Origin of the sequence: Flavobacterium sp., assembly GCF_035299245.1 — a bacterium.
Lineage (GTDB): Bacteria > Bacteroidota > Bacteroidia > Flavobacteriales > Flavobacteriaceae > Flavobacterium.
In genome coordinates this window covers 1-57,671 of sequence record NZ_DATGWY010000016.1, presented here as the reverse complement: position 1 = coordinate 57,671, position 57,671 = coordinate 1, and the positions used below count along the sequence as shown (strand labels likewise).

50 protein-coding genes and 1 pseudogene (1 of these 51 running past the window's edge) are annotated in these 57,671 nt (G+C 35.1%); 22 read left to right on the top strand and 29 right to left on the bottom strand.

The window, feature by feature from the left end; genetic code table 11:
- Positions 1–1,115, bottom strand: partial view of a S8/S53 family peptidase gene (locus tag VK161_RS11600; RefSeq protein WP_324214946.1) — the 5' portion only. The gene continues 400 nt to the left of window position 1, outside the view; the window shows 1,115 of its 1,515 coding nt (coding positions 1–1,115); the start codon lies at positions 1,113–1,115; the stop codon falls past the left edge of the window.
- A gap of 150 nt (positions 1,116–1,265) precedes the next feature.
- Positions 1,266–1,907, bottom strand: coding sequence for an outer membrane beta-barrel protein (locus VK161_RS11595; RefSeq protein ID WP_324214945.1), 642 nt, complete (start codon positions 1,905–1,907; stop codon positions 1,266–1,268).
- Positions 1,908–2,048: 141 nt separating this feature from the next.
- Between VK161_RS11595 and smpB the strand changes: the two genes are divergently transcribed.
- Together smpB and VK161_RS11585 are read left to right on the top strand one after the other, a co-directional pair.
- Positions 2,049–2,501 (top strand): SsrA-binding protein SmpB, encoded by a 453-nt coding sequence (smpB, locus tag VK161_RS11590; RefSeq protein WP_324214944.1) that lies wholly within the window; start codon positions 2,049–2,051, stop codon positions 2,499–2,501.
- Positions 2,502–2,504: 3 nt separating this feature from the next.
- Entirely contained in the window at positions 2,505–2,867 is a 363-nt protein-coding gene (locus tag VK161_RS11585) for a helix-turn-helix transcriptional regulator (protein ID WP_324214943.1), read from the top strand.
- A 3-nt stretch (positions 2,868–2,870) separates the two neighbouring features.
- On the opposite strand, the gene VK161_RS11580 is transcribed toward VK161_RS11585, so the two are convergent.
- Positions 2,871–3,512, bottom strand: coding sequence for a protein-L-isoaspartate(D-aspartate) O-methyltransferase (locus VK161_RS11580; RefSeq protein WP_324214942.1), 642 nt, complete (start codon positions 3,510–3,512; stop codon positions 2,871–2,873).
- Between the two features lie 98 nt (positions 3,513–3,610).
- Here VK161_RS11580 and VK161_RS11575 point away from each other — a divergent pair, with 98 nt between their 5' ends.
- From VK161_RS11575 to VK161_RS11535, 9 genes are all read left to right on the top strand, one after another.
- Positions 3,611–4,576, top strand: coding sequence for a Gfo/Idh/MocA family oxidoreductase (locus VK161_RS11575; RefSeq protein WP_324214941.1), 966 nt, complete (start codon positions 3,611–3,613; stop codon positions 4,574–4,576).
- Positions 4,577–4,670: 94 nt separating this feature from the next.
- Entirely contained in the window at positions 4,671–5,027 is a 357-nt protein-coding gene (locus VK161_RS11570) for a hypothetical protein (protein ID WP_324214940.1), read from the top strand.
- On the top strand, positions 5,027–5,917 hold the full coding sequence (locus tag VK161_RS11565; RefSeq protein WP_324214939.1) for a 3-hydroxybutyryl-CoA dehydrogenase: 891 nt from the start codon (positions 5,027–5,029) through the stop codon (positions 5,915–5,917). Before VK161_RS11570 ends, VK161_RS11565 begins: the two co-directional genes overlap by 1 nt.
- Before the next feature lie 71 nt (positions 5,918–5,988).
- On the top strand, positions 5,989–7,221 hold the full coding sequence (locus VK161_RS11560) for a DUF1015 domain-containing protein (protein ID WP_324214938.1): 1,233 nt from the start codon (positions 5,989–5,991) through the stop codon (positions 7,219–7,221).
- A gap of 40 nt (positions 7,222–7,261) precedes the next feature.
- Positions 7,262–7,825 (top strand): hypothetical protein, encoded by a 564-nt coding sequence (locus tag VK161_RS11555; protein WP_324214937.1) that lies wholly within the window; start codon positions 7,262–7,264, stop codon positions 7,823–7,825.
- Positions 7,816–8,481, top strand: coding sequence for a YggS family pyridoxal phosphate-dependent enzyme (locus tag VK161_RS11550; RefSeq protein ID WP_324214936.1), 666 nt, complete (start codon positions 7,816–7,818; stop codon positions 8,479–8,481). The genes VK161_RS11555 and VK161_RS11550 overlap by 10 nt, the downstream gene beginning before the upstream one ends.
- Positions 8,482–8,577: 96 nt before the next feature.
- Positions 8,578–9,939: an exonuclease domain-containing protein gene (locus VK161_RS11545; RefSeq protein ID WP_324214935.1), complete on the top strand. Its 1,362-nt coding sequence runs from the start codon at positions 8,578–8,580 to the stop codon at positions 9,937–9,939.
- 205 nt (positions 9,940–10,144) lie between these two features.
- Positions 10,145–11,074: a tRNA (adenosine(37)-N6)-dimethylallyltransferase MiaA gene (gene miaA / locus VK161_RS11540; RefSeq protein WP_324214934.1), complete on the top strand. Its 930-nt coding sequence runs from the start codon at positions 10,145–10,147 to the stop codon at positions 11,072–11,074.
- A gap of 137 nt (positions 11,075–11,211) precedes the next feature.
- Complete coding sequence (locus tag VK161_RS11535; protein ID WP_324214933.1) at positions 11,212–11,949, top strand: acyl-[acyl-carrier-protein] thioesterase; 738 nt, start codon at positions 11,212–11,214, stop codon at positions 11,947–11,949.
- Between the two features lie 214 nt (positions 11,950–12,163).
- On the opposite strand, the gene VK161_RS11530 is transcribed toward VK161_RS11535, so the two are convergent.
- The 13 genes and pseudogenes from VK161_RS11530 to VK161_RS11470 all read right to left on the bottom strand — a co-directional run bounded on the left by VK161_RS11530 (position 12,164) and on the right by VK161_RS11470 (position 27,703).
- The gene (locus tag VK161_RS11530) at positions 12,164–12,868 is read right to left on the bottom strand and encodes a response regulator transcription factor (protein WP_324214932.1); all 705 of its coding nucleotides are present in this window, start codon (positions 12,866–12,868) and stop codon (positions 12,164–12,166) included.
- Positions 12,869–12,875: 7 nt separating this feature from the next.
- Positions 12,876–14,459: a HAMP domain-containing sensor histidine kinase gene (locus tag VK161_RS11525; protein WP_324214931.1), complete on the bottom strand. Its 1,584-nt coding sequence runs from the start codon at positions 14,457–14,459 to the stop codon at positions 12,876–12,878.
- A gap of 71 nt (positions 14,460–14,530) precedes the next feature.
- The gene (coaE, locus tag VK161_RS11520) at positions 14,531–15,256 is read right to left on the bottom strand and encodes a dephospho-CoA kinase (protein ID WP_324215113.1); all 726 of its coding nucleotides are present in this window, start codon (positions 15,254–15,256) and stop codon (positions 14,531–14,533) included.
- Positions 15,257–15,271: 15 nt separating this feature from the next.
- A pseudogene (locus VK161_RS11515) lies at positions 15,272–16,267 on the bottom strand (glycosyltransferase); the annotation flags it as partial.
- An 84-nt stretch (positions 16,268–16,351) separates the two neighbouring features.
- The gene (locus VK161_RS11510; protein ID WP_324214930.1) at positions 16,352–19,954 is read right to left on the bottom strand and encodes a T9SS type A sorting domain-containing protein; all 3,603 of its coding nucleotides are present in this window, start codon (positions 19,952–19,954) and stop codon (positions 16,352–16,354) included.
- Positions 19,955–20,060: 106 nt separating this feature from the next.
- A complete protein-coding gene (fabV, locus tag VK161_RS11505; RefSeq protein ID WP_324214929.1) occupies positions 20,061–21,254 on the bottom strand; it encodes an enoyl-ACP reductase FabV in 1,194 nt (397 codons plus the stop codon).
- Positions 21,255–21,306: 52 nt separating this feature from the next.
- Positions 21,307–22,959 (bottom strand): DNA repair protein RecN, encoded by a 1,653-nt coding sequence (gene recN, locus VK161_RS11500; RefSeq protein WP_324214928.1) that lies wholly within the window; start codon positions 22,957–22,959, stop codon positions 21,307–21,309.
- Between the two features lie 31 nt (positions 22,960–22,990).
- Positions 22,991–23,875, bottom strand: coding sequence for a DUF4835 family protein (locus tag VK161_RS11495; RefSeq protein WP_324214927.1), 885 nt, complete (start codon positions 23,873–23,875; stop codon positions 22,991–22,993).
- Complete coding sequence (gene coaBC / locus VK161_RS11490) at positions 23,868–25,079, bottom strand: bifunctional phosphopantothenoylcysteine decarboxylase/phosphopantothenate--cysteine ligase CoaBC (RefSeq protein WP_324214926.1); 1,212 nt, start codon at positions 25,077–25,079, stop codon at positions 23,868–23,870. The genes VK161_RS11495 and coaBC overlap by 8 nt, the downstream gene beginning before the upstream one ends.
- 10 nt (positions 25,080–25,089) lie before the next feature.
- Positions 25,090–25,407 (bottom strand): DNA-directed RNA polymerase subunit omega, encoded by a 318-nt coding sequence (locus VK161_RS11485; protein WP_324214925.1) that lies wholly within the window; start codon positions 25,405–25,407, stop codon positions 25,090–25,092.
- Between the two features lie 6 nt (positions 25,408–25,413).
- Positions 25,414–26,208 carry an outer membrane protein assembly factor BamD gene (locus tag VK161_RS11480; RefSeq protein WP_324214924.1) on the bottom strand — a complete coding sequence of 265 codons (795 nt, stop codon included), beginning with the start codon at positions 26,206–26,208 and terminating at the stop codon, positions 25,414–25,416.
- Positions 26,209–26,304: 96 nt separating this feature from the next.
- A complete protein-coding gene (gene dapA / locus VK161_RS11475) occupies positions 26,305–27,183 on the bottom strand; it encodes a 4-hydroxy-tetrahydrodipicolinate synthase (protein WP_324214923.1) in 879 nt (292 codons plus the stop codon).
- A 1-nt stretch (position 27,184) separates the two neighbouring features.
- A complete protein-coding gene (locus tag VK161_RS11470) occupies positions 27,185–27,703 on the bottom strand; it encodes a DUF6913 domain-containing protein (RefSeq protein WP_324214922.1) in 519 nt (172 codons plus the stop codon).
- 48 nt (positions 27,704–27,751) lie between these two features.
- Between VK161_RS11470 and VK161_RS11465 the strand changes: the two genes are divergently transcribed.
- Positions 27,752–28,531, top strand: a complete 780-nt coding sequence (locus VK161_RS11465; protein WP_324214921.1) for a 5'-nucleotidase — start codon at positions 27,752–27,754, stop codon at positions 28,529–28,531.
- A gap of 27 nt (positions 28,532–28,558) precedes the next feature.
- The gene (locus tag VK161_RS11460) at positions 28,559–29,473 is read left to right on the top strand and encodes a metallophosphatase (RefSeq protein ID WP_324214920.1); all 915 of its coding nucleotides are present in this window, start codon (positions 28,559–28,561) and stop codon (positions 29,471–29,473) included.
- Here VK161_RS11460 and VK161_RS11455 read toward each other — a convergent pair.
- The 9 genes from VK161_RS11455 to rpsF all read right to left on the bottom strand — a co-directional run bounded on the left by VK161_RS11455 (position 29,459) and on the right by rpsF (position 44,810).
- Complete coding sequence (locus tag VK161_RS11455) at positions 29,459–30,154, bottom strand: hypothetical protein (RefSeq protein WP_324214919.1); 696 nt, start codon at positions 30,152–30,154, stop codon at positions 29,459–29,461. The two genes, VK161_RS11460 and VK161_RS11455, sit on opposite strands and share 15 nt — an antisense overlap.
- Positions 30,151–32,142, bottom strand: coding sequence for an NAD-dependent DNA ligase LigA (ligA, locus tag VK161_RS11450; protein ID WP_324214918.1), 1,992 nt, complete (start codon positions 32,140–32,142; stop codon positions 30,151–30,153). Before ligA ends, VK161_RS11455 begins: the two co-directional genes overlap by 4 nt.
- 97 nt (positions 32,143–32,239) lie before the next feature.
- Positions 32,240–34,171 carry an OmpA family protein gene (locus VK161_RS11445; protein WP_324214917.1) on the bottom strand — a complete coding sequence of 644 codons (1,932 nt, stop codon included), beginning with the start codon at positions 34,169–34,171 and terminating at the stop codon, positions 32,240–32,242.
- 24 nt (positions 34,172–34,195) lie between these two features.
- Positions 34,196–35,116, bottom strand: coding sequence for a type IX secretion system membrane protein PorP/SprF (locus VK161_RS11440; protein WP_324214916.1), 921 nt, complete (start codon positions 35,114–35,116; stop codon positions 34,196–34,198).
- 51 nt (positions 35,117–35,167) lie between these two features.
- The gene (locus tag VK161_RS11435) at positions 35,168–42,238 is read right to left on the bottom strand and encodes a gliding motility-associated C-terminal domain-containing protein (RefSeq protein ID WP_324214915.1); all 7,071 of its coding nucleotides are present in this window, start codon (positions 42,236–42,238) and stop codon (positions 35,168–35,170) included.
- Between the two features lie 731 nt (positions 42,239–42,969).
- Positions 42,970–43,443, bottom strand: a complete 474-nt coding sequence (locus tag VK161_RS11430; RefSeq protein ID WP_324214914.1) for a DUF6495 family protein — start codon at positions 43,441–43,443, stop codon at positions 42,970–42,972.
- A 270-nt stretch (positions 43,444–43,713) separates the two neighbouring features.
- The gene (gene rplI / locus VK161_RS11425) at positions 43,714–44,154 is read right to left on the bottom strand and encodes a 50S ribosomal protein L9 (protein ID WP_324214913.1); all 441 of its coding nucleotides are present in this window, start codon (positions 44,152–44,154) and stop codon (positions 43,714–43,716) included.
- Positions 44,155–44,169: 15 nt separating this feature from the next.
- Positions 44,170–44,466, bottom strand: coding sequence for a 30S ribosomal protein S18 (gene rpsR, locus VK161_RS11420; protein ID WP_007138295.1), 297 nt, complete (start codon positions 44,464–44,466; stop codon positions 44,170–44,172).
- 2 nt (positions 44,467–44,468) lie between these two features.
- A complete protein-coding gene (gene rpsF, locus VK161_RS11415) occupies positions 44,469–44,810 on the bottom strand; it encodes a 30S ribosomal protein S6 (protein WP_298306969.1) in 342 nt (113 codons plus the stop codon).
- Between the two features lie 189 nt (positions 44,811–44,999).
- On the opposite strand from rpsF, the gene VK161_RS11410 reads away from it, so the two are divergent.
- The gene (locus VK161_RS11410; protein WP_324214912.1) at positions 45,000–45,695 is read left to right on the top strand and encodes a LytTR family DNA-binding domain-containing protein; all 696 of its coding nucleotides are present in this window, start codon (positions 45,000–45,002) and stop codon (positions 45,693–45,695) included.
- Here the strand turns inward: VK161_RS11410 and priA are convergent.
- The 4 genes from priA to nadC form a co-directional block, all read right to left on the bottom strand.
- Entirely contained in the window at positions 45,692–48,139 is a 2,448-nt protein-coding gene (gene priA, locus VK161_RS11405) for a replication restart helicase PriA (RefSeq protein ID WP_324214911.1), read from the bottom strand. The two genes, VK161_RS11410 and priA, sit on opposite strands and share 4 nt — an antisense overlap.
- A 59-nt stretch (positions 48,140–48,198) precedes the next feature.
- Positions 48,199–48,648 (bottom strand): DUF2147 domain-containing protein, encoded by a 450-nt coding sequence (locus VK161_RS11400; RefSeq protein WP_324214910.1) that lies wholly within the window; start codon positions 48,646–48,648, stop codon positions 48,199–48,201.
- A gap of 438 nt (positions 48,649–49,086) precedes the next feature.
- A complete protein-coding gene (locus tag VK161_RS11395) occupies positions 49,087–50,022 on the bottom strand; it encodes a YihY/virulence factor BrkB family protein (protein WP_324214909.1) in 936 nt (311 codons plus the stop codon).
- A gap of 68 nt (positions 50,023–50,090) precedes the next feature.
- Positions 50,091–50,948 carry a carboxylating nicotinate-nucleotide diphosphorylase gene (gene nadC, locus VK161_RS11390; RefSeq protein ID WP_324214908.1) on the bottom strand — a complete coding sequence of 286 codons (858 nt, stop codon included), beginning with the start codon at positions 50,946–50,948 and terminating at the stop codon, positions 50,091–50,093.
- A 156-nt stretch (positions 50,949–51,104) separates the two neighbouring features.
- Between nadC and VK161_RS11385 the strand changes: the two genes are divergently transcribed.
- The 8 genes from VK161_RS11385 to VK161_RS11350 all read left to right on the top strand — a co-directional run bounded on the left by VK161_RS11385 (position 51,105) and on the right by VK161_RS11350 (position 57,654).
- Positions 51,105–52,859 carry a tyrosine-type recombinase/integrase gene (locus VK161_RS11385; RefSeq protein ID WP_324214907.1) on the top strand — a complete coding sequence of 585 codons (1,755 nt, stop codon included), beginning with the start codon at positions 51,105–51,107 and terminating at the stop codon, positions 52,857–52,859.
- Positions 52,860–52,918: 59 nt separating this feature from the next.
- On the top strand, positions 52,919–53,377 hold the full coding sequence (locus VK161_RS11380; RefSeq protein WP_324214906.1) for a DUF7674 family protein: 459 nt from the start codon (positions 52,919–52,921) through the stop codon (positions 53,375–53,377).
- Between the two features lie 185 nt (positions 53,378–53,562).
- Entirely contained in the window at positions 53,563–54,024 is a 462-nt protein-coding gene (locus VK161_RS11375) for a hypothetical protein (protein WP_324214905.1), read from the top strand.
- A gap of 188 nt (positions 54,025–54,212) precedes the next feature.
- Positions 54,213–54,914, top strand: coding sequence for a hypothetical protein (locus tag VK161_RS11370; RefSeq protein ID WP_324214904.1), 702 nt, complete (start codon positions 54,213–54,215; stop codon positions 54,912–54,914).
- Between the two features lie 191 nt (positions 54,915–55,105).
- Positions 55,106–55,507 carry a hypothetical protein gene (locus tag VK161_RS11365; RefSeq protein WP_324214903.1) on the top strand — a complete coding sequence of 134 codons (402 nt, stop codon included), beginning with the start codon at positions 55,106–55,108 and terminating at the stop codon, positions 55,505–55,507.
- A 233-nt stretch (positions 55,508–55,740) separates the two neighbouring features.
- A complete protein-coding gene (locus VK161_RS11360) occupies positions 55,741–56,133 on the top strand; it encodes a hypothetical protein (protein WP_324214902.1) in 393 nt (130 codons plus the stop codon).
- Positions 56,134–56,313: 180 nt separating this feature from the next.
- Positions 56,314–56,850, top strand: a complete 537-nt coding sequence (locus tag VK161_RS11355) for a hypothetical protein (RefSeq protein WP_324214901.1) — start codon at positions 56,314–56,316, stop codon at positions 56,848–56,850.
- 192 nt (positions 56,851–57,042) lie between these two features.
- Positions 57,043–57,654 carry a hypothetical protein gene (locus VK161_RS11350; protein ID WP_324214900.1) on the top strand — a complete coding sequence of 204 codons (612 nt, stop codon included), beginning with the start codon at positions 57,043–57,045 and terminating at the stop codon, positions 57,652–57,654.
- Positions 57,655–57,671: the final 17 nt, after the last annotated feature.

Here is a 57,671-nt window from a genome sequence, read left to right as displayed (position 1 = left end):
CCTGCACAAAAAATCAGTTTTCCTCTTGCATGAGCATATTTCACACCATCAGAAATTTTTCCAACTGAGAAAATGTGTCCCATCGACATGGAAATGATTTTCACACTCGAATTATTTCCCAAAGCAGTAAACGCATTTTTCACTCCATTTTGTTCGTGATAACCATCTAAAACCACATTCGAAGCGGCACGATACGTAATTAAGTTCGAGTTGTACGCTACACCAACAGGTTGACCAACATTATTTCGTGGTGAAGCTGCCGCAGAAGCCATACTTGTTCCATGACCACATTGATCGTTTGGACCATCAGTTCCTGTGCTCCAAGGCCAAATAGAATCTACATAAACTCCAAATTTACTGATGCTTCTTCCCGATGATAAGCCATTATTGAAGCTAGTACCAAATAGAGTTTGATTAGGAGAAATTCCGGTATCAATAATACCAATTGTAATTCCGGCTCCAGTACTGTAACTCCACGCACTCGGAATATTATGCTGATAAAAAGCCCAAGGCACTTTGGCGTTTGGTGTTACTGTTGTATAATCGGAAGCACTCAAAGCGGACGATTCAAATCCGCAACCCGAATCCGATTGAATGGTATTTCCACCACCTTTTTGTTGGTTGGATTGATTGGCAAAATAATGATAATCCGCTGGTTCAAAATAACGAATAGAATTAAGTCGGCGCAAAGCAATAACCGTTTCCTGTTTTTCAATCATTACGTCAATTTGATTCAAATAGGCATCCGAAGAAATCAAAATTTTATCCAATTCTTTTCTTTCGTATTGTTGGATGACTGCTAAAATTTCGTTTTGAAGTTGACTGTTATTGGGCGATAAACTTCGGTCAAAATCAGTTGCAGAAGAGCCAAAACCGATGGAAGCCATTTTATTTCCTTGAAAAATGGCACTCCAAAGTAAGTGATTGGACGATTGATTCCAGTCGAAAGAACCATTATTCGAAAAAGCTTGATCAATTTGACCATTAATTTGAGTTGCTGTCAGCGGATTTTTTTGAGCAGCGTCAATTTCGATGGTTTCCATTTGTGTTTCTTCTTTAGTACAAGAAATAAACACAAAAAACAAAGCGAGAAGTTGAAGTGATTTTTTTGCCATTTTATTATAATTTATTGGTTGGTTTTACGAATATAGCATTAAATTATGACATATAATCCAGTATAAACAAAAAAAAGTCGCCCTATTTATTAACAAATAAGGCGATCTTCTTTCACCGATATAATTCGGATCTAACCAATAAATTTTTATTTAGAATATGAATTTGAATCCAAATGCTAACGGAGAAGTTAAAGTTGGCATACTTCCACCTAAAGCTCCATTATAGGTTGATTCAACATTAGCAACGTGAGCTAGAGAAAAATCAGTGATTGTAGTTTTGTCACCAGTCGCTGGTTTCAAAGTAGTTGTACTGAAGTTAGCTAAGTTATATGAAAACTCTACAGAGAAGTTTTTAGTAACAAAATAATCAATACCACCCGACATTGATAAACCAAATTGGTTCACTTTTAAATCACTTTCTTTTTCTTTACCACTAATAATTGGAGCGCCAAGTTGACCGAAGAAATAGAAATTTCCAGCAACATTCCAATATTTTCTTACTAATGGCTCTACAACAAGTAAATTAGTTTTTGCATTGGTAGTTCCAGCTGTTTCATTTTTAATATTAACTGTTCCTACAGCAGCACCAACCGTCACAGATGGAGACACAAAATAACCAACGATTGGTAAAATAGTTGTGTTTGTAGATTTGTCATCGCCAGTTTTTGTTTGATCATAACCAACTTGACAAGTTGCCCACCATGCACCTTGTAATCCTTTACTTTCTTTGTCTTGAGCGTTAGCATTTAATGATAATAAAGCTATTCCTGCTAATAAAAATAATTTTTTCATTTTGTTTTAGTTTTAAATTATGAGACAAATTTATTGTCAAGTTTTAGCATAAAAACTGATATAAGTCATTGTTTGAATTTTATTTTCATAGTAAATAAATTCCTTTTCGTTTTCCTATTTTTGTTACTACCTTTGTCCTGCATGATAAAAACAGCCAACATAGTAAATAAAAGAGCCAAGTTTGATTACGAAATAATTGAAACGTATTCGGCTGGAATTGTTTTAACCGGAACCGAAATCAAATCCATTCGTCTTGGGAAAGCACAGATTGCTGAAAGTTTCTGTGAATTCAATAATGGTGAACTTTTTGCCATCAACACCTATATAGAAGAATACGCTTTTGGAAACCAATTCAATCACAAATCACGAAGTGAGCGAAAATTGCTTTTGAATAAGCGCGAATTGAAATCATTAGCCAGAAGTGTTGAAACCAAAGGATTGACAATTGTTCCTTTGCGATTGTTTACTAATGAAAAAGGATTGGCAAAACTCGAAATTGGTCTTTGCCGTGGAAAGAAAACTTACGATAAAAGAGAATCGTTGAAAGAACAAGATACCAAACGCGATTTGGATCGCATCAAGAAATCGTTCTAAAAAATGAAAGATTTACTAAAAAACGCTCGTGAAAGTAAAAACATTCGAACACGAGAATTGGCTGAACTTACCCAAATTGACCAGGCGTTGATTAGTAAATTTGAAAATGGATTTCGACTTCCTACAGAAAAGCAGATTAAAGTATTATCAGAAGTATTAGGAATCAATCACAACGAACTTCAAATCGCTTGGTACAAACAACGTTTACTTCATAATTTGGATTTTAACCCGAATGCCATTCAAGCCATAACTGAAATTCTAGAGGAAAAAGGCATTCAGGTAGGTCAAGGCGAAAATAAGGAAAACAAAATCGCCGATATTTTGGCTGAAATTGATAATTTGAAGAACAAATTGTCAAATTTGTAGATTTTAATTCTTGTTTTCTAATAAAGGTACAAATTTAAAATCGCCAAACTCGTGCTTTTCAAATTGAGTTTCATTTTTGCGGATGAGCATCGTCATCACTTGTTCATTTTCTCCCAGCGGAATCACCAATCGCCCACCAATTTTTAATTGTGCCATTAAAGGTTGTGGAATAATAGGCGCGCCAGCCGTTACAATGATGCTATCAAACGGAGCATAATTAGGCAATCCTTTGTAACCATCACCAAACGACAAATGCTTCGGACGAATACCTAATTTAGGCAATAATAACGAAGTCGTTTTAAACAATTCATTTTGTCTTTCAACTGAATATACTTTCGCTCCAAGCAAGCACAAAACAGCCGTTTGATAACCACTTCCTGTACCAATTTCCAATATTTTTTGGTCTTTTTTTACTTCCAACAACTGACTTTGAAATGCTACTGTATAAGGTTGCGAAATGGTTTGTCCAGCCGCAATAGGAAAGGCTTTGTCTTGATAGGCAAAATCTTCAAAACTCGAATTTAAAAACAAGTGTCTCGGAATCTTTTTAATGGCTTCCAATACGTTTTTGTCGGTAATTCCTTTTTCTTCCAATAGCTTAGCTAATTGATTTCGAAGTCCTTGATGTTTGTTAGTATCTTTCAATTTGGGTAATAATTTATTTTCGTAAAAATAGAAAACAAATTATCAATTATCAATTACTAATTATCAATTAATTTCTATTTTTGATAAAAATTATCTTTATGCTTAAAGTTGGCGTTTTAGGTGCGGGTCACCTCGGAAAAATACACTTGCGTTTATTACAACAATCTGAAAAATATGAATTGGTTGGCTTTTACGATGAAAATGCCGAATATGCCGAAAAAATCGCAGCCGAATTAGGCTACCAACGTTTTGATACCATAGCCAAATTGATTCATGCAGTAGATGTAATTGATATTGTAACTCCTACTCTTTCTCATTACAAATGTGCCAAAGTTTCAATCAAATCGGGCAAGCATGTTTTTATTGAAAAACCAATTGCCACAACCGTTGAAGAAGCCGAGGAAATCATTGCTTTAGCCAAAGAATACAATGTAAAAGGACAAGTCGGTCACGTAGAACGCTTCAATCCCGCTTTTACGGCTGTGAAAGACCAAATTGAAAATCCGATGTTTATTGAAACGCACCGTTTGGCCGAGTTTAATCCGCGTGGTACAGATGTTCCCGTAGTTTTAGATTTGATGATTCACGACATCGATGCCATTTTAAGCGTCGTAAAATCTAAAGTAAAAGCCGTTCACGCTAGCGGAGTTTCCGTATTGAGTCAATCGCCCGATATTGCCAATGCGCGTTTGGAATTTGAAAATGGTTGTGTAGCTAATATTACTTCGAGTCGAATTTCGATGAAAAACATGCGTAAGTCGCGTTTCTTTCAAAAAGACGCTTACATCTCAGTTGATTATTTGGATAAAATCTGTGAAGTGGTAAAAATGAAGGATGCCCCAGAAGTTCCTGGTGATTTTGATATGATTCTTCAAAATGCCGAAGGTGAAAAAAAGCAAATCTATTTCAATAATCCTGAAGTAGCTCCCAACAATGCTATTTTAGACGAATTAGAAACGTTTGCGGATGCCATCAACAATAACACAACTCCGGTTGTAACCTTGGAAGATGGAACCGAAGCCTTACGTGTGGCCTATATGATAATTGATTCAATGGAACGATAATATGAAAATTGCAACTGTATTTTTTTTCTTATTTACGACTTCTATATTTTCTCAGAATAATTCAGTTTTGAATTTTGAGGATTTAAAACTAAAAATGGAATCCAATTCTATTGATATTAATGATTTGGGGAAGGACGATGAAAATAAATTAACTGAAACAGAGTTAAAAGTGATCGATCTACTTAATAATAAGACTGAAGATTTAAATCAAAAAGACATCACTTTTATAACAGGTTCAACAGGAAAAAGCATTAGTAATAAAAAGTATTTCTTTGAATCCTTCAGAAATAATTATCTCAAAAACAACCTCATTTCATTCAGCATCGTTAAGCTCGACGACGAAAGCAAATTAAGTTCGGATACTGATTATATTATTTTTTATTGGGTAAAAATGTACAATCCTAAATCAAGAACGTTATTAAAAAAAATAAAACAAACTAAACATACATAATGAAAACAATAGCTGTAATAGGAGCAGGAACCATGGGTAACGGAATTGCTCATACTTTTGCACAAAGCGGTTTTACCGTTAAATTAATTGATATTTCTGAGAAATCGTTGGAAAAAGGTATGGCAACCATTGCTTCCAACTTGGATCGAATGGTAACCAAAGGAACCATTTCTGAAGACGACAAACACAAAACCATCAGTAATATTATAACTTACACCGATATTAAAGACGGAGTTGTTGGAACCGATTTAGTAGTGGAAGCGGCAACTGAAAACGTAACGTTGAAGCTCAACATCTTCAAACAATTAAGCGACATTTGCGATCACAATGTGATTTTAGCTACCAATACTTCTTCTATTTCAATTACTCAAATCGCTGCTCAAGTGGTGCATCCTGAGCGCGTTATTGGTATGCATTTTATGAATCCAGTGCCGATTATGAAATTGGTTGAAATCATTCGCGGTTATAATACTTCAGACGAAGTAACCAAAATCATCATGGATTTATCCGTAAAATTAGGCAAAACGCCAACTGAAGTAAATGATTACCCTGGATTTGTAGCCAATCGAATTTTGATGCCAATGATTAATGAATCAATCGAAACGCTTTACAACGGTGTTGCTGGTGTGGAAGAAATCGATACGGTAATGAAGCTAGGAATGGCGCATCCAATGGGACCATTGCAATTAGCTGATTTTATTGGTTTGGATGTTTGTCTTTCGATACTAAACGTAATGTACGATGGATTCAAAAACCCAAAATATGCTCCTTGCCCACTATTGGTCAATATGGTTATGGCAGGAAAACTCGGAGTGAAATCGGGTGAAGGATTCTATGATTACAGCGCAAGCAAAAAAGCAGAGAAAGTTGCAACTCAATTTAGTAAATAGTAAAAAGTGATTAGTGAATAGTTTTAGCCAAACTGCTAATCACTATTCACTAATCACTAATCACTCAAAAAATGTCAAAAATAATCCCATTCAAAGCGGTTCGACCAACTCCCGATAAAGTGGCTTTGGTAACGTGTAGAAATTACGATGATTACAGTCCGGCTGAATTAGCTGCATGGCTGAATTTCAATCCGTATTCTTTTTTGCATGTGATTAATCCAGCCTACATTCATGCTCAAAAAATCACTTTGGATAAACGATTCAAAGGTGTTGCTCACAAATACCAGGATTTTAAAAACGAAGGAATATTTATTGAAGACGATAAACCAGTCTTTTTCCTCTATCAAATTCAGAACAAAACACAATCGTTCACTGGAATTATCGCTGGAACATCAGTTGAAGATTATAAAAATAATGTAATCAAGAAACACGAAGACACTTTACAATATCGAGTGGAATTGTTTAAGGATTATTTGCATCAAACTGGGTTTAATACTGAACCCGTTTTGATTACGTATCCTGATCATTCTGATGTTAATAATTGGATTGGAGAAAAGAAAAAATCACAACCGATTTACAATTATTCTACCACCAACAAAGAACAACATACTGTTTGGAAAATTGATTCAAATGAAGAAATCAAATGGCTTCAAAATCAGTTTGCTGCTATTCCTGAATTGTACATTGCCGATGGCCACCATCGTTCGGCTTCTGCAGAATTATTATACGATCAAGACCAACATCTAGGCAACGAAAATCTCAATTATTTTATGAGTTTTTTAATTGCCGAAAGCAACGTCAAAATCTACGAGTACAACCGAATCATTCGCGATTTAAATGGGCATTCAAAAGACGACTTTATTTTGAAATTGTCTGAGCATTTCATCATCAAAAGCAAAGAACAAGAACTATGGAAGCCACAAAGCAAGTTCGAATTCGGAATGTATTTGGACGGAAGCTTTTACGCTCTTTTCTATAAGGTCAATGACAATGATAACAGCAAAAGTCAAAATTCAATTTTAGCCAATTTAGATGCTCAAATTTTGTACGACAAAGTACTGCAACCGTTACTCGGCATCGAAGACTTACGCAACGACGAACGTATTGAATACATTCCGGGAAAACAATCCATTTTAACCATAAAAGAATTGGTTGATGAAGGTGAATTTGAAGTTGGGTTTATGCTCTACCCCAGCGATATTTCTGAAATTAAAGCGTTGGCTGATAATAATTTAATCATGCCGCCAAAAAGTACCTACATCGAACCTAAATTTAGAAGTGGTTTGGTAGTTTATGAATTGTAGGTGAAAACTACAAAATAAAATTTTTCGAATATATTTCTCAATGAAAAAAATTCTTTTCTTGCTGCTGGTCTCAATTTCATCGTTTTCTCAAAACAAATCATTTACTATCAAACAAATTGATAGTATTTGTTTAAAATCAAAAAAAAATATTGAAGAGAAGTTTGAAATAGAAAGAGAATACAAGATTGTTATTAAAAATAAAACAACCAAAAAAATTAAAATTAAATCTGAAGCAGTATTAAAAATATATAAGATTTCATATTTCGATACAATAAAGGTTGATACAATGGAAATAGACGGTCCAAGTTATTCAATTCCAGAACCTGAAATAATCAAAGCAACGTATGAATATGATATTATCTATAATAAAAATAGTGTTGAAAATGTTTTTGTAGAATTTTATTACAGTAATAATAAAATTGAGTACATCAATGTTAAAAATAGTTACTACAAAGGCAATTTCAATGTTTTTCTAAAAAATCCAGATTCAGATACATTTAAAGATTATGACAATTATTTCAGTTTTTGTGAAAGTTTTAAATATTGGGTTCATGGGTTATCTAACAAAATAAATAACATTTTTTACGAAAGAAAATGGAAATAATTAAACAAAACCTACTCCAAATACAATCCCAACTTCCTGAACACGTTACATTAGTAGCCGTTTCTAAAACCAAACCAGTCGACGATTTAATGGAGGCTTACAACACAGGCCAACGCATATTTGGTGAAAACAAAATTCAGGAAATGACCGAAAAGTGGCAGCAAATGCCCAAAGATATTGAATGGCACATGATTGGTCACGTGCAATCAAACAAGGTCAAATACATGATTCCGTACGTGAAATTAATTCATGGAGTAGACAGTCTTAAACTACTCAAAGAAATCAATCGACTAGCCGCGAAATGGCGCAAAAAAGTAGATTGTCTGTTGCAAATTCATATTGCGGAAGAAGACACTAAATTTGGGTTGGATGAAAAAGAATTGGAAGAGATTCTAAATTCAGATGAACTCAAAACCTTTCAAAACATCCGAATAGTTGGATTGATGGGAATGGCTACTTTTACTGATGACTCCGAACAAATTAAAAGAGAATTTCAACATTTAAAATCAATTTTTGACAAAAACAGTGAACTGAAAACTGAAAACTGTCAACTGAACACTCTTTCAATGGGAATGTCGGGCGATTACGAACTCGCAATTGAATGCGGAAGCACGATGGTTCGAATTGGAAGTAGTATCTTTGGGGGAAGAAAATAGAAAAAAGAAGAAAGACCGTTTCACTGAAAGATAAAATCTTACAGAGAATCTTGCCTCTTGCAGCGAAGCGGTCTTTCAGCAAAGCGATCTTAAAAAATGTACGCAATACTCGACATAGAAACCACTGGAGGTCAATTCAACGAAGAAGGAATTACCGAAATCGCCATCTACAAATTTGACGGTCGCGAAGTCGTAGATCAATTCATCAGTTTGGTCAATCCAGAAAAGGAAATTCAACCTTTTGTGGTAAAGTTAACCGGAATCAATAATGCAATGTTACGCTCGGCTCCAAAGTTTTACGAAGTAGCCAAACGCATCATCGAAATCACTCAAGATTGCATTTTAGTGGCGCACAATACGAGTTTTGATTACCGCATTTTACGCACCGAATTTACCCGTTTGGGTTACGATTTTATTAGGCCAACGCTTTGTACGGTCGAACTTTCTAAAAAATTGATTCCCGGAATGGATTCGTACAGTTTAGGGAAATTAGTTCGCGCTTTGGGAATTCCAGTCACCGACCGACACCGAGCCAGTGGTGATGCGATTGCCACTGTGAAATTGTTCAAATTATTGTTATCCAAAGACGTTGAAAAAGAAATACTCATCAGTTCGATCAAAGCAGAAATCAAAAGTGGTTTGACTCCGAAATTGTTGGATATAGTAGAAAGTTTGCCTAACAAAACCGGAATCTATTACATACACAACGAAAAAGGAAATCTAATCTATATTGGTAAAAGTAAAAACATCAAAAAACGCGTCAATCAGCATTTTACAGGCAAAACCAATAAGTGCAAAAAGATACAATTGGAAGTTTTTGCCGTGACTTATGAAGAAACAGGAAGCGAATTGATTGCTTTGCTCAAAGAAAGCGAAGAAATCAAAATCAACAAACCGATTTACAACCGTGCGCAGCGCAAAAGTATTTTTCAATGGGCATTGTACGAAGTTTTGAATGAAGAAGGATATTTGAGTTTGCAATTGCAAAAAGCCGACGGCAGAAAAAAGGAAATCACCGCTTTCACTTCGATTCAAGAAGGAAAAAATGCCTTGTTCAGAATCACCGAAAAATACAATTTATGCCAGAAAATAAATGGGTTATACGAAAGTAAAAATTCGTGTTTTCAATACAAAATAAAGGAATGTAACGGCGCATGTATACAGAAAGAATCACCTGATGAATACAACCAGCGTGTAGAAGATTTCATCAACGAGATGTCGTTTGACAACAACAATATGGTCATTGTTGATCGCGGTCGAAAAATCGACGAGCGCAGTGCGGTGTTGATTGAAAACGGCATTTACAAAGGCTATTGTTTTTACGATTTGAATTATCAGATTAACAACATCGAAATACTTAAAAACATATTGATTCCGATGCAAAATAACCGCGATACACGTTCCATTATACAAAGTTATTTACGAAAGAATAAAGTGATGAAAGTGATTCAATTTTAGAAGCTATTTCCCGCTTTCGCCTTTATCTCCGATTGGCAAAAAACTACAGGCGAAGCCTTTGTTTTTGTCCATCGGAGGATATCGGCTCTATCGGGGCTAGGGCAATCACTTCAACATTCAACATTCGTTATTGAATATTCAAAATTGATTGAATGTTGAACAAGGAACAAGGAATTTTCAATTTTGAAGTGTAATAAAAATTAATATGAAGTATCTAATCACCATCATCGGTCCAACTGCCATCGGAAAAACTTCCTTGAGCATTGCTTTGGCTCAGCATTTTGGTTGTGATATTATTTCATGTGATAGTCGACAGTTTTACAAAGAAATGAAAATCGGCACTGCTGTTCCAAATGATGAAGAATTGGCAGCAGCAACACATCATTTCATTCAAAATAAATCCATTTTTGAGAATTATTCGGTGGGCGATTTTGAGCAAGAAGCCATTGCGAAACTCGACGAATTGTTTGAAAAAAACAACATCCAAATTATGGTCGGTGGTTCGGGTTTGTATGTGGATGCGGTATTGAAAGGATTTGATGATTTTCCGGCTATTGACAAATCAGTGAGAGAGCAAATCAATGCCGATTTTGATGCATTCGGAATTGACTATTTACAGAAAAAATTACAAGAATTAGATAGTGATTATTTCAATTCGATTTCGAGTGAAAATCCGCAGACCTTACAAAATCCACAACGCATGAAACGCTTTGTAGAAGTGTGTTTGGGAACTGGAAGACCGTATTCGTCGTTTTTAAACCAGAAGAAAAATACACGAAACTTCACTCCTATTATCATTGGTCTGGAAGCAGAACGCGAAGTCATGTACAACCGAATCAACCAACGAGTTGACATCATGATGAACGAAGGTTTACTAGAAGAAGCTAAAAATTTATATCCAAATAAGCACTTGAATGCCTTACAAACGGTTGGTTACCGCGAATTGTTTGACTACTTTGACGGAACTACGAGTTTGGATTTTGCCATAGAAGAAATCAAGAAAAACACACGCCGATTTGCCAAGAGACAACTGACTTGGTTCAAGCGAACGGAAAATGTGGTTTGGTTTGATTATCTTGCAAGTGTTGATGAAATAATAGAGCTAATAGAAAAGGTTGTAGGTTATAGGTTGTAGGTTATAGGTTAATAAAATTTTTTTCCATTTAAAATTAATGTTACTTTCCAATTGATAATAAAAATACAACTCACAACCCACAACTTACAACCCACAACTTACAACTTAGAACTTAGAACTTACAACACATAACTAAAATGCCCATATCTAAAGACTTCACCTCTATCCTCACCAAAGATTGGGAAATTAATTTCCTGCAATGTTATCCTAATATGCTCCTGAAATACACCGAATTGTGCAATATTTTGCAATTGACTGCTGCCCGACATTCGGAAGTGGGCGGAATCAGTTTTAGTGATATGCAAGAATTTCATCAGGCTTGGGTGTTGAGTAGAATGCGTGTTGAGATTACTCGAATGCCCAAATGGAAAGAAAAAGTTACGGTAAAAACGTGGATACAATCACTGGAGAATTCGCGTTCTATTCGGTGTTTGGAATTGTATGTTGGGGAAGAAAAAGTAGTCGGTTGTGAAACGTTTTGGGCCGTTTTAAATACCCAAACGCGTCGACCTGAAGCTTTGGCGTTGCCTCATGAACATTTTGAAAAATACCCTAATAACAGAGCGACATCAAAAAGCTTCACAAAAATTGAAATTGGAGAAGATCGAGTTAGTGTAGCGGAACGAAAAGTACTTTTATCCGATTTGGATATCGTGAATCATGCCAACAATGTGAAATATTTAGAATGGTGTTTGGATGATGCGGATTCGAAGTGGATCATGAGTGGCCAATTGAAAGCATTTGAAATGAACTTTTTGAAAGAAGTAGGTTTGAACGATACCATTTCTGTTGAAAAGAACACTTCAGAGCATGAGTTGATTTATACGGTAAATAAAGATTTAAAAACCTGTTTTGTACTTTCACTAGAGTTCTAACCCTGATTGAAGTGGAAAGCATTTGAAGCTTGAATTGGATTTTTTCTTGGACTAAAAAAGCGACCCAAGAAGCTCTTTTTAGGCCTTAGAAAAAACCAATACAAGCAAAAATCTTGGAGCGGAAAGCAGGAATAGTTTCAAAAAAATTAGCCACTAATTCGCAGATTTTAAAATCATCTGTGAATCAGTGGCGGAAAAAATTTAGTTCTGAAATTTATTTGTGAACTACTAAGCGGAAACCTTCACCGTGAATGTTGAGGACTTCTACTTTTGGATCTTCTTTTAGGTATTTTCTTAATTTGGCGATGTACACGTCCATACTTCTGGAAGTGAAATAGTTATCGTCTCTCCAAATTTTGGTTAACGCTAATTCACGTGGCATCAAATCGTCTTCGTATAAAGCTAACATTTTAAGTAACTCATTTTCTTTTGGTGACAATTTGATTGGTTCTTGACCTGGGAAAGTTAAGAAACGCAACTTAGAATTGAGGTGAAACTGTCCGATTTGGAATTCAAATTTCACGTTTTCAGGCTTGGTTTCAGAGGATTTACGTTGGATGATGGCTTTGATTTTCATCAACAATACTTCTGAATCAAAAGGTTTGTTAAGGTAATCATCGGCACCAACTTTGTATCCTTTCAAAACATCTTCCTTCATGGTTTTGGCCGTTAAGAAAATGATTGGAATTTCCTTGTTTTTTTCGCGAATTTCTTTGGCTAAAGTATAACCATCTTTGTAAGGCATCATAACGTCAAGGATGCACAGGTCATAATTGTCTTTTTTGAATTTCTCGAAGCCTTCCATTCCGTTTTTAGCTAATACAACATCAAAGTCGTTCAGCATCAAATAGTCTTTTAAAATGGCTCCAAAATTTTGATCGTCTTCTACGAGTAGAATTTTTTTGTTTTCTTTTTCCATGTTTTTTTTAATTAATCAATGGCAATTTTATAGTGAATGTACTTCCTTTTCCTTTTTCGCTTTCTACAAAAACCTGACCATTGTGATCTTCCACAATCCGTTTTACGTAGGCTAGACCAAGTCCGTGACCTTTTACGTTGTGAATATCGCCTGTGTGCTCGCGGTAGAATTTTTCGAAAATTCGTTTTTGAGCGGCTTTACTCATTCCGATTCCTTGGTCGGTAATTTTGATAATGACAAAATCCTTAATGTTCTCGGTCGTTATATGAATAACGGGCGGATTAACAGAATATTTCATGGCATTATCCAAAATATTAACAATTACATTAGTAAAATGAACGTCATTTAACAGTACTGTATTTCTAGTTGCCTGAAAATTAGTATCAATAGATCCGTTTTTGTCTTCAATAATTAAATTGACATGATCTACGGCATCGAGGATAATATTTTCAATATTTTGTGATTCTTTATTAATATCGAGCTCTTTTTTCTCTAGTTTTGAAATGCGAAGCACATTTTCTACTTGTGCGTGCATTCGTTTGTTTTCGTCGCGTATCATCTGCAAATAGCGGTGAATTTTCTCTTTATCATCAATCACTTTAGGATTTTTTATGGCGTCTAAAGCTAAGTTTATTGTTGCAATTGGTGTTTTAAATTCGTGAGTCATATTATTGATGAAATCGGTTTTGATTTCAGAAATCTGACGTTGTTTAATCAACTGATTTAAAGCACTTGTGTAAGCTATAATAATGATTAAGGTAAAAATAATTGACAGTAAAGTGATTCCGATAATTTCTTTAAACAAGAACTTTTTCTTTTGTGGAAACGTAATTAACAACTGATATTTAGTGTTGTCTTCGTTGTCCAAGAAAATCGGAATAGTGTACGTTGCGTATTTATCAAATTTGAAATTTTCAGATTTAATTTTGGTCGCTAAACCATTACTGTAAACACTGTACTCATATGGAGTAGTGACGCCATATTCTTTTAGTTCTTTGAGTAACAAATCATTAATCATTTCTTTGTTCACTCTACTATAAATGGGCATTGCCGCTGCTATGTCTTTGTACGCAATTTCAAATTGAGCATCATTTAATATGGGCAATGATCCTGATTTTTCAATGGTTAAACTCGGTGTTTTGTCTTTTTGAATTCCCATATTATCAAATGGGCTTTCGTTGTACACTTGAGTTTTTCTTTTAGCAGAAAATGATTTTATCGTTGTACTGTCAGATTTTTTTTCAAAGAACGAAGATAAAACTCCGTAATCAAGAGCAATAATACTATTAGAATAAATGATGGTTTCGTTTGTTTTGGAGTTGCGTTGGTAGTAACCATACTCAATTAAATCATTTCTAAGCGGCTCTTTACCAATACTATCCTTTAGTTTCTGGTACTTTTCGTAGAAGGTATATTCTTCCTTTTTTTGGAGTTTTTCAGCTACGTTACCTAAAACTTGCTTAACGTGAAATCGGAACTGTTCTTCGTTGTTTTCTAATGAGGTGTTGAACCAATAAACCTGTACTAAAATAATACCGATTAGGGACAAACTCATTAAAAAAACCAATAGCCTAAAAACAAACTTATTCATCACTACAAATTTAGGATTTTAACATTTAGCATGACAAAGCATTAACCAAACATTAACATTGAGTGAATTAATTAATTATTTTCTAATAAATTAAGAATTTGGTCGGTTTGTTTTTTAGCTTCTTCAAGGGATTCATTTTTAATAATGTAGTCACTTTTGGAAATACGTTCTTCGTCAGTAATCTGATTGTTAATCCGTTGAAGAACTTTATCTCGTGTTGTATTATCGCGTTGAATTACGCGTTCAATTCGGGTTTCTAAAGGCGCAATTACTGAGATAACCGAATCGCAATCTTTGTAACTTCCGCTTTCAAAAAGAATGGCTGCTTCTTTTACAATAATAGGCTTATTTTGGTTTTGTTTTACCCAATTGTCAAAATGAATTTTAACAGCAGGATGCACAATAGCATTGAGCTGTTTTAATTTTTCTGGATTTCCAAAAACAATTGAGGCTAATTTTTGTCGGTCCAAAACACTATTAGTTGTTATGTCTTCGTTGAATGTTGCATTAATTTTAGCAATGATTTCGGGTTGCTCCATTACTTTTTTAGCTTCAGTATCAGAAATGTAAACTGGTATTGCTTTCGACTGGATGTAAGTTGCAATAGTTGTTTTACCACTTCCGATTCCGCCAGTTAACCCGATTATTTTTGTTTTTATGACATTCTTTTTGGTTTCAATTGACTTTGGTGTTGAATTAACTTCAACAATTGGAGTTGCAATTGGATTTGAAACCGGAACATCTTTTGATTCTTCACTTACAATTGGCTTTGATGTGGTGGTAAAACTTTCTACCACTTCAGTTTGATTTGGTAGTTTGAAGAAAAGTTCCGGAAAGGCAACTTCAGGTTTTCTTTTAAGAATTTTTATCTTCCAATAGGATTCGAGAAATCCCATTCCGTAACCCGTGAATTGTTTCCATACAGCAATCATCGAATAAAAACCAATGAGTGGATTTTTATTTTGTATAGAAGAAACCACGAAAATGATAACAAAATACAGAAAATAGATTTTCAGTGGCCAGTCAAAAAGCAACAAAAGTGATAAAAACGAGGCGAATAAACCAATAACAAAAAGTGACGGCAACCAAAATGTTGGTTTACTGTACTCGGGATACCAATGATTTAAGATGGGTCGTGCTTTTCCAAATTTATTGACTTGAAAACTGAATTTTTGCCAATCGATGCGGCGCTTGTGGTATACGTATGCGTTAGAAAACAATCGTGTTTTGAATCCGAGTTTCCATAATCGAATCGACAAATCGGGATCTTCACCTGGATGAATATTTCCGAAACCATTGGAAGCTTCATAGGCTTTTTTCGAAATTCCCATGTTGAAACTACGAGGTTGAAATTTATTTAGTTTTTCTGAACCACCTCGAATTCCTCCTGTGGTTAAAAAAGAGGTCATTGCAAAATTGATGGCTTTTTGAATTTTGGAGAACGAAGCTAATGCTCTATCTGGACCACCAAAACAATCTACGCATTCACGAGTCAACTCCTTCTCTATTTCATTCAAATATTCTTTTGGAATGATACAATCTGAATCGAAAATGATAAAATAATCACCTTTGGCTTTTTTCATTCCGAAGTTTCTCGAATCACCTGGACCTGAATTCTCTTTAAAATAATAGGAAATATTCAACTGATTAGAAAACTGTCGTACGACTTCTTTAGAATCAATTGTTGAACCGTCTTCTACAATTACTACTTCGTATTCCTTTTTGTAATCTGAAACTACCAAACTATCGAGTAGTTCTTTGATTTCATCTGGTCGATTATAAACAGGTATAATTATTGAAAATTTCATTCCTCTAAAATTTCAACAAATATACACTTAAAAAAAAAATGCCACTCGAAAAGGAGTGGCATTTTAAACTATTTTTAAGAATGATTATTCTTTAATCACTTTAATTGTTTTTACTTGATCATCAGCAGTAACTCTTACTAAATAAGTTCCGTTAGGAAGGTGTGACATATCAATTTGGCTTTGAGTAGCGTTCATTGGTTTTGCAATCACTTGTTGACCTAAAAGATTAATTACTTCTACTTTAGTAATGTTTTGAGTGTACGATAAGTTAAGAACATCTCGAACAGGGTTTGGATAAGCTCTTAATGAAGAACTTTCAAAATCTACATTCGATAATGAAGCATCGTAAGCAGAAATCACGAAAGATCCGTTTGTTCCACCACCAAGGAAACTGTATCTCCATACTGCAATGTAAACTGTATCACCTGGAGTTAATCCTGTTAATGACAATAACGACATGAAACCGATTCCATCATCATCATTACAGCCCACTTCAGTCAATGTACCAGTACAACTTCCCGTGAAAGCTGAAACGACTGAATCAGTCATTCCACCATCAGCTTGCGTTTCAATTGTAATACTTCCAGAAGCTGGAACCACAACAGAATACCATGCGTCAGATGAGAAATTCGCTTGACAAGAAGGAGTTAAGCTTCCTGTTGATGCTCCCGCATTTGTTGTGCTTAAAGGATTAGTTCCAAATACTGCGCCAGTAGTTAAAGCAATTGCACCTGAACATTCATCATTAGCAATAGGATTTACAGTAAGCACACCACTTAGGTAAGTAGTTCCGTCCCATTCGTTACCTTGATTAGATGAATTGATTCCACCGTAAACATAAGGACCATTGTTTAGACTAAAGCGTGTTGCATAGTAGTAAGTACCTGGAGCCAAAGTTGCACCTATTTGAGCTTCATACTCATCATTATTTGAAATATGAGCTGCATTCCATGTTGCTGGAACCCAAGTAGTCCATGTGTTAGGATTTGAGTTATCACCAGCTGGACTAATTCCAACCCATGCAGCAATACCTGGAGCTTGTCCGTCAATATTTGGAGCAACGTCTGTTAAACCAGCTTCGTAAACTTGACCATAAACTGTTCCACTACCACCTGCGGTTACAGTAATTGTTGGTGGCCATTGTAATGCTACATAATCCGGCTCATCACTAGAAACCACACCACAAAGAACAAATTTAGCTCTGTTGGTTTGTTGATCACCACAACCCGCTAAGTGGGTATAGAATCTAACATCACCAGAAATGGTAGCAACCCAAGTTACTGAACCAACACCAACTGCAGCTGCAGTAGCACCAGCGTCAGCACTAATTGTAATCACATCTGTTGCAACTGAACTTGAGAAAGTATAGGTTTCACCTGAAGTTACAGTTACCAATGCATATTCACCAGCCCAACCGTTTGCAACGATTTGTTGCTGAGTTACACCATCACAAGCTGATGGAACATAAGCTGCAGCAGGAAATTGACCAAAAGTAGCCGTTAAACATGGCGCAACTGGTGTACAAACAACATATTTAAATCTGCCTACAGCTTCATCACCACAAGCATCATCAGTATGTAAATATACTCTAACAACTCCAGAATAAGTAGCAACCCATGATAAAGGTCCTACACCTTCTGCAATGGCAATTACACCATCTGAACTTAAAGTAAAGAAGTCAGTTGCTACAGAACTACTAAAAGTATACGTATTACCTGCTTCAACTTGAACATTTGAGTATTCACCTGCATAAGCATCATCAGTAATTTGGTTCAAAGTCGACCCATCACAAACCGATGGAATCACAGTATCTGCTGGGTATAAATCTCCATTTAAACAAGCAACACCACAAATAACAGAAGTTGTTCTGTTTACATCCGCAGTTCCACAAGCTGAATCCGTGTTGATATTAACTCTAACTACTCCTGTTACAGTTGCAACCCAAACCAAAGGAACTTGACCAGCTGTAGCAGCAGTAACATTTCCGTCTGTACTAATTGTTAAATAATCGGTAGCAACCGAACTATTTAAGGTATAGGTTTCTCCAGCAATAACATTTAAGTTATAGTAATCACCCGCCCAAGAATCATTTGCTACTAAAGTAGAAGCAATTCCATCACAAGCTGTAGGTGTAATATCTGTTGCAGGATACTGGAATGTATTTGACAAACAAACTGGTAAATCTTCTGTGGTAAAACTCCATACGGCACATCCTACAGCAGGTCCAGCAGCATTTCTTGGAACTATTTGCCAATAAATGGTAGTACTGTATGCTCCAACCTCACCACCATTGATTGGGTCGTTTGTTGGAACATTCACTGCAAAATTCAAAGTTGTTGGAGAATTCCCAACATAAATATCGTATGAAGTTGCAGGATCACCTGTTGTTGGGGCATCCCAAGATAAAATGATATCATCAAAAGCAGGAACAATAGCAGCATCAGCTGGTGTCGGATTAGAGGCGCAACCAGGAGCCATCAAAGCTGTATCACAAACCACTCTTTTTTCTCTGTCTGTTGCTTGAGTTCCACAAGATGAATTGGTGTGGAAATATACTCTAACTACACCATCTGCCGTTGGAGTATAGTCAACACTTCCTGTGCCAACAGCCAAAGCAGTAGTTCCATCTGCAGAAGCTACTGTGATGTAATCAGTTGCAATAGAGCTTGAGAATGTGTAAGTATTAGTAGTTACCACGTTAATATTAGAATATTCACCGGCGTACGAATCTACTGCAACAACATTTACAGTTGTTCCATCACACGTTCCTGGTGTGTACGTAGTAGCAGGATATAATGTTCCTGTTAAACAAAGTACTCCACAAGTTACCGTTGTTGTTCTGTCTACATCTTCAGTTCCACAAGCTGAATTAGTATTGATGTGAACTCTAATAGTTCCTGTTACTGTTGAAACCCATGTTAACGGTTGTGTTCCTGCAGTTACAGCGGTTACACCATTATCAGTACTGATAGTAAAGAAATCAGTAGCTAGAGAACTTCCAAACTTGTAGGTTTGACCAGTAGTTACAGCAACATTAAAATAATCACCAGCCCAAGAATCATCAGCGATTTGAGTAGGAGTAAATCCATCACATGTACCTGGAGTAACTGTAGCAGTTGGGTAATTAAATCCTGTTAAACAAGCTGGAATAGCGGTAACTGAAAGTGTGTAATCTTCAGCTTCACCCCAGCCACCACCGCCAGTATTACAAGAATCTGGAAAAACGGTTGTACTGTTGTTGAATTTTTTCACCACACGCATGCGAGTGTTTCCTCCTAATGCTGAAGCCGAAGCAGTAATTGAACCATTTAAAACAACAGTATCTAATCCGTCAGAATTCATGATACTTCCAATGTTGTAAGTCTCACCTGAATCGGTAAAATCACCATCTTGATTCCAATCGATAAAGACTGAAAGATTTGTGTTAAAATTTCCATCCGTATTCCCTTTTAAAGTAATGGGATACGTTTGACCAGCTGTAACATTACCTACAATTGCGGTAAAGTCCTGATGCGCAACACCACCGAGAGTATTTGGCGAGGAATTGTTAATTCCAGCAAAGTTCACCAAGGTAATGGGTTCTTCATTGTTTGCAAATGCTATTGGTCCGCAATACGGCGCAGGAAACTGTGCGAACGCCATACAACTGACAAAAAACATTACAATCAGAAATGTAATTTTTCTCATAATTAATTTGATTTGTGTTTATTCCCAATAAAATTATAAAAAAAAATAAAAGCTCGCTTAAATTTGCGAGCTTTTTATTACAATTGTTAATAACTAATTTTTAGAATTATTCAGATATACTAGCGACTTTAACTAGTTCATTTGTGTCAGCTAAATAGTCAACTCCTTCAAAACCAAACCCAAATAAATTTAAGAAATCTTGTTTATATCCTGCCAAATCACCAATTTCTGTTAGCGATTCTGTAGTTGCCTTTAACCATAAGTCGGCAACTTGTTTTTGAACATCATCACGCATTTCCCAGTCATCAATTCTGATTCTACCTTTATCATCAACCGGAATTTCATTACCAGAATACAATCGGTCAGCATACAATCGCTGCATTTGTTCAATACAACCTTCATGTATTCCTTCGGCCTTCATAATTTTGTAAAGTAGTGAAATGTAAAGTGGAATAACAGGAATTGCAGAACTTGCCTGTGTTACCAATGCTTTATTTACTGAAACATAAGCTTTTCCTTTGATTGATTTTAATGATTCTGAGATGTCAAAAGCGGTGGCTTCTAAATGGTCTTTTGCTCTTCCAATTGTACCTTTTCTGTATACGGCTTCCGTAACTTCAGGTCCAATGTACGAGTATGCAATAGTCATTGCGCCATCGGCTAAAACTCCAGCATTTTTCATGGCTTCCATCCACATTGACCAGTCTTCACCACCCATTACAACAACAGTATTATCTATATCTTCTTGATTAGCAGGCTCTATGGTTACTTGAGATACATTTCCGGTGTGAAAATCTACCGTCTTGTTAGAAAATGTTGCTCCGATTGGTTTTAAAACTGAACGGTGCAAAACTCCAGTTACTGGATGCAAACGAACAGGTGATGCTAAACTATAAATCACCAGATCAACTTGACCCAAATCGGCTTTAATTAAATCGATTGTCTGTTGTTTAATTTCATTTGAAAAAGCATCTCCATTGATACTTTTAGCATACAAACCCGCATTGTGCGCTTCTTGCTCGAAAGCAGCTGAATTGTACCAACCAGGAGAAGCTGTTTTGCCTTCTGAAGCAGGCTTTTCAAAGAAAACTCCTATTGTTGATGCACCACATCCAAAGGCACTTGTAATTCGGGAAGCCAAACCAAAACCCGTCGAAGCGCCAATTACTAATACTTTTTTGGCTCCATCTATAGAACCTTTTGATTTGACGTGTGCAATTTGATTTTTTACATTCTGCTCACAGCCTTTAGGATGCGCTGTTAAACAGATAAAACCTCTCATTCTTGGTTCGATAATCATAATAATATAGTCGTTTAGAAGTTATGTTTATTTTTAACAAAGATAATTTATTTTACTTTAATAGTTCTTTGGCATTATTCAAAGCTGATTCCGTAATGGTTGAACCCGATAACATTTGAGCAATTTCATTAATACGTTCTTGATCATTCAGTTTAACTATTTGAGTAATGGTATGATGCGCCTCTTCTTTCTTAAACACTTTAAAATGCGCTGTTCCTTTTGAAGCAATTTGCGGTAAATGAGTGATACTCAATACTTGCATTGACTGACTCATTTGTTTCATAATTTCACCCATTTTATGAGCAATTTCACCAGAAACTCCGGTATCAATCTCGTCGAATAAAATGGTTGGTAACTTGGAATGTTGAGCTAATATCGATTTGATTGCTAACATAATTCGCGACAATTCTCCGCCTGATGCTACTTTTTTCAATAAACCAAAATCGGAACCTTTATTGGCTGAGAAGAGCAACTGAATTTCATCGGAACCATTGGACAAGAACTTATCCGTTGGTTTAATATCAAATTTAATTTGAGCATTAGGCATTCCCAATTGCGCCAAGATATTTTGCGTTTTTTCAACTAAAACAGAAACAAATTGAATTCGTTTTTGGCTGATTTCTTTTGCTACTTTTCTCAAATCAGTTTCAACTTCTTCACTCCTATTTTTTAAAGCGGCAATTTCATCTTCTAAAGTCGTAACCGAAATTACTTTTTGATCCAATTCGTTTTGAATATGAAGTAATTCTTCAACCGATGAAACATTGTGTTTTCTTTGAAGCGAATAAATATCTTGTAGTTGCTGATTGACTAATTCCAATTGTTCAGGATCAGAAAGTAATGCATCCGCTTGATTGGAAGTTTCTTTTTCAATGTCATCAAACTCAATGATCACACTGTTCAATCGTTCCAAAAGCAATTCGTATTCTTTAGAAAAACCGGCAACTTTTTGGAACGCTATTTTGATTTCTTTCAGATTTTGAATCACTCCAAACTGTTCTTCATTGGATATAGAACTAATTTTTTGAAGTTGTTCTTTAATCAATTCAACATTATTGAGTTTTTCATAGGTTGACTCCAACTCTACTTGATCCAAACCTTTTAACTTCGCATTGACTAATTCCTCTAATAAAAATGTATTGTAATCTTGTTCTTTTATTACCGAACTTAACTTTAATTTTTTTTCTTCAATAGAGGAAATAATCGCTTTATATTCTTTCAAAGCAATTTTATATTCATTGAGCAAATCAAAATTGTTGGCAACCGAATCGATGATTTGAAATTGGTACGAATCATCCGAAAGATCTTGAGTTTGATGTTGCGAATGAATATCAACCAAGAAAGCACTCAAATCTTGCAATTCTTGAAGATTTACAGGTGTATCATTAATGAATGCACGCGATTTTCCGGATGGTAGAATTTCTCTTCTGATGATGGTTTCATCTTCATAATCCAAATCATTATCCAGAAAAAAAGATTGCAAATTGTAATTCTTGAGAAAAAAGGTCGCCTCAACGATGCATTTTTCTTCTTTATTTTTTAATGAAGTTAAATCGGCTCTTTTCCCTAAAACTAAACCTAACGCACCGAGTAATATCGATTTTCCTGCACCTGTTTCACCAGTAATAGTTGAAAATCCATTTGAAAATTGGATTGATAATTTTTCAATCAACGCAAAATTCTCAATAGAAAGTGAGGTAATCATTGAACAATAGTTTATTAATTAAGAGCAAGAATTATCTGATTCGTGACCACTTACTGCTGTTTGTTGGTGACATTTTCATCAATCCTTCAACTAAATCGGTTGTTGAAACCGTTGGACCACCCGAAAATATAGACACTAACTCATCGGATTTGGCATCAAAGAAAGCGCGAGTTAAATACGCATTGGGTCGGGTTGCGTTAACTTGCTTTAAAGTAGTAATTGCTTCTTTAATAATCTCTTTTGATTTTTTTGGATCTTTTTCCATAGTGTCCAAACCTTCAAAATGATAGCTGTAAAGCGCATCTCTGTATTCTTTGAATGTAGGAGAAAGTAGATCGTTGATTAAATAATAACGATTTTGTCTGTTTTCGGTTTGTCCCCAACCTTTAATTTGAGTTGGAGCAGCCAAACTAATGATGTCCTGAGCAATTTGAAAATAAGGTTCACCACCATTAGGCTCGAAAGTTTCTGCATCCGTTCCGATGATGTAATAACAATAAAACGCTAAAACCGACATTAGATTGGAATCAAATGAATTCGGATTGTACGTTAGATTTTCAAATTCAACATAACTGAATGCAAATTCTTTATCGTTTATATTTACTAATGGTGAAGCATAAGTAGAATTGAAAATAGTACGAGAAGATTGTACTTGGATGGTAGTATCAAAATTGTTCCCTTCATACGAATTGATTGTGATGAACATAGAACAATTTATTTTTTCATTGGATTTATACTCCTGCTCTGTCCATGCGTTATTATTTACAAACTCATTTAAAGATCGCTCTAAACTTTTAAAAATCTGAGTGTTAGCGTTGGTTACCTTATCATAATTTACTGTTACCACACAATTTAACTCCTGACTGTTTACTGCGTTTACTAACAACAGTACTGAAAATAGAAACAATTTACGCATGAATTTTTTGAATTACTTTATTAATAATATCAACAGCAACATCTTCTTTCGATTTTAAATCCATTGGTTCTAAATGGAACTCTTTGTCAATGAAAGTTACTTTATTGGTTGGTTTACCAAAGCCTGCACCTTCATCATTCAACGAATTTAAAACAATCAAATCTAAGTTTTTTTTCTGAATTTTCAACTTTGCATTTTCAATTTCATTTTCAGTTTCCAAGGCAAAGCCAATTAACAGCTGTTTTTTCTTTACACTTCCCAAAGAAGCCAAGATGTCTTTTGTTTTTTCCAACTCTATGGTAAACGCCGATTCACTCTTTTTTATTTTCTGAGCAGCTACATTTTTTGGTTTATAATCTGCAACAGCGGCAGCACAAATCGCAACATCAACTGTATCGTAATAACGGTGGCATTCGGTATGCATTTCTTCTGCTGAAGTTACTCGAATTAAATTTACATTCGAACTTTTTGAAGTGTAATGAGTTGGGCCTGAAATTAAGATGACATTAGCGCCTAAATTGGCAGCACAATGAGCAATATCAAATCCCATTTTACCAGTTGAATGATTTCCGATGAAACGAACAGGATCAATCGCCTCGTAAGTTGGACCGGCCGTAATTAAAATGGTTTTATTTTTTAAGGGCAATTTGCTTTCTAAATCTTTTTCTAAAAAAGCAACAATGTTTTCGGGTTCAGCCATTCGACCTTCTCCTGAAAGTCCGCTTGCCAATTCACCTGTTTCAGCCGGAATGATCGTATTTCCAAACTGTTTTAAAGTGTTAAAACTCGAAATCGTCGAAGGATGTTTGTACATATCTAAATCCATTGCTGGAGCAAAATACACCGGACATTTAGCCGATAAATACGTTGCAATCAACAAATTATCGCAATTACCATTGACCATCTTAGACAATGTATTGGCTGTAGCTGGAGCAATCACCATCAAATCGGCCCAAAGCGCAATTTCAACGTGATTATTCCATTGAGCATCAGCATCTTCTTCGTTAAAAAAAGTGGAATGTACTGGATTTTTAGAAAGTGTAGATAATGTAAGAGGAGTTACAAAATCCTTAGAAGCAGGCGTCATTACTACTTGTACTTGAGCACCTGCTTTTATGAAAAGTCTTACTAATGATGCAGTTTTATATGCGGCAATTCCACCAGAAACACCCAGCACTATTTTTTTTCCGCTTAAAACCGACATACTTCAGTGATTATTGTTCAGTATTTCTGTGGTAAATTTTACCGTCTAACCATTCTTGTACTGCAAGAGCGTGAGATTTTGGTAACTTTTCGTAAAATTTAGATACTTCAATTTGTTCTTTGTTTTCAAAGACTTCTTCTAAGCTATCATTGTACGTAGCAAACTCATCCAATTTATCAATTAATTCCTTTTTGATTTCGGCATTGATTTGGTTGGCTCTTTTGGCGATAATTGTGATTGCTTCATACACATTTCCAGTTGGTTCTTCAATTACACTTTTGTTGTAAGTGATTGTGTTTACTGGTGCATTCGTCTTTTTTAAATCCATGACATTTTATTTAGTAAATTGTTGTAAATCTTTTTCAATTCGAGCCAACATTTCGTCGGCTTTTGCTTTATGCTTTGTATCGGCTTTAAATTTCATTAGCCCCGAATAAGCCACTTTTGCGTTTTCAAGTCGCTCTTCCATTTTTTGAGGAACACTATTGATTGCCAAGTTGTAGGCTGAATCAAATTTATAGTAAAGCGCATCTTCTTTTAATGGAGTTCCAGGAAAATCAGATAAAAAGTTTTCGAAAGCAGAAATTGCCGATTTGTAATCGGATATTGTATTGTATTGTTTAGCAATATCAAATGCTTTTTGCTCGAGTTTATTTTTTAACTCAGTTACTACTGCATTGGCTTCTGGTAAGTACTGAGAATTTGGATACATATCAATAAAGTCTTGTAGTTTATCTAAGGCTTTGTTGGTATCAACTTGGTCTAAGCTTGAAACGGGTGATAATTTAGAAAAACATTTTGCAGCTAAAAAAGCGGCTTCCTCTCTTTTTTCACTTTTAGGATAACTGGACGCAAAACTTTCAAATTGATAGGCAGCAAGATAGTACTGTTTGGTATTGTAATACGAATAGGAAAACATATAAAACAACTTCTCCGCTTGAGGTTTCCCTTTGTAAGCTGGACCAATCTGTTCAAAAAGGCGAATGGCTTTTGAATACTTTTTCTCGTCGTATTTTTTAGTAGCCTGATCAAATTTCAAAGCAACATCTTCTGAGTTCAATGCCTTTTGGTATTGACTGCAAGATGAAACTAAAACAACAAGTGCGAATAGGTATATGTAATTCTTCATTTATGTATTTATGTTGAGCCTATTTTAAAGGATTTTGGTCCGTAAAAAAGCAACTGCAAAATTAGTTAATTAATCGTTAGTATGAAAATATTTTTTTTAGCTTATTTTTTTAGTGAAATTTTCCAAGCGAGCCGCTAAATCTTGATTGACATTTACCAATGGCAAACGTAACGTATTTTCTGACAAGCCTAGTGTTTTGAATACTTCTTTGATTCCAGCTGGATTGCCTTGCTCAAAAATCATGTCAATACTATCTGCCAATAAATAATGCAATTGATACGCTTCGTCTACTTTTCGTTGTAATCCTAAGCGAACCATTTCAGAAAATTGTTTTGGAAAACCTTCTCCAATAACCGAAATCACTCCGCTTCCACCTGCTAAAACCATTGGAAGCGTAATCATGTCATCTCCAGAAATCACCAAAAATCCTTTTGGAGCATTTTGAATGAGTTTCATCGCTTGAACAATATCTCCCGCCGCTTCTTTAATTCCGATGATATTTTTAAAATCATTAGCCAAACGAACTACTGTTGATGGCAACATATTACTAGCTGTTCTACCGGGAACATTATACAAAATAACCGGAACTGGAGAAGCTTCTGCAATTGCTTTGAAATGCTGATAAATTCCTTCTTGAGTGGGTTTATTATAATACGGTGAAACCGATAAAATAGCTGAAAATTTAGAAAAATCCCTAGATTTTAATTCTTCAACCACTTTGTACGTATTGTTTCCGCCAACCCCTAAAACCAATGGCAATCTTCCGTTGTTGGCTTCAATAATTGTTGCAATAACCAGTTCTTGTTCGTCAGCGGTAAGCGTCGCCGTTTCCGCTGTAGTTCCCAAAACCACAAGATATTCTACTCCACCGTCAATCACAAAATTTACAATTCGTTTGAGTGCTTCTGTATCAACAGAAAAATCTTTTTTAAACGGAGTAACCAATGCTACGCCAGTTCCAACTAATGATTGCATGTTATATTTTTTTAAGTATTTTTAAATATTTGAATAATTCTTCTGCAAAAGTAGCACATTTATCGATTTCAGTTTGAATTAAAAAGTGATTTAATCGATGATCTACACTTGAAAAACCTACTTTGAAATGGGCTTTCGAAAGTTGAGTTAGCAGTAATAAAGCTGCTTTTTCATCATCATAATAACTAATAAGTAAATCAAAAGTTTTAGCACTGAATTGATCTACGGCTGAATTAGTAAAAGTGGCATTCCAAGTAATGTCTTTGTTTGAAAAAACCGTGTAATCAAAAACATCTGTTTTCTTAACTTTATCCTTAAAAACTATAAACTCGATTGAAAGTGGTGCAACTTGCCATTTTTTTATTTCATTAATCAACTTTTCACGCTGACTACTTTGCGTTTCATCAAAAATAATTCCGATGGTTTGAACCGAATTCGCTGAGGCAATATGTTTTACGTTGGATAACCTTTTTTTAACACTATTTTTAATGATAAAATCCTTGAATTTGTGAGAAAACATATTACTTTTACTTGGTTTACAAATTTAATTAATTTAGTTGCATAAACGATGGTAAAACTAAAAAACTCTACTCTTGTTTTAAAATGTTTTGGTTTATTATTAACATTTTTTATTCTGATTTCGTGTGGTCAGCAAAAAAACTTTGTTACCAAAATTGAAGGAAAAAAAATAGGCATCACCGAAGCTCAAGCTGAAAACTCTGATATAGAAAACTTTATTAAACCTTACAGAGAAAATATCGATAAAGATTTAAGTCAGGTTTTGGCTTACAATCCCGAAAATTTAGAAAAATCGAAAGGCGAATGGCAAACCAACATCGGTAATTTCTTGGCTGATATTACGTTGAACAAAAGCAATAAAGTATTCCAGAGTAGAGAGAAAAAATCAATCGATATTTGTATTTTGAATCACGGTGGCATCCGAACCATGATTCCGAAAGGAAATGTTACCGCACGCAATGCTTTTGAAGTAATGCCTTTTGAAAATGCTGCCGTTATAATTTCATTAAAAGGGCAGCAAATTGTAGAAATGGCGAATTATATTATTACTGAGAAAAAACCTCATCCGTTACAAGGATTATCGTTTACAATTGGCAAAGATAATGTGGCCAAAGACATTAAAATTCAAAATAAAGCCATTGATTCTAACGCAATTTATTACGTAGTTACTTCTGATTATTTGGCCAATGGAGGCGATAATATGACGTTTTTCAAACAAGGCATTCAACGCTATGACATTGATTACAAATTGCGCAACATCATGATTGATTACTTTAAAGAAGTAGACACCTTGAGTTACGATAATTCCGTTCGAATCACCAAAGAATAATTAGCAACTGAACTAAATTCGACACTAATGAAAAGAAGAACTTTCATCAAAAATACAGCAGCATCATCGGCTTTTTTAACTCTTGGCGGTTTGTCGCTAAGCAGCTTTACTTCCACCGATGTTAAAAAAATAACCATTTTACACACCAACGACGTTCACAGCTATATTGATCCGTTTCCGAAAGACCATCCGCGAAACCCAAATATGGGCGGTGTGGCACGAAGAGCAGCGCTAATCGAAAGTATTCGCCAGGAAAATCCAAATGTACTTTTATTAGATGCCGGAGATATTTTTCAAGGAACACCTTATTTTAATTATTATGGTGGCGAATTGGAATTCAAGTTGATGAGCATGATGAAATACGATGTAGCAACCATTGGAAATCACGACTACGACAACGGTTTAGAAGGCTTGTTAGCCCAATTACCACATGCTAAATTTGATTTTGTCTCGTCGAACTATGATTTTAAAAATACCATTTTGGATGGTTATATTAAACCGTATAAAATTCTAACAGTTGATGGTGTAAAAATTGGAATATTTGGACTCGGCGTTGAATTGGAAGGATTAGTGGATAAAAAGAACTGTAAAGAAACCGTTTACAATGATCCGATAGAAATTGCTACTGATATGTCGCACAAGTTGAAACACGAACACAAATGTGATTTAGTCATTTGTTTGTCGCACATCGGTTTCAAATACAAAGAAGACCCGAATAAAGTGTGTGATTTGATTTTGGCGAATAAAACCAAAGACATCGACTTAATCATTGGCGGACATACACATACTTTTTTAGATAAACCAGTTGTTGAAAAAAACAGCGAAGGAAAAGAAGTTTTAATCAATCAAGTAGGTTGTTATGGGTTGAATTTGGGTCGAATTGATTTCTATGTTACCTCTGACAAGAAAGTAGCTTCTCAGGGTAAATCAATTGTGGTTTAATTGCTTTTTGCGTAAATCGTAACGCTCATTTATTATGAAATAGCGTGCTATAAAGAAATAACTCAGTAATTGAAGGATATAGTTAATGACTATCATTACTGGAAATTTATAGTAGTACTCACTTATTAAATAGGAAACATCGGTAAAGACAAAAGTTGCCACACAGAAAAAGAACAATAAATCGTGTAAGCGATTACGGTAACTCAAATTGTAAGCTGCCACTATTGCATTCAATCCCAAAACGATTCCATAAATACTGATGGAAACTTTGTAAGTATTCAACTCTATCAAAGCTAAATCCAGAACACTGAAATAAAGAAAAACAACAAATCCAACTATAATTACAAACGAAATTACATTGGTAAATGTCAACCTGAATTTTACAATATCTTTCAATCCGAAAGACAAAAACAAAATGTAGTTCACAATTCCTAACACCAATAATTCAAATAATGCATCTTTGATGATGAAATTGTAAATATCAGTCAACAAAAAAAGAAACATGACTAATGTTGGTGCCCAATTGATTTTTTGCGCCTTTAAGCAATAATAGATGTAAATTAGAGGAATAAAAACTAATCTACTTATTTTCACAAATTCAACATAGTGAAATGTGTTGGCTAAGGTGGAAAGAATTCCAACCACCAAAGCAATAAGCAGCACTAGTTTGTCTTTTTTCATCGGATCAATTCTAAAAATTCGGTTTCAGATATAATTGGAATTTTGAGTTGATTGGCTTTTTCTAATTTCGCCGGACCCATATTATCGCCAGCCACTACATAATCGGTTTTGGCCGAAATGGAACTTCCTACTTTTCCGCCGTTGTCTTCGATGGCTTTTTTCAAATCATCGCGAGAAAATTGTTCGAAAACTCCCGATACCACAAAGGTTTTGCCTACTAATTTGTCAGTCGCATCCGGATTGTGAACCTCAACTATTTCGAACTGAACACCAAAACTCTTCAATCGCTCAATGATGATGGTATTGTTTTCGTTTTCAAAAAATTCAATAACACTTTGGGCAATTCGCTCGCCAATTTCATCCACCAAAATCAAATCCATTAACGAAGCCTGACGCAAGGCATCGATATTTTTATAATGCTTGGCTAGTTTTTTGGCTACCGTTTCACCCACATATCGAATTCCGAGTGCAAACAATACCCGTTCAAACGAAACTTCCTTCGATTTTGCGATTCCGTTTACCAAATTTTCAGCCGATTTTTGCGCCATTCTTTCGAGCGGAATCACTTGTTCAACCGTTAATTCATACAAATCAGAATAATCTTTTACCAAACCATTATTGAACAACAACGCCACTGTTTCGCCTCCTAAACCTTCAATATCCATGGCTTTTCGGGAAATGTAATGCTGAATGCGACCGATAATTTGTGGAGGACAACCGTAAAAATTTGGGCAATAATGTTGCGCTTCGCCTTCTTTACGAATCAACTCTGTTTGACATTCTGGACAATGTGTGATGTATTTTGTGGGTTCAGGTTCGTTTCCTCTTTGAGCAACACCAATAATTTTCGGAATGATTTCACCGCCTTTTTCAACAAACACGGCATCGCCTATTCTGATGTCGAGTTTTTCAATTTGGTCTGCGTTGTGCAATGAAGCGCGCTTGACAATGGTTCCAGCGAGTTGTACGGGTTCTAAATTGGCAACCGGAGTGATTGCACCTGTTCGTCCGACTTGATAGGAAATAGAATTCAACTTAGTTGTTACTTGTTCCGATTTAAACTTATAAGCAATTGCCCAACGTGGCGATTTGGCTGTGTATCCTAATTCTTGCTGATGATCGAAGTTATTCACTTTAATAACAACACCATCGGTTTCGTAAGGCAAATCATGGCGATGAACATCCCAATAGTTGATGAACTCAAAAACTTCATCTAAATTATGAGCCAATTTGGATTGCGTTGGTACTTTAAATCCCCAATTGCGTGCGGTTTCCAATCCGTCGTATTGCGAATTGAACGGTAAATTTTGTCCAGTGATGAAATACAGCAAACAATCCAATGGTCGTTTGGCAACCTCAGCACTGTCTTGTAATTTTAAACTTCCTGAAGCCGTGTTTCTTGGGTTGGAATACGGAGTTTCACCAATTTCAATCAACTCTTGATTCATTTTTTCAAAACCGTCAAGCGGAAGAATAATTTCGCCTCGAATGTCAAATTTGGTTGGAAAATTACCTTTTAGTTTCAGCGGAATCGATTTGATGGTTTTAATATTGTTTGTTACATCGTCACCTTGAATTCCGTCACCACGCGTCACCGCACGCAACAACTTCCCATTTTCATAAGTAATCGAAATTGAAGCACCATCGTACTTTAATTCGCAGGTATAGTTCAAATCAACATCGCCTAACATTTTCTGGATTTTGGCTTCCCAATCGAGTAAATCTTCTTTGGAATATGAATTATCCAACGAATACATTCTATTTTCATGTACAACGGTTTGGAAATTTTTAGTAATGGTTCCGCCTACTCGTTGAGACGGAGAATTTTCGTCAAAAAACTCCGGATGTTTGGCTTCTAATTCCTGAAGTTGTTTTAGCTTTTGGTCAAACTCAAAATCGCTGATGGTGGGTTTGTCCAATACATAATAGTTGTGATTGTGCTGATTGAGTTCTTCTCTTAAATCTTGAATGGCTTTTTGAACATCCATAAAAACAGGACTATTTTTTGGTTATACTTATAAATAGAGCATAAAAATAATAAAACCACTCTTTTCAAAGTGGTTTTAGTTCAAATAAATTCAATTATTATTTTTCGAGGACAATAAAATCGGATCTTCGGTTTTTAAAATGTTCTTCTTCTGAGCATTTAACATTGTTGCTACAGTTGTTGGTGAGTCTACTTTCACCAAAACCAATAGCACTTTCAATTCGAGAAGCATCAATTCCTTTAGATATAATGTACGCCTGTGTCGATTTTGCTCTATTGTCTGATAGTTTCAAATTGTAACTGTCTTTTCCACGTGAATCCGTATGCGATTCAATTTTGATTTTTACTTTGGGGAATTTTTGCATTACAAAAACCACTTTATCCAATTCGATTGACGCTTGTGGCGTAATATCCCACTTATCATAATTAAAAAATATTGGATTTACACTGATTTTCTCTTGTCCTTTATCGACCACAATCAAATCGTCGTAATTACTCAATTCAAAATTGACATTTTTGGTTTCATTGCCATTTTTCTTACCCGTTTCTAACTCTTTGGATTCTGTACTGTGGTTGGTTTTGGATGCCGTTATTTTTACTTTTTTTCCACAAGGAATAGTGAGTTTGTATTCACCCGTAGCGCTTGAAGTTGTAGTTGCAATCAAATCTCCAAATGAATCGTAAGCCGTAATTGTCGCTTCACTAATGGCAAATTTCGATTTTGAATTGGTGACTTTACCCGAAATCAACTCGTTGCATTCGGGTTTTGCTTTGGTAAAATAATAAATATCATCACATCCTTTTCCGTTGCCTCTGTTGGAAGAAAAATAACCATACGAATCGGTTGAATCTACGATATAAGAAAAATCATCTTTGTTACTGTTGATCGGAGCACCTAAATTTCTTGGTTCAGAAAAACTCATGTTGACCGAAAATTTGCTTTGATAGACATCCAAATCGCCCCAACCATAATGTCCATCCGATGAAAAATACAAGATTCCATTTCTGAAAAACGGAAATAATTCATTGCCAATAGTATTGATACTCGGACCTAAATTAATTGGTGAGCTCATAGTACCGTCTTCAGCAACTTTTACAACGTACAAATCGGTTTCTCCATAACCACCGGGCATATCGGAAGCAAAAAAGAGCCAACGACCATCTTCACTTAACGATGGATGACCAACGGAGTAGTTTTTACTATTAAAATATACACTCTCTGTTTTTACTAATTTGCCGTCATCGATTTGGCCTTTAATAATTTGAAAGTTGTTGGTTTTGGAATTGTCAATGATTAGTTTCTTTTTTAAAACAATATTGGTAGTATAATAAATGGTTTTTAAATCGGGAGTAACGGTAGCCGTTGCTTCGTGGTATTTTGTCATTACGTTGGGCAAAAAAAGACTTTCACTAAAAAGATTACCATCATTAACATTTCGATCAGCAACGTAAATATTGAGAAAAGGTTGATTGTTCCAACTGTATAATTTGTTGATATTGGTCGTATCTCTTGCCGAAGTAAAGATGATTTTTTCTCCATAAAATGCTGCTCCAAAATCAGATTTAGACGAATTGATGTCTAAGTTTTTAATTGCATACAGGCTTTTGGTGCCAGCAAGACTATCGTTCATTCGCTTTTGAGATAAAAAATGATCGATTTGTTTTTGATCACCTTTTTTGATCAAATATTCTTTGGTCAATTGGTTGGCTTTGTCATAATCCATGACACCTTTCATCGATTGGATGTATTTCAAAAAATAATCATCACTCAAACTGTTTCCTTGAATATCATATAGTTTTTGATACCATCGCAATGCATTCCGATTATCATCAATGTTATAATACGAATCGGCTACATTTTTTAAAGTCTGTATCGAAGGCTTATCAACCGTTTCTAAATATTCTTCATAAGCTTTTGCAGCATCAACAAAATAATATGTTTTAAAAAGTTGATCCGCTTTCTTCAATTTTGCTTGTCCAAAACTTAAAGACAAGCTCAATACTAACAGTGAAAGGTAAATTTTTCTCATAATCGCGTAGTTTTATTCGTAGTTTTAGAAGAATCGGGGTGATTTAATTTGTTTGGACTTCTTTTGGAATTGGTATCGTAGTATGAATTCATGCGAACCATCATTGTATTTATTTAAGTTGGTTGTGGTGTAATCATACGAATAGCCAATATAAAATTCGTCGGTTATTTGAAAACCTGCCAACGCACTTACGGAATCATCCACTTGATAAGAAGCCCCAAGAGTCAGTTTTTCGTGAACTAAAAAATTGGCCGAAACATTATAATACAATGGCGCACCACTCACCGCTTTGGCTAAAAAAGCGGGCTTGAATTTGAGTGATTGCGACAAATCAAAAACATAACCTCCAATAAGATAATAATGCAAACGATCAATAGTTACTGATTCCTGAATGTCATCGTAAAAATTTGAACGAATAAGATTGGGAACCGATGTTCCGACGTACCATTTTTGCGAGTAATAATAGAAACCCGCTCCGATTGAAGGTTTGATTTCGTTACTAATGTTGTTGTTTAAAAGAGCGTCAACATCGTCATAATAGCGCCCTTTTGACCAATCGATATCGAGTTTTCTAGCACCCGCTTTTAGTCCGAATGCCAATTTTTTATCCGCACCAGCTGGAATTGTATAAGAGAAATTCCCTTCAAAAATCAGTTCGTTCGATGGACCCAATTTATCATTTACGACACTCAATCCAAGTCCGATTCTTTCATTGTACAATGGCGAATGAATGGTGAATGATTGTGTAGTTGGCGCACCATCGATGCCAACCCATTGCGATCGATGCAGTAATAGAGCTTCCAATGAACCTGTCGAACCTGTGTAACCAGGATTAACAGTCATAGTGTTGTACATGTATTGTGTATATTCTGGATTTTGCTGCGCTGTAATTGAAGAGACAACAAAAAGACTTAGTACCATTTTGATTCTTATGCTTAGTTTCATAGTAATGCACTTTAGAATTAATAATCGATTTTAAGATTCATACCCAGACAACTATCGGGTAATTGAAAGCCATCCATTTTTTTGGATATTATCTACATCGAGAACATAATAATAGGTTCCTGTTGGTAGTTTGTCATCTCTGTTGAGTGTTCCCGAAACATTTGAAGTTCCGTCCCAATCATTTACATATTTTGCTTTAGAATACACAAGTACTCCGTAACGATTAAATACTTCTAATTTGTTGTTGGGATAACTCTCTATACAGTCAATATTGAAAAAATCATTAGCTCCATCATTATTGGGGCTGAATTCGTTATAAACCAGCAAACAGAACGGTATGGTTGTTACTTCAGAGATATTATTACTTGGATCTAAATCTATTGGATCTGAAGTAATAATGGATGCTACATTGGTATAGTTGCCATTGGGTAGCACTTTTGCAACAATTATTAAAGTTGCAGTTTGATTTGCTCCTATTAGCGGAATTGTCCAAACTCCAGTTACACTGCTATAAGTCCCAACTGATGGATTGGCGCTAACAAACGAATAACCAGTTGGTAAAACATCTTCAACAATAACATTAGAAATAGGATAATTGCCTACGTTACTCACGGTAATGGTAAAACTAACATTGTCATCAATGAAAGGAGTTGGATTATCAACTGTTTTTAGGATGGTCAAATCAGAGCACGAATTAACCGTTAGATTTAACGTGGCACTATTGATTACGGAGCAACCATTGGTATACGATACAGCTACCGTTGCTGAACCCAAATTGGACCATTGAATTGTAATTGTATTGTCCGTTTGTTGTCCGCCAGATAGTATTGTTCCATTCGTAACAACCCAAACATAATTGGTCATTCCTGGATTGGTAGTATAAGTTACTTGCTCAAGAGCACAAGACTGACTTGAGCCGCCAGTAATTGTTGCTCCAGGATCGATGATAAAGTTCACAGTAATGGCCAATCGAATTGAGCTTTCACAACCAGAACCATCAATAATTGAGGCATAATAAGTTGTTCCATTTACCAAGAGTGTAGATCCGCTTAATGGTGTACCGCCTGTTGGCAAAGCATACCAAATTACGTTGGGTTCATTCACTTGAATATTTGATACTGTTGGATTGGCCGCTTGGCAGAAACTTTGAGTTGTTGATGTCGTTGTTGGAGTTGTGCCCAAACCAATAGTAACCGTAACGGCTAATCGTAGCGTACTCTCACATCCTAAACCATCAACTAAAGAAGCATAATACACTCCATTATTGACTAATAAAGCGGTCGACGGTAAAGCCGTTCCACCCGTTGGTAAATCATACCAAATTACGTTGGATTCATTCACTTGAATATTGGATACCGTTGGATTGGACGCTTGACAAAAACTTTGAGTAGTTGATGCAGTAGTTGGTGTAGTTCCTGTGCTAATAGTAACCGTTACTGCTAATCGTACTAAACTTTCACATCCAAAACCATCAATCATAGAGGCATAATACACATTTCCATTTACCAACAAATCAGTTGATGCGTATGCGAATCCACCAGTTGGAGCGTTATACCAAGTCACATTAGGTTCATTTACTTGAATAGCACTAACAGTTGGAGCATCCGATTGGCAGAAGTTTTGAATCAGTGCATTAGTGGTTGGTGTAGTTCCTGTACTAATATTTACAGTTACTTCCAAACGAACTGAACTTTCACATCCTGAACCGTCAACTATTGAACCGTAGTAAATCGCTCCATCAATGAGCGCATCGGTTGAAGCATAAGCGATTCCACCAGTTGGAGCATTGTACCAAATAACGTTGGGTTCATTCACTTGAATGTTAGTAACAGTTGGATTAGTTATTTGACAGAAAGTTTGAATCGTTGACGTGGTGGTTGGCGTAGTTCCGCTATTTATATTTACAGTTACTTCCAAACGAACCGCACTTTCACAACCTGAACCGTCCACTATTGAACCATAATAAATAGTTCCATCTATGAGCGCGTCGTTTGAAGCATAAGCGGTTCCGCCAGTTGGTGCATTGTACCAAATTACATTGGGTTCATTTACTTGAATGTTAGCAACTGTCGGATTCAACACTTGGCAAAAACTCTGAGTCGTTGATGTTGTGGTTGGTGTGGTTCCGCTGTTTATATTTACAGTTACTTCCAAACGAACTGAACTTTCACAACCTGAACCATCAACTATAGAACCATAATAAATCGTTCCATTAATGAGCGCTTCGGTTGAAGCATATGCAGTTCCACCAGTTGGTGCATTATACCACGTTACATTGGGTTCATTTACTTGAATGTTGGCAACTGTCGGATTCGACACTTGACAAAAAGTCTGAGTCGTTGATGTTGTGGTTGGTGTAGTTCCGCTGTTTATATTTACAGTTACTTCCAAACGAACTGAACTTTCACAACCTGAACCGTCCACTATTGAACCATAATAAATCGTTCCATTAATGAGCGCTTCGGTTGAAGAATAAGCGGTTCCACCAGTTGGTGCATTGTACCAAATTACATTGGGTTCATTCACTTGAATGTTAGCAACTGTTGGATTAGTTATTTGACAGAAAGTTTGAGTCGTTGAAGTGGTGGTTGGCGTAGTTCCATTGCTTAAATTTATTGTTACTTCGAGACGAATTGAACTTTCACAACCTGAACCGTCCATTATTGAACCATAATAAATCGTTCCATTAATGAGCGCGTCGGTTGAAGAATAAGCCGTTCCGCCAGTGGGTGCATTGTACCAAGTTACGTTGGGTTCATTTACTTGAATGTTAGTAACAGTTGGATTAGTTATTTGACAAAAAGTCTGAGTCGTTGATGTTGTAGTTGGTGTAGTTCCGTTGTTTATATTTACTGTTACTTCCAAACGAACCGCACTTTCACATCCTGAACCATCAACTATAGAACCATAATAAATCGTTCCATTAACTAACAAATCGGTTGAAGCATAAGCCGTTCCGCCAGTTGGGGCATTGTACCACGTTACGTTGGGTTCATTCACTTGAATGTTAGCAACTGTTGGATTGGCTACTTGACAAAAAGTCTGAATCGTTGATGTTGTGGTTGGTGTAGTTCCGCTATTTACGGTGATGACAACTGGTTTAAAATTCCCCGATTGATTCAAACAAGTGGTGTCAGAAGTCAATCCAACGTAATACGTATACGGACTTGAAGTTGATGTTAATCCAGTAACAGTAAGTACTCCATTGGCATCAATAGTAAAAGTAGCGCTTCCTACTGTAACCCCATTGGTTATTGGTTGTGAATTATCGTTGGTAAAAAACCAAAAAAACTGTGGGTTTTGTAAGGTTGAAGTCGGTGTAATTAGAGCATTTGTTCCTAAACAAAATGCAGTATCATCTGCAGTAATATCAGTTGGTTGAGAAAACGGCAAAATGGTGAAGGTTACCTGAGCTCTATCTGCTTCTGCTGTTGGACAATATTCATCTGAACTAATTCCGACAAAATAAGTGTAAGTGCCAGGTGCTAAACTCGAAATTTGCAGTGTAGACGTAGTTTCATTTGGAATCAAAACTTGATTAGAACCATCAAAACTGTACCAATAATAAATTGGGTTTGTGACTGTCAAAGTTGAATTCAATTGGGCAGACAATGTCACTTCTCCTGTTGCAGAACAAATTGTAGTATTTGAATCACCATTAATTTGTATTTGAGTGATGGCGTTATTGGGAGCTGTATTTCCTATGACCACAGTCACTTTTCCTCTATCAAATGTTTCACAACCAAAACGTACGGGTTGAATGTAATAATCGTATGTACCTGGAGTTAATGTATTGGGAACGGTATAGGAATAACCTGTAGAAACAATGTTCCCTCCGGTTGGAGCATCGTACCAAATAAAAGTGACACAATCTTGAGGAGCAATTTCAAGTTGAATCATTTCTCCTGCACAAATTTCAACAGTATTGGTTGGATCGGCACCGATTACTTGTGTATTGGCTCTTCTATTAATGTCATGAATACGCAATTGATCTAAAACTCCTGCTACACCACCAAAACGAATTTTAATCCGATCGTACAGCATCGGTTGAGGTTCGATGGTCAACATGGCTTCTGCTCCACCGTTTAACAACATCAAAGAAAGTAAAGTTGATGTATTGTCTAAAACAGTTCCAACGGGCGTATTTCCCATATACATTTGAACGGTAAACCCAGACAATAAACTTAAATCTAAAATTGTGCTTGGTCGAGATAACATTATATCTATTTCATCACCTTGAAGCGTTGGAGATACAAACGAAACGGTTAAATCAGCTGCTGCCAGAATTCCGGCTCCACTGTACAAAGTGGCATAGGATAAAGTACTTGCATCAACTGCATTAAAAGGATTATCTACTCCGACTGTTGATGTTGCAACACCAACACCTAAATCAATTGCACCACTAAAAACATCTTCAACATCATTTGGACCACATGGAATTTGAGTTACTGTTCTATCATAATAAGCTTCATAAACTTTAACATTTTGAGACACGCTCGCAATCGAACCAACTATTACACGAATGCCATCATACTCTTTTGGTCCACTTGAATCTGAAGGAACAAAAGAAAACTCAAAGGAATTTTCACCTGGCAATAAATCGACCAATGAACCAGAAACAGGTTGAATGAACCCTATATCAATTGGTACGCCTGATCCGTTTCTTTTTGTTCCTATAACGGAATAAGCGCCCGCTACAACTAATCCACTGTATTGTGAACCTAATTTTACAGTTACTGGTGTTCCAGCCGCAATTGTGGTATTCCATTGTAATGTTTGCCAAGTCGTTCCGATTCCCAATAAACCTATGCCTGTGCTAATCGTAGAATACGTTTGTGGATTTTGATCAATCGCATCACTCGAATTAACAACTCCACCAGTCAAAATGGAACCCCAAGATTGAGTTTCGGCGTAAACACGTTCGGTTAGTGGTGGACAATTTGTGCCATCAATCACAGCTACTACTATACTTCCACTTTTGGTACAAGAACCAATACTTGTAACTACAGTAAACGTGAAAAATCCGGGTGTAGTGAAAGTACCAAAAGTATTGGACGGTAATGCATTCCCATTTGAGTCATACCAAACAAGTGTACCATCAGAAACAGCATTTAAAGTTACCGAACTACCTAAATTCACGACAATACTTGTTGCAGGAATAGTTAAACTAGGTTCTGGATTAACGGTTACTATTACTTGCTGAACAAGAGATGAACATCCACCAAGCAAACTTGTAGATTGAATAGAATACGTTCCACTTGAAGTAATATTGGCTGCCATTTCAGCAGTTATAGGAGCATTTGAACTATCAAAGAATAAATACTGAATGTCGGTTGAAGCATCAAAATTAAGTATCGCATCGACCAAATTAACAGAACCACAACCTTGAATTGTTGGACTTACATTCAGTGTTAATCCGTTAGAGTAAGAAACAACAACTTCTTTAAGTGTGTTGGGAGCATTTTCACAAAGTCCGTCTACAGTTAAAGAGATGAAATAACTGAAGGGTGAATTTATTGCTGCAAGTCCGGAAATCGTCAATTGACCATTTGCATTGTTCAACGAATAAGTAACACCAGAATCTCCTGAGTAGCCTGTTGTAATTTCTTGAGTTTTTTGTTGGTCTTTATAATATCGAAAGACGGCACCACCAATTGAAGAAGATGGCGATAAAACCACAAATCCATTACAAGCATCTATATTTGATGCAATTGAAATATCACTTGCGGTTGGCAAATCAACAACAGCAACATCAACACGTACCCTATTTGACTCTTCAGAACAAGTGTTACGCATCGCTGCTACATAAAAGGTGGTATCTGAAGTTAGAATTCCGGTTACAAAGGGCGCTCCCGAATTTGTTGTGGCAATTGGAGTTCCGCCTGATGGCTGGTTGTACCAATTTAAAACCGTTCCCGAAACCGATTCTGCAATTAAAGTAGCCGTTGAACCCGAACATATAACTGGATTTAAAGTAAAAGCATCTGTTATTGTGGGTTGTGGTGGAACTCGTTTAATATCGTACAAGTCCAAACTTTGAGTCAGTTGCACATTTAAAAGTGAGTTATATCTAATCGTTATTCTGTTGACAGGTGAACTAGGTGAAAACGGAATGACAGCAATTTGATTTCCTTGAAGTAAGGTCAGTAAATCCAAATTCAAGAGCGAATTCAAATTGACTGTTTGAACCACTGTTGGCCCGTTTGAACCAATGATTTGTATATTGTTGGCAACTCCCAAAGCCAGTAAAGACGGGTCAATTTTCATTCGAATTAAAAACTGATCTGAAGGTTGTGATAATCCATCAAAATAAACGGTTTGTTCGATTGAAGCAGCAAGAGCAAGGATTCCGAGGCTTAATCTTGAAAAATTAGTAGGAGTATTATCTATAACGTAGTGCGGATTTGCGACACCTGCTCCACCCAATCCTAATAGATCTAGATTCAAGCCCGAACCATCAAACGAAGTGTAGCTTGCTGCACCGCATGGATCGGGTGTACCAATATAAAATGCACCATAAACGCCCAGTCGCTTTGTATTGTTTAGTCCAACTAATGAACCTACTCGGTTGGTCAATCGAATTCGGTTGTAATCTTGAGACGGCGTGAGTGCTATAAAATATTCATTTTGTGAATTAACAACAATTCTAAGGCGATTAGTAGCAAACTCATTGGGAATTTGACTGTTCCCTTGTAAAACTACTGTTGCATTGTTTTTGGCTTGTACCGTAAACTCTTGATTGCCTATTAAAACTGTTCCCAAAGTACTGGAAAGTAAACCTCCAAGGCTTCCTCCTAACAGTGCGGGTAGTAAATTATCATCGGTATCTATTTTTACAAAAGAGGTTGTATTGGCAGGTAAAGTTGAAGGAAACTGCAATTCAATGAATCCAGAATAGGCGCCAATACCAATGGCTATTCCAGAACTGGCTCTGACTTCAGCTTTGGTCGATGAATTACCATCGACGGCGTTCGAAGAAAAATCTACATTGCTCTGACTTGAGATGACTGTAGCGTCAATTGGAATGGATTGAGCAGTGATTTTGGGGTGCAGAAATAAAGTTAAAAAAACTAAAACCATCGACTTTACTTCTGATCTTTTGAAGATAGTAGTGAACTCCATAAGCATTATTTTTAAATTAATAATAGGTCAAAGCATCATCGTTCTCACAAAGAGAAAATGTACATTTTTAGAATAATGAAGATGCTTTTTTTGTAGGTTAAAAGCTGATTAATTAAACATCACATAAATAATATTTCCAAAAAAAATGTCACATAACTAAATACTTACATTTTAATTAGTTTTAAATTTTATTCATTTGAAGCCCCAATCAACAAATAAATGTATACATAAACTACGTCACAAATCATCTGTATGATTTACGAACGTCACCTATTATTACACGCTCTATGGCATGCAAAACTAGATAGAACTAATCGAAGCAAAGTTTGTGCTTCAAATTTGGTTTTAAGGTTTATCAAAGTTAAACAATTCATAAAGCAAAGTCAATAAAAAAATAAAAAAAATAAATTATTTCTTAAAATTATGAAGAAATTACTTAAATAAAACAAAAGAATTGAATTATTAACAATTCAATTTTGCGAAATAATTAACGGATGAAAACTATTGAAAAACAATTAGATAGAACTGAATATCTGAACAAAAAAACGCATACAATAGCTAAAAAAACAGAAATTGAGAAACAAAAACCGTTACAGGCATTTTTCCTTAATATTTTTCCTACTAATACTTAGAGCCAAATTAAATCAAGGGTTGCTATTTCACTAAAAGAATCCGTAAAACAACCTTAAAATTCGTAAGAAAATAATGCTTTTTAAACACAACTCAACTCATTAACGAGTGATGATTTGATGAATTTGCATGTACAATTGACCATCGCTCAAAATAGCACCTTGAGTAATTAGATCAAAAATTGCCGAATTTCGCTCGCTTTCGTAGTCTTTTTTACCAACATGAATTTCTACGGTTTCAGTAAACATATTATCGCTCAACCACTGCAACCCTTCTTTGGTTAGAAAATCCACCGAAGCATCGAGAGATTTCAAAACAATGGATTGAATGAATTCTTCTTGGCAATGAAAAAGAAAAACATGATTTTTAGAAAAATGCTCTAAAAATTTGGCATTGGTTAAAACTCCTTCCCAAATTAGATCAGAAAACACATCGAGTTCTTGTTCGGCCACATCGGGTTTTGACGCTTTAATTTCGTCCCACTCTTTTTTATCTATGGATTGTGAAGCTAAGAAGTTGGCAAATTCTTGGTGTAAGGCTTCAAATTGTTCTTTGGTTAGTCTTTTGTATTTCATTACTTAAGTTGCTGAGTTGCTGAGTTACTGAGTTGCAAAGTTTCTAGGTTACTGAGTTTTATTTGTGCTACTGATTAGCCCCGATTGCAGTGGAAATCCTTTTTTAGGAAAAACCTATTTTTTACTGTAGTAAAAGAGCGACCATAGAAGCTCCTTTTACTGCTTGGAAAAAAGGGTTTTTACAAAAAAGATTGGAACGGAAAGCGGGAAATAGCTTCAAAAAAAAATCCCGACGCTAATCGGGACTTTATATCTAAATAATCAAATTGATTATTGCTCAGCGATAATTTCGTAAGGTAATTCTACCACTACATCTCTGTGTAAACGTACTGAAGCAGTATATTTACCAGTACGTTTTACTGTACCGCTAGTGATGAATTTTCTATCGATTGGTTGACCTGCATTTTCTAATGCATGAGCAATATCGATATTAGTTACCGAACCAAATAATTTTTCACCACCTGCTTTTGAAGTGATTTTGATGTCTAAAGCTTTTAAAGCTTCAGCCAATTTCTTAGCATCATCAACAACTTTCGCCTCTTTGTGCGCTTTTTGTTTTAAATTTTCTGCTAATACTTTTTTTGCAGAAGGAGTTGCTAAAGTAGCAAAACCTTGTGGTATTAAGAAATTACGACCGTATCCAGGTTTAACTGAAACTACATCGTCTTTGAATCCTAAATTTTGAACGTCTTGTTTTAATATAATTTCCATAATCTTGCCTCTTTATTATTTTAGTAAATCAGCCACATATGGCATTAATGCTAAGTGACGTGCTCTTTTAACTGCAACTGACACTTTTCTTTGGTACTTTAAAGATGTTCCTGTTAAACGACGAGGAAGAATTTTTCCTTGCTCGTTAACGAACTTTAATAAGAAATCTGCATCTTTATAATCAATGTATTTGATTCCAGATTTTTTGAAACGACAATACTTTTTTGTTTTGTTGGTTTCGATGTTCAAAGGCGTTAAATATCTGATATCTCCGTCTTTTTTTCCTGAAGCTGATTGTTGTAGTGTTGCCATAATTACGCTTTTGATGCTTTAAGTTTTTCTCTTCTTCTTTCTGCCCAAGAAATTGCGTGTTTGTCTAAACTTACAGTCAAGAAACGCATAACTCTTTCGTCACGTCTGAATTCAGTTTCAAAAGCAATTAATACTTCTGGAGCTACTTGGAATTCAAATAAATGGTAAAAACCACTTTTTTTGTTTTGGATTTCGTAAGCTAATTTTTTCAAGCCCCAATCCTCTTTTGATACCATCTTAGCACCGCGCGAAGTAAGAAAATCTTCAAATTTGCTTACTGTTTCCTTTACCTGAACATCAGATAAAACGGGATTTAAGATGAAAACAGTTTCATAATGATTCATAATATAAGTATTTAATTATATAAAATTGGGTGCAAAAGTAACCATAAATAATTAATACACAACTACGAAAGTATAAAAATCGCCAAAATGCAAAAAAATACTGCTTAAAAGCAAAAAAAATCGATAAAAATTAGTTTTATAAAAAAAATGTAGTATATTTACACCTCCAAATCTTAAAATAAAAACAGTATGAAATTAAATTGTGTAGTTGTTGATGACAGTACGTTACAACGTATGGTCATTACAAAGTTAGTAAATAATCATCCAAATTTACACTTGGTTGGTGATTTTTCTAACGCAATTGAAGCTAAAAATTGCATGACTGTACATACGGTGGATTTAATCTTCCTGGATGTAGAGATGCCAATTATTAGTGGTTTTGATTTTATTGATGGCTTACAAGTTAAACCTCAAGTCATATTCATTACTTCTAAAGCCGATTATGCGTTGAAAGCATTTGATTATGATGCCACCGATTATTTACAAAAACCGATTGTACTTGAGCGCTTTAACGCTTCAGTGAAAAGAGCATTAGACCTACATATGCTTCGTCAAGACAATCATGACATGGAAGGCGATCACATCTTTATTAAGAGTAACTTGAAAAAATTAAAAGTATACACTAATAAAATCAAATGGATCGAAGCCTATGGTGATTACGTGAAAGTAGTTACCGAAGAAGACACTAACTTGGTGCTTTCTACTATGAAATCTTTTGAAAAAGACCTTTCCAAAGACAAATTCATTAGAGTTCACAAGTCGTACATTATTAATATCGACAAAGTAGAACGTTTCAATAGTAAATTCGCTGAAATTGGGGTTACTAAAATTCCACTCAGCCGAAACAAAAAAGAAGATTTAGTCAAAGCTTTAGCAATCGCTTAATAAAAATCGACGTTTACAGTAACTTTAATGGTTCTGTATTGCGGAATAACATCAAAACTATTCAGTATTTTCTGGATAGTTTTTTTTGTTGTACCCAATGGCTTTGATTGCGGAATTTTTATCATGATGGTACGAATGTACTCGTTACGAATTCTGCTGATTGCAGGTTCTTCCGGACCTAAAACAGGAATATCTAAATTTTGAGAAGCTACTTGATACAACCACATTGCTCCTTCTTTCAGTTTTTCGAAGTCACGATGTTTTAAAGTTAATCGGATTAATTTATAAAACGGCGGATAATTGTAAATTTTACGTTCATACAATTGCTCTTTGTACATTTCATCGTATCGATTCAACGTTACTTGCTGAATAATCGAATGCAACGGATTGTAGGTTTGTATGATTACTTTTCCTTTTTTATCCGAACGACCTGCTCTTCCCGCTACTTGAGTCATCATTTGAAAACTACGTTCAAACGCTCTAAAATCAGGGTAATACAACATCGTATCCGCATTCATAATGCCGACTAACGAGACATTATCAAAATCCAAACCTTTCGCCAACATTTGCGTTCCGACCAAAATATCAATTTCTCTATTTTTAAACGAATCGATGATGCGCTCAAAACTGTACTTGCCTCGAGTCGTATCTTGATCCATTCGTTTGATGTTTTTTGTCGGAAACAACTCGGCTAGCTCCAATTCTATTTGTTCGGTTCCGAAACCTTTGGTAGTCAAATCAACACTCGAACACACATGGCAGTTGGTTGGTTTTGCAATCGAATGACCGCAATAATGACAACGTAATTGGTTTTTGAACTTATGATAAGTCAAACTCACATCGCAATTCGGACATTGAGGTACATTTCCACACGTCATGCATTCCAACACAGGCGAAAATCCACGGCGGTTTTGAAATAAAATAATTTGTTCACCCAATGAAAGCGCTTCAGTAATAGCGTCAATCATCGTCAAACTGAAATGACCTTTCATTCTTTTACGGAAATAAGAATCTTTTAAATCGACCAACTCAATCTCGGGCAATGGCGCTTTTCCGAAGCGTTCATTAATTTCTATTAAACCGTATTTTCCTGTTTGAGCATTATAATAGGTTTCAATGCTAGGTGTAGCTGAACCCAACAAAACCTTAGCTTGATGACTGTTTGCCAAAACTATCGCTGCGTCACGAGCATGGTAACGCGGCGCTGGATCTTGCTGCTTAAAAGTAGGTTCGTGTTCTTCATCCACAATCACAAAACCCAAATTGGAGAATGGCAAAAACAAAGCCGAACGCGCTCCGATTACAATTTGTGCTTTCTCTGAATCCGACAACACTTGATTCCAAACTTCTACTCGCTCGTTATTGGAATATTTCGAATGAAAAACGGCCACTTTATTCCCGAAATAGGCTGTCAAACGTGAAACCAATTGGGTTGTAAGTGCAATTTCAGGAAGCAAATACAAAATCTGTTTGTTGAGTTTTAAGAATTCTTCAATAAGTTTGATATAGATTTCGGTTTTCCCGGAAGAAGTTACTCCGTGTAGCAAACTCACCTCTTTGGTTTCAAACGACGTTTTGATTTCGTCAAATGCTAGTTGTTGCGCTGCACTTAGAATTAAATTTTGTTCTTTTTTGTTTCCGTCAAAATTTACTCGGTCTTCTTGAATATAGTATTCTTCAAAAACAGATTTATCTACTAAGCTTTTGATGGAGTTGGATGTAGATGACGAAACTGAAAGCAATTGTTTTACTGAAATAGGCTTTTTGTCTTGAGCGGTAAGTTGGAAATACTGTAATACTAAATCTTTTTGCTTCGCTCCTTTTAAGTCGTCTAAAAGTTCAATTAGTTTTTCTTCTGAAGCATAATTTTCGTGTAAACGAATGTACTTCACTAGTTTTGGTTTGTATTCTTCAACCACTTCTTCTTCTAAGTGAAGGATGTTTTTACTAATGAGTTGCTGAATAACTGGAAAGACTTTCTTCTTATTGAGAATTCCCATCACGTCATTCACTTTGAGTGAACTTTGGTGTTGCAAGGCTTCATAAATGAGGAATTCATCATCCGAGAGTTGTGATTCGTCTACAAATGCACCGCTTTTTTGACTCAACAACGTTTCGCTTTCCAGTATCAAAGCGCTGGGCAAAGCTCCACGATACACATCGCCAATGTTACACATATAATACGACGCAATCCAGTTCCAATGAGCAATTTGGAATTCGTTTACAACGGGTTGTTCATCCAAAATTTGGTGAATCTCCTTGGCTTCGTAAAGTGTGGGCGGAATTTGATGCAAATCGACTACCAAAGCCGTATACATCTTACTTTTTCCAAACGGAACCATAACGCGCATTCCTTTTTTTATGAATTGGAATTCCGATTCTGAAACACTGTACGTAAAGGTTTTTGGCAGAGAAAGTGGCAAGATGGCTTCGATGAAAAACATGGCTGTGGGTTTGGGTTGTGGGTTGTCAGTTGTAGTTTATCAGTTGTAGGTTATGGGTTTTATTTTGAGTTTTTTACACGGTACCAATACTGCGTTCGACCAAGTAACGGAACTCCGATGTAACCTCGTATTTTAATTTTATCGTTACTTTCAAATTTGATGTAGCATTTGTAGTGTTTACCGTTTTTAGGATCCAGTACGGTTCCGCCGTTGAATTCGCCTTCGTGTTTTTTCAAACCTCTTATGATGACTAGGCCAAGAAACGGTTTGTCTTTGTCGTCACCAGAACACAAAACACATTTTTTATTTTTATGTTCGGCTTCAAAAATCTCAACAATTTTTGCGTAATAGACTCCGCTTTTCTCATAAATTTCAACAACACCCTTTTCTTTACCTGTTTCGTCGTCAACGGTTTTCCATCTTCCTACGAGTGATTGTGAACAACACCATTGCGTTGTCAAAAGCAAAGCAAAGATTAGGCACAAAATGTTTTTCTGAACAAATCTCATTGGAATCATTTAGTTTATAACTGACACAAATATACTTTTTTTTGGTTTGGAGTTGACACGAATTTCACAAATTTTCATGAACAGCCAATAGATTAAATCAGTAAAACTAACAAAAAAAACAAATTGCCAATTTCGGACTAATTGATACATTTTTTTATTTTTTGCCACGAATTCACGAATTAAAAATAAATTCTATCATCAAATTTGTTCATCTACGATGAACATTCGAATTAAATCAATAATCAAATTGCAAAAAATTCGAGAATTAGTGGCAGAATAAAACTAAAAATTTTTATTCAAAAATGAACATTAGCTTAGTTACTAACAAACTACAAAAAGTGCTAACCTAACCCTGATTGAAGTGGAAATCCTTTCATCTCGTTTTCAAAACGGGATGAAAGATTGGAACGAAAAGCAGGACAAGTAGTGAACGAAATTCTAAACTTCTGTTTCTAATTCTTTTGCTTTTTCTCTTTTGAGTTTTTGAATTAAAGCATTGAGTTCGAAGCCAAGTAATAAAATCATACAATTGATCCAGATGTAAAACATGACGATGAGCAGTGTTCCGATAGAACCGTAGAGTTCGTTGTACTTCGAGAATTTGACTACCCAGATTCCGAAAAAGTACGAAGAAATAATGATTAAAATAGTGGTAAAAACTGAACCAATGGAAATGAAAGCCCGTTTTCCGTCGCGTTTGATTCCGTATTTAAACAAAAAAGAAGTAGTAATTAATATCATCAAAATCAGAAAGATATACCGACTCATTTGAATCAAAGGAATATCTTCTGAAAGCACATCTTGAATTTTACTCATCTGAATCAACACTTCCGAAATTACGATGGCTGCAACGGTAATGATTAATATTAAAGACAATAAAATGGACATTCCCAATGCCACAAAATACTGCCGAAAATACTTGCGTTTGAGTGTGATGTGAGCCGAAGTTTCGAAGCCACCCATAATGGCATTTACACCGTTGGTCATTAAAAAAATCGCCATGAAAAATCCGGTTGATATTAAGCCTGAGTTACTGTTGTGCAAAATATCATCAATGATTTTGGCAATGGCATCGTAAGTGGTTGGTGGAACACCTTCTTGTACAAAACTCAGAAAATCTTCTTGAAAACCTTGAATGGGAATGTACGGAATGAGATTCAGAATGAACAGCGCGAACGGAAACAACGCCATAAAGAAACTGAAGGCAATGGCTGCTGCGCGGTACGAAAGCGCACCTTCGATGATTCCGGTTATATACAAATCGAGCAACTCATACAACGACAAACCGTGCAACCAAGGCAACTTAATGCTGTCGCACAATTGAATTAGGTGGCGTATTACGGGAAGGTTTTTTATTTTTTGCTCGATGGTCATTGTTTAGACTGCTTAGATTTTTAGACTGTAAGATTTTAGGATTAATAAAATACTATTTACTTTCGACTTCAAATCGCTTTTAAACTCAAATCCATATTATAGACTGAATGGGTTAATGCGCCAGATGAAATATAATTGACACCACATTCGGCGTAGTGTCTAATCGTATTTTCGTTGATGTTGCCCGATGACTCAGTTAGACATTTATTTCCGATGCGTTCGACTGCTTTTTTGGTGTCTTCAAAATTAAAATTGTCGATGAGTATTCGGTAAATACCATCCGATTGCAAAATTTCGTCGATTTCATCTAAATTTCTAGCTTCAACGATTATTTTTAAATCTTTATTGTTGTCCTTTAAATACTGTTTGGTTTTGTTAATGGCTTTGGTGATTCCACCTGCAAAATCATTGTGATTGTCTTTGAGCATGATCATGTCATACAACGCAAATCGGTGATTTTCGCCTCCGCCAATTTTTACTGCCCATTTTTCACAAGCACGAAAACCTGGCGTTGTTTTGCGCGTATCGAGTACTTTGGCATTGGTTCCAACAAGCAAATCAACGTATTTTTTGGTTTTTGTCGCTATCGCACTCATACGTTGCATTGAGTTCAGCACCAATCGTTCGGCTTTCAATATGGATTGTGAACTTCCTGAAACGTGAAACACTACATCGCCGTACTTCACTTCACTCCCATCTTCGATAAAGGTCTCTACTTTCAGATTGGAATCGACCTGTTGAAATACCATTTTAGCGAATTCCACTCCAGCGATGATTCCGTTGTCTTTGACTAACAACTTGGCTTTCCCTTGTGCCGAAGCTGGAATACATGCTAAAGACGAATGATCGCCATCGCCTATATCTTCGCGCAATGCATTGGTGATGATTAAATGGAGTTCGTTTTGAAATTGTTCTTCAGAAATCATAATAGTAATTTGTTTTGCTAAAGTAATGAAAATGATTTTCTTTTTAAATGATAACCATCAATTTTAAAAATTGTTAATAATTACCTTAAATCTTACTCAATTTCTCTTTCACATGTTCTTCTTTTTCACTACTTTAGCTCCATCAACTATACGCCTATGTCCATTATTATACGCAAAATCTGGCACCGAGATGCCTTTCGAATTGGGATCTATTTCGATTATTCTATCGAAACCAAAGACATTTTAAAGTCGATTGGTGCTTTTTACAGTAAAACACATTCGTGTTGGTACGTCAACTATGACACTGCTTCTTACTCTTTACTTAAACAACATTTTGATTCAATACAAATTGACACTTCCACTGATTCGTCAGTAACTGAAACGCAATTGGTGACCGGCAATGGCCGTGACCTTTCACCCATAACTTCAAGTGCACTACAGTTAGGCTCTACTTCCGTGAGCAATCCTGTACATAAAGCAGTTCAACTGTTTCAACCTAAATTGCGGCTACGATTACTCGAAAACATTGGAAAATATTGGGTTTTTAAGATGCATTACCACAGCGAAATTTCCAAACAATTACTGGGTGTAAAAGGTGTTTATTGGAATTCTGCTTACAAGTCGTATATGGCATTACGCAATCCGAAAGTGAAATCAGAAGTCGAAGAAATTTTAGGTGTGAGTCCGTTTTTTGGTGATGATTTCAATTTCAAAGAAACCCAACACAAAGGTCAAAAAATTGTCATCAAACCGCATTTTGAAGATGTGGCTTGGATGGAGATTTACGTTCCGAAATTAGTAGTGGTTCACGAACAATTGAAGCGGTTTTCAATGTCCAAATACAATAAAAATAAGAACTGCTATTTATTACCTGCAGCTCCATTGATGTACGAAAGCATTCAATTACAAATGGAAGCCTATTCGATTTTAATTGAGAATGAACTTCCGAAGGATTATTTGCAAAAGAAGAACATGCCCAATCGAAAGCAGATTGATTTGAGTAAAACAAAACAGTCCATTTTTGATCAAGTTCCCGATGAAGGTCGACCTTATGTTGAAGATCTAGTGGATACTTTATTAGCATTGAATTACAGCAGTTCTACTTTGCGAACGTATTGCGGTTCGTTCATACAATTTTTGCGTCATATTGAATTCAGAAATCCAGAAGATGTCAAGCAAAAAGAAATTATTCGATTTTTAGGTTCATTGATGGAACGCGGACTTTCGGCTACTTCGGGTCACAGTATGGTGAATGGTTTGCAATTTTATTTTCACCAAGTTTTGGGCAAACACGAGATGGAATTTCGTTTACCGCGTCCGAAAAAAGAAAAGAAATTGCCAACGGTTTTAACTATGGAAGAATGTTTGAGAATCTTTCAAGTGGTTGACAATCCGAAGCACAAATTACTACTATTAATAGGATATGGCGCAGGATTACGTGTAAGTGAAATTGTAAATTTGAAGTGGAAAGACATTTTATTTAGCGAATATAAAATTCACATTTCCAATGCCAAAGGGAAGAAAGATCGAATGGTGATGTTGCCGTTTTCGATAGTCCAATCTTTAGAAATCTACCGTCAATTGTACAATGGCAAACATTATGTATTTGAAGGGCAATTTGCGGGCGAACCTTACAGCACAACGAGTGTTCAACAAGTGATGCGCGATGCCTTGAAGAAATCGGGTTTGGAAAAGAAAGCATCCGTACACACGCTACGTCACAGTTTTGCCACACATTTACTAGAAAGCGGCACCGACATTCGTTACATCCAACAATTCTTAGGCCATTCAAGCATCAAAACCACCACGATTTACACTCACCTAACCAAAAGCGCCGTAGACAAAATCCAAAGCCCATTGGATCGCCTAGTAGACGAAAACCATAAAAAAACCATCAATGAAAAAAATTAGCAAAATGTTGCATATATTTGGTGATATTTACTAGTTGTAGGTAATTTTAACCGTGAAAAATGAAAAAAACAGAAATCAAATATCAACAATCTGATATTGAAAAAGTCTTTCAAAAACTAATTTCGAATTGGAATGAACTTACTGATTTCTATAATTCAGAGGTTAAAATTGAGTATGATAACCAAAATGATCGTCTGAATTATATGGATATTGGAGAGATTTCTAGGTTTATAGTTGAAAAGAAAAAAGCAGAACAAACCGAGACTTTTCAAATTTTCTTTGAAAATGTAGAAGAAATAATGATTTATGGTGAGCATTATGTTAAGGAACTAATCGTAATTGGACTCTTTGAGGGAATCCAAAATATCGGTGGAACTGAAATTGACTATTATAATTCTTTTGACAAATGGCTAAAACCTAATTCACTTAAAGCTTGGAGAGAATTAATTGATTTTTGGGAAAACGAGGATTGGAAAAAAACTTTGGAAAGTGAAAAAATATTGAATAAGAAAAAATAAAAACTACCTACAACAGCGGTTTACACCAATTGCTGGGCTTGGGCTTACCATTTTTGCTTCGGTGGACATTTGGCTTGTTTTCACTAATTTAGTTCAAAAGAAATTCTGTATATTTGTTTGGTCAGTGTTCGCAGCAGCAACTGGTGTAAGCCGCGACACGTTATAAGCCATTATAAAACTACACTATGAAATTTGAAAACGATAAAAAATATTTGCGCTTTAGAACTATACTAATAGTCGTTACTGTTTTTCTTTTTTTCTATATTTCAAATAAAATATTAAAACAAAAATTTTCCATCAACATAGATAACCTAACTCTATACTTGATAATTTTTGTCTTTACTATTTCCTCATTATTTTTTCTAGTTCATTCTATTTATTTAATAAATAGATTACTAATCTTTAAAAATATATTTGGATTTACATTAAAAAAAATCGAATTAGATTCTCTAAAAGGGAGAAAAATAATCTACAAAAATCTACCATACAAGGCTATTTCAATAATCAAAATTCTAGGATTATTTGGAGATAAATATGAAAGTTCAATTGAAATTAAAATATCATTGAAAGATGAAAAGAAATATAATTTTAATGGACAGATATTATCTAATTTAGGTTTGAAATCATTAAATGAGAAAATAAAATAATAATAACGGCTTATAACAACAGTTTGCACCAATTGCTGGGCTTTCGCTTGCTATTTTCGTCTTCGTGGAAAATAATCTGGTGACTACTACTCTATCTTTCTAAGAAATTTTGTAGGTTTGTTTTGGTCAGTGATTGCAGCAGCAACTGGTGCAAGCTGCAAACGTTAGCAAACATTTTAAAAACCATTATGAAAAAGAAAATACTTTTTTTAATATTAATTGGATTATCGAAAATTTCGAATGCACAAAAATCGGAGTTTAAAGACGTAAATTTAAAGCTAGCTCTAATTCAACAGGGAGTTGATAAAAATGGTAACGGAACATTTGAAAATGAAGAACTAGATTCTATCACAAAACTTAAACTCGATGAAAAAAACATCTACGATTTATCTGGAATTGACAGTTTTAAAAATCTTAAAGAGCTAAATTTACGCAAAAACAACATTTTGAATTTTGATATAATTAATAAGCTAACAAATTTGGAAAAGTTAGTAATTGGAGATAATAGAAACGTAGGTAAGCTTGACTTGAGTAAACTTGAAAAATTGACTGGACTTTTTGCTTTCAGGAATGACTTAGTTGAAATTAAAATTGGTTCAAAAAAAATAAAAAGTTTATATCTACAAGGCAACTTATTTAATTCTTTAAATACAGAATACTTTGCAGATTTAGAAACACTAAATCTCGATGGTTGCCAAAACTTAGTATCATTAGATTTATCCAAAAATATCAATCTAGTTCAATTGTATGTTATGGACACAAAAATTGAGAAATTGAATATATCAAACAATTCTAAGCTAAAAACATTTTACATTGAATCAAATGTAGTTCTTGAAAAAAATAAAGATCAAGACAACTTAAAAGCAATGCCAATTATTAGAAGTGAATAAAAAAACGTTTGCTAACAGCGGTTTACACCAATTGCTGGGCTTGGGCTTACCATTTTTGCTTCGGTGGACATTTGGCTTGATTTCACTAATTTAGTTCGAAAGAAATTCTGTATATTTGTTTGGTCAGTGTTCGCAACAGCAACTGGTGTAAGCCGCGACACGTTAGCAGTCATGCTAGTTTACGAAAATAGATGAAAATTTATATTGAATTTAAAATAGATATTATCAGAGTAAAAATAAATGGTTATGAAAAGCATTTTCATTTACCAAATGATTTCTACACAAAAGATGAAAAAGGAAAATCAATTAAAATGTTTGATGATTTGTTAATAAATGAAAGTATAAAACAGTTTATCAAAGTTGAAGTTAATAAACTAAATTTTTTAAATAGATCTAAAAATAAGTTTTTAGGAAATGAAGTATTTTCCTTAATCGATAATAGTATTGAGAATATTGTTACTGTTGAACAAATGTATGCTTATTCAACTATATCATTTTTTGGTCGAATTGTATACATAATCATTAAACCTAAAGACTTTAATTGTAAAGAATTAAATGACATTGAACTGATTAAGAACTTTAGTGCTAATTAAAAGCACGAACTGCTAACCACAGTTTGCACCAATTGCTGGGCTTGCGCTTGCTATTTTATTCTTCGTGGAAAATAATCTGGTGACAACAACTTTATCTTTCTTAGAAATTTTGTAGTTTTGTTTTGGTCAGTCATTGCAGCAGCAACTTGTGCAAGCTGTATACGTTAGCGGTAATTTTATCAAAGACGAGACGAGTTAATATAAGTAATCATTCCTTAAAAGAATATAAGACTATGTGTGAAATAACAAAAAAATACAAGTTATGTACATGCGAAAATTTAGATAATGTAGAAAATTTATCTGAATGGACTTTAACCCGTTTTAAGGGCATAAAAGAATCTAATATAAGAGGTAAAATTGCCAAATACACTGAAAACTTTGAAAATGGTATTTCAAGTGAAGAATTAATTTTACAAATGAACGCTGAAAATTGTTTTGACTTTAATTATACAGCAAATGAAAACGATTGTTTACGTGTTTCAACAAATGAAAATGATAATTATAAATACTTTAAAATTATATATAAAAATGGACAGTGGCAATCAGGTGGAAATCCAGCATTTGTAAGTATTTTAGAAAACATAGCTGAAGGAAAACTAGAAATTATACAAAAAAACTACCGCTAACACGTGTTTTGCGCTATTGCTGGGCTTGCGCTTGCTATTTTGTTCTTCGTGGAAAATAATCTAGTGACTACAACTCTATCTTTCAAAGAAAATTTGTAGGTTTGTTTGGTTCGTGATTGCAGCAGCAACAGACGCAAAGCACGGGAACGTTATGTGCTATTTAAAAAAACTAAAGAAAACATGAAATACATTTTTACATTATTATTTTTATCAAGCTTAACATTATTTTCTCAAGAAGTCAAAAAATATAATATAAAAATATTGAAAGACGAAAAAGAAAATTACAGTTTAGAAAAAACCTCTGATTCAATATTTGTTAGAATTACCAATTCAATAATTAAAGGTTTTGCATTAAAAGAAGAAATTCCAGATGGGAATTATGACATCTATGTCAACAACAAATTAAAATCAGTTTATACAATAAAAAATAAAAAATTTGATGGATCAAATTTAATTTATGATGATAAAGGAAATATTTTCCGTATTCGATTTTTCAAAAATGGTGAAAGAGATGGTTTACATAAATTATTTTATGAAACGGGTGAATTACTTGAAGAGGTAAATTATGTTAATGGAAAAACTGTTGGTGTTTCAAAAACATATTATATAAATGGGAATATTAAAAGTAAGGCATATTATGAAGATGGTAAATTAAAAAAAATAGAAAAATTCGACGATAACGGTAATCTTTCTAGCACAAAAGTTTATAATCAATAAACAGCACATAATACCAGTTTTCGCCTATTGCTGGGCTTGCGCTTGCTATTTTGTTCTTCGTGGAAAATAATCTAGTGACTACAATTCTATCTTTCAAAGAAAATTCGTAGGTTTGTTTTGGTCAGTGTTCGCAGCAGCAACAGAGCGAAAGCTGGGGAACGTTAGCAACAATTATAAAAAACGTAATTTTAAATGAATCGATTATCGCATTTATTACTTTTCTTTCTTCTGTCCAATTTATCATATGGACAAAAGAGTTTTGAAGGTTTAATAAAGTTCTCGACTAATATTAAACTCTTAAAAAATGCACCATCGGTATACAATGATTTACCTGAAGTTTATGGAGATAGTTTAATTATGTATTATTCAGCAAACGGAGATTTCAAAAGAATTCATTTGAATAGTGCTGACTTTGGCAATGGAACACAAGATTTTAACGCAAAAAATGGAATCATAATCTTTACCAAGAACAATGGTGAGAAAGACACACTAAACGTCGTAAAAAATCTTCTTGAATTAAAAAGAAAAACCAAAATTAATAATGAGAAAATAATGGATAGGGATTGTGAATGTTGGGAATACATGACTTTAGATCAAGATGGTGATTATGCAATTTTAAATTACTGTTTTAATTTAAATACACCAAAAATCGACCCTTCACTCTACTTAATGTATCAAGATTTTTTTCTCTATGACTTTTATGAACTCTCAAAAAGGCCTTATCTTAAATTTTCGCTCGAAACAAAATATTTCATATTGACTTACACAGCGGATAGATTAATTGAAGGAAAATTATCCAATTAAAATAACTGTTGCTAACA

Bases quoted from the DNA above. Each gene is read 5' to 3' on its own strand.
- VK161_RS11595 (WP_324214945.1), bottom strand. From the start codon at position 1,907: ATGAAAAAATTATTTTTATTAGCAGGAATAGCTTTATTATCATTAAAT.
- smpB (WP_324214944.1), top strand. From the start codon at position 2,049: ATGATAAAAACAGCCAACATAGTAAATAAAAGAGCCAAGTTTGATTAC.
- VK161_RS11585 (WP_324214943.1), top strand. From the start codon at position 2,505: ATGAAAGATTTACTAAAAAACGCTCGTGAAAGTAAAAACATTCGAACA.
- VK161_RS11575 (WP_324214941.1), top strand. From the start codon at position 3,611: ATGCTTAAAGTTGGCGTTTTAGGTGCGGGTCACCTCGGAAAAATACAC.
- VK161_RS11570 (WP_324214940.1), top strand. From the start codon at position 4,671: ATGGAATCCAATTCTATTGATATTAATGATTTGGGGAAGGACGATGAA.
- VK161_RS11565 (WP_324214939.1), top strand. From the start codon at position 5,027: ATGAAAACAATAGCTGTAATAGGAGCAGGAACCATGGGTAACGGAATT.
- VK161_RS11560 (WP_324214938.1), top strand. From the start codon at position 5,989: ATGTCAAAAATAATCCCATTCAAAGCGGTTCGACCAACTCCCGATAAA.
- VK161_RS11555 (WP_324214937.1), top strand. From the start codon at position 7,262: ATGAAAAAAATTCTTTTCTTGCTGCTGGTCTCAATTTCATCGTTTTCT.
- VK161_RS11550 (WP_324214936.1), top strand. From the start codon at position 7,816: ATGGAAATAATTAAACAAAACCTACTCCAAATACAATCCCAACTTCCT.
- VK161_RS11545 (WP_324214935.1), top strand. From the start codon at position 8,578: ATGTACGCAATACTCGACATAGAAACCACTGGAGGTCAATTCAACGAA.
- miaA (WP_324214934.1), top strand. From the start codon at position 10,145: ATGAAGTATCTAATCACCATCATCGGTCCAACTGCCATCGGAAAAACT.
- VK161_RS11535 (WP_324214933.1), top strand. From the start codon at position 11,212: ATGCCCATATCTAAAGACTTCACCTCTATCCTCACCAAAGATTGGGAA.
- VK161_RS11530 (WP_324214932.1), bottom strand. From the start codon at position 12,868: ATGGAAAAAGAAAACAAAAAAATTCTACTCGTAGAAGACGATCAAAAT.
- VK161_RS11525 (WP_324214931.1), bottom strand. From the start codon at position 14,459: ATGAATAAGTTTGTTTTTAGGCTATTGGTTTTTTTAATGAGTTTGTCC.
- VK161_RS11510 (WP_324214930.1), bottom strand. From the start codon at position 19,954: ATGAGAAAAATTACATTTCTGATTGTAATGTTTTTTGTCAGTTGTATG.
- fabV (WP_324214929.1), bottom strand. From the start codon at position 21,254: ATGATTATCGAACCAAGAATGAGAGGTTTTATCTGTTTAACAGCGCAT.
- recN (WP_324214928.1), bottom strand. From the start codon at position 22,959: ATGATTACCTCACTTTCTATTGAGAATTTTGCGTTGATTGAAAAATTA.
- VK161_RS11495 (WP_324214927.1), bottom strand. From the start codon at position 23,875: ATGCGTAAATTGTTTCTATTTTCAGTACTGTTGTTAGTAAACGCAGTA.
- coaBC (WP_324214926.1), bottom strand. From the start codon at position 25,079: ATGTCGGTTTTAAGCGGAAAAAAAATAGTGCTGGGTGTTTCTGGTGGA.
- VK161_RS11485 (WP_324214925.1), bottom strand. From the start codon at position 25,407: ATGGATTTAAAAAAGACGAATGCACCAGTAAACACAATCACTTACAAC.
- VK161_RS11480 (WP_324214924.1), bottom strand. From the start codon at position 26,208: ATGAAGAATTACATATACCTATTCGCACTTGTTGTTTTAGTTTCATCT.
- dapA (WP_324214923.1), bottom strand. From the start codon at position 27,183: ATGCAATCATTAGTTGGAACTGGCGTAGCATTGGTTACTCCGTTTAAA.
- VK161_RS11470 (WP_324214922.1), bottom strand. From the start codon at position 27,703: ATGTTTTCTCACAAATTCAAGGATTTTATCATTAAAAATAGTGTTAAA.
- VK161_RS11465 (WP_324214921.1), top strand. From the start codon at position 27,752: ATGGTAAAACTAAAAAACTCTACTCTTGTTTTAAAATGTTTTGGTTTA.
- VK161_RS11460 (WP_324214920.1), top strand. From the start codon at position 28,559: ATGAAAAGAAGAACTTTCATCAAAAATACAGCAGCATCATCGGCTTTT.
- VK161_RS11455 (WP_324214919.1), bottom strand. From the start codon at position 30,154: ATGAAAAAAGACAAACTAGTGCTGCTTATTGCTTTGGTGGTTGGAATT.
- ligA (WP_324214918.1), bottom strand. From the start codon at position 32,142: ATGGATGTTCAAAAAGCCATTCAAGATTTAAGAGAAGAACTCAATCAG.
- VK161_RS11445 (WP_324214917.1), bottom strand. From the start codon at position 34,171: ATGAGAAAAATTTACCTTTCACTGTTAGTATTGAGCTTGTCTTTAAGT.
- VK161_RS11440 (WP_324214916.1), bottom strand. From the start codon at position 35,116: ATGAAACTAAGCATAAGAATCAAAATGGTACTAAGTCTTTTTGTTGTC.
- VK161_RS11435 (WP_324214915.1), bottom strand. From the start codon at position 42,238: ATGGAGTTCACTACTATCTTCAAAAGATCAGAAGTAAAGTCGATGGTT.
- VK161_RS11430 (WP_324214914.1), bottom strand. From the start codon at position 43,443: ATGAAATACAAAAGACTAACCAAAGAACAATTTGAAGCCTTACACCAA.
- rplI (WP_324214913.1), bottom strand. From the start codon at position 44,154: ATGGAAATTATATTAAAACAAGACGTTCAAAATTTAGGATTCAAAGAC.
- rpsR (WP_007138295.1), bottom strand. From the start codon at position 44,466: ATGGCAACACTACAACAATCAGCTTCAGGAAAAAAAGACGGAGATATC.
- rpsF (WP_298306969.1), bottom strand. From the start codon at position 44,810: ATGAATCATTATGAAACTGTTTTCATCTTAAATCCCGTTTTATCTGAT.
- VK161_RS11410 (WP_324214912.1), top strand. From the start codon at position 45,000: ATGAAATTAAATTGTGTAGTTGTTGATGACAGTACGTTACAACGTATG.
- priA (WP_324214911.1), bottom strand. From the start codon at position 48,139: ATGTTTTTCATCGAAGCCATCTTGCCACTTTCTCTGCCAAAAACCTTT.
- VK161_RS11400 (WP_324214910.1), bottom strand. From the start codon at position 48,648: ATGAGATTTGTTCAGAAAAACATTTTGTGCCTAATCTTTGCTTTGCTT.
- VK161_RS11395 (WP_324214909.1), bottom strand. From the start codon at position 50,022: ATGACCATCGAGCAAAAAATAAAAAACCTTCCCGTAATACGCCACCTA.
- nadC (WP_324214908.1), bottom strand. From the start codon at position 50,948: ATGATTTCTGAAGAACAATTTCAAAACGAACTCCATTTAATCATCACC.
- VK161_RS11385 (WP_324214907.1), top strand. From the start codon at position 51,105: ATGTCCATTATTATACGCAAAATCTGGCACCGAGATGCCTTTCGAATT.
- VK161_RS11380 (WP_324214906.1), top strand. From the start codon at position 52,919: ATGAAAAAAACAGAAATCAAATATCAACAATCTGATATTGAAAAAGTC.
- VK161_RS11375 (WP_324214905.1), top strand. From the start codon at position 53,563: ATGAAATTTGAAAACGATAAAAAATATTTGCGCTTTAGAACTATACTA.
- VK161_RS11370 (WP_324214904.1), top strand. From the start codon at position 54,213: ATGAAAAAGAAAATACTTTTTTTAATATTAATTGGATTATCGAAAATT.
- VK161_RS11365 (WP_324214903.1), top strand. From the start codon at position 55,106: ATGAAAATTTATATTGAATTTAAAATAGATATTATCAGAGTAAAAATA.
- VK161_RS11360 (WP_324214902.1), top strand. From the start codon at position 55,741: ATGTGTGAAATAACAAAAAAATACAAGTTATGTACATGCGAAAATTTA.
- VK161_RS11355 (WP_324214901.1), top strand. From the start codon at position 56,314: ATGAAATACATTTTTACATTATTATTTTTATCAAGCTTAACATTATTT.
- VK161_RS11350 (WP_324214900.1), top strand. From the start codon at position 57,043: ATGAATCGATTATCGCATTTATTACTTTTCTTTCTTCTGTCCAATTTA.